Origin of the sequence: Herbaspirillum sp. CAH-3 (genome assembly GCF_009668275.1) — a bacterium.
In the GTDB taxonomy this organism is placed as follows: domain Bacteria; phylum Pseudomonadota; class Gammaproteobacteria; order Burkholderiales; family Burkholderiaceae_D; genus Herbaspirillum; species Herbaspirillum aquaticum.
Genome location: NZ_VSWE01000002.1, coordinates 343,888 through 388,772, shown reverse-complemented (window position 1 = coordinate 388,772; position 44,885 = coordinate 343,888). Strand labels below are relative to the sequence as shown.

At 62.1% G+C, this 44,885-nt stretch carries 36 protein-coding genes (1 of these 36 running past the window's edge); 19 read left to right on the top strand and 17 right to left on the bottom strand.

What is annotated here, in order from left to right:
* The 6 genes from FYB76_RS26765 to FYB76_RS04385 all read left to right on the top strand — a co-directional run.
* A partial coding sequence (locus FYB76_RS26765) for a hypothetical protein (protein ID WP_229296871.1) occupies nt 1-232 on the top strand: 232 nt, incomplete at its 5' end.
* A 1,326-nt stretch (nt 233-1,558) separates the two neighbouring features.
* Nucleotides 1,559-4,423, top strand: coding sequence for a type VI secretion system Vgr family protein (locus FYB76_RS04405; RefSeq protein WP_154132809.1), 2,865 nt, complete (start codon nt 1,559-1,561; stop codon nt 4,421-4,423).
* Nucleotides 4,424-4,456: 33 nt separating this feature from the next.
* Entirely contained in the window at nt 4,457-5,461 is a 1,005-nt protein-coding gene (locus FYB76_RS04400) for a hypothetical protein (RefSeq protein ID WP_154132808.1), read from the top strand.
* 119 nt (nt 5,462-5,580) lie between these two features.
* A complete protein-coding gene (locus FYB76_RS04395) occupies nt 5,581-6,345 on the top strand; it encodes a hypothetical protein (RefSeq protein ID WP_154132807.1) in 765 nt (254 codons plus the stop codon).
* 105 nt (nt 6,346-6,450) lie between these two features.
* Nucleotides 6,451-6,960: an Imm71 family immunity protein gene (locus tag FYB76_RS04390; protein WP_154132806.1), complete on the top strand. Its 510-nt coding sequence runs from the start codon at nt 6,451-6,453 to the stop codon at nt 6,958-6,960.
* Between the two features lie 40 nt (nt 6,961-7,000).
* Nucleotides 7,001-7,321, top strand: a complete 321-nt coding sequence (locus FYB76_RS04385; RefSeq protein ID WP_370516293.1) for an Imm72 family immunity protein — start codon at nt 7,001-7,003, stop codon at nt 7,319-7,321.
* Nucleotides 7,322-7,756: 435 nt separating this feature from the next.
* Here FYB76_RS04385 and FYB76_RS04380 read toward each other — a convergent pair whose 3' ends face one another.
* On the bottom strand, nt 7,757-8,665 hold the full coding sequence (locus FYB76_RS04380) for a LysR family transcriptional regulator (protein ID WP_088755919.1): 909 nt from the start codon (nt 8,663-8,665) through the stop codon (nt 7,757-7,759).
* Nucleotides 8,666-8,773: 108 nt separating this feature from the next.
* On the opposite strand from FYB76_RS04380, the gene FYB76_RS04375 reads away from it, so the two are divergent.
* Both FYB76_RS04375 and FYB76_RS04370 read left to right on the top strand, forming a co-directional pair.
* Complete coding sequence (locus tag FYB76_RS04375) at nt 8,774-9,580, top strand: substrate-binding domain-containing protein (RefSeq protein WP_154132804.1); 807 nt, start codon at nt 8,774-8,776, stop codon at nt 9,578-9,580.
* 57 nt (nt 9,581-9,637) lie between these two features.
* Nucleotides 9,638-10,945 (top strand): MFS transporter, encoded by a 1,308-nt coding sequence (locus FYB76_RS04370; RefSeq protein ID WP_154132803.1) that lies wholly within the window; start codon nt 9,638-9,640, stop codon nt 10,943-10,945.
* A 20-nt stretch (nt 10,946-10,965) separates the two neighbouring features.
* On the opposite strand, the gene FYB76_RS04365 is transcribed toward FYB76_RS04370, so the two are convergent.
* The 9 genes from FYB76_RS04365 to FYB76_RS04325 form a co-directional block, all read right to left on the bottom strand.
* Entirely contained in the window at nt 10,966-11,640 is a 675-nt protein-coding gene (locus tag FYB76_RS04365) for an amino acid ABC transporter permease (RefSeq protein WP_088755922.1), read from the bottom strand.
* Nucleotides 11,641-11,652: 12 nt separating this feature from the next.
* On the bottom strand, nt 11,653-12,324 hold the full coding sequence (locus FYB76_RS04360) for an amino acid ABC transporter permease (RefSeq protein ID WP_088755923.1): 672 nt from the start codon (nt 12,322-12,324) through the stop codon (nt 11,653-11,655).
* A gap of 3 nt (nt 12,325-12,327) precedes the next feature.
* Nucleotides 12,328-13,077 (bottom strand): amino acid ABC transporter ATP-binding protein, encoded by a 750-nt coding sequence (locus FYB76_RS04355; protein ID WP_088755924.1) that lies wholly within the window; start codon nt 13,075-13,077, stop codon nt 12,328-12,330.
* A 61-nt stretch (nt 13,078-13,138) separates the two neighbouring features.
* The gene (locus FYB76_RS04350; protein WP_154132802.1) at nt 13,139-14,011 is read right to left on the bottom strand and encodes a transporter substrate-binding domain-containing protein; all 873 of its coding nucleotides are present in this window, start codon (nt 14,009-14,011) and stop codon (nt 13,139-13,141) included.
* Between the two features lie 38 nt (nt 14,012-14,049).
* Nucleotides 14,050-15,009 (bottom strand): N-carbamoyl-D-amino-acid hydrolase, encoded by a 960-nt coding sequence (locus FYB76_RS04345; RefSeq protein ID WP_154132801.1) that lies wholly within the window; start codon nt 15,007-15,009, stop codon nt 14,050-14,052.
* Nucleotides 15,006-16,478, bottom strand: coding sequence for a dihydropyrimidinase (gene hydA, locus FYB76_RS04340; RefSeq protein WP_154132800.1), 1,473 nt, complete (start codon nt 16,476-16,478; stop codon nt 15,006-15,008). The genes FYB76_RS04345 and hydA overlap by 4 nt, the downstream gene beginning before the upstream one ends.
* 15 nt (nt 16,479-16,493) lie before the next feature.
* Nucleotides 16,494-17,273, bottom strand: coding sequence for an SDR family oxidoreductase (locus tag FYB76_RS04335; RefSeq protein ID WP_088755928.1), 780 nt, complete (start codon nt 17,271-17,273; stop codon nt 16,494-16,496).
* Nucleotides 17,274-17,283: 10 nt separating this feature from the next.
* Nucleotides 17,284-18,225: a dihydrodipicolinate synthase family protein gene (locus tag FYB76_RS04330; RefSeq protein WP_088755929.1), complete on the bottom strand. Its 942-nt coding sequence runs from the start codon at nt 18,223-18,225 to the stop codon at nt 17,284-17,286.
* Between the two features lie 131 nt (nt 18,226-18,356).
* Nucleotides 18,357-19,301: a LysR substrate-binding domain-containing protein gene (locus FYB76_RS04325; RefSeq protein WP_145606347.1), complete on the bottom strand. Its 945-nt coding sequence runs from the start codon at nt 19,299-19,301 to the stop codon at nt 18,357-18,359.
* Nucleotides 19,302-19,419: 118 nt separating this feature from the next.
* On the opposite strand from FYB76_RS04325, the gene FYB76_RS04320 reads away from it, so the two are divergent.
* Both FYB76_RS04320 and FYB76_RS04315 read left to right on the top strand, forming a co-directional pair.
* The gene (locus FYB76_RS04320; protein WP_088755931.1) at nt 19,420-20,106 is read left to right on the top strand and encodes an aspartate/glutamate racemase family protein; all 687 of its coding nucleotides are present in this window, start codon (nt 19,420-19,422) and stop codon (nt 20,104-20,106) included.
* Nucleotides 20,107-20,114: 8 nt separating this feature from the next.
* Nucleotides 20,115-21,530 carry an FAD-binding oxidoreductase gene (locus tag FYB76_RS04315; protein ID WP_154132799.1) on the top strand — a complete coding sequence of 472 codons (1,416 nt, stop codon included), beginning with the start codon at nt 20,115-20,117 and terminating at the stop codon, nt 21,528-21,530.
* Between the two features lie 89 nt (nt 21,531-21,619).
* Here FYB76_RS04315 and lpdA read toward each other — a convergent pair whose 3' ends face one another.
* The 4 genes from lpdA to gshA form a co-directional block, all read right to left on the bottom strand.
* Entirely contained in the window at nt 21,620-23,392 is a 1,773-nt protein-coding gene (lpdA, locus tag FYB76_RS04310) for a dihydrolipoyl dehydrogenase (RefSeq protein ID WP_154132798.1), read from the bottom strand.
* A gap of 30 nt (nt 23,393-23,422) precedes the next feature.
* A complete protein-coding gene (aceF, locus tag FYB76_RS04305; protein ID WP_154132797.1) occupies nt 23,423-25,090 on the bottom strand; it encodes a dihydrolipoyllysine-residue acetyltransferase in 1,668 nt (555 codons plus the stop codon).
* Between the two features lie 203 nt (nt 25,091-25,293).
* Nucleotides 25,294-27,990: a pyruvate dehydrogenase (acetyl-transferring), homodimeric type gene (aceE, locus tag FYB76_RS04300; RefSeq protein ID WP_154132796.1), complete on the bottom strand. Its 2,697-nt coding sequence runs from the start codon at nt 27,988-27,990 to the stop codon at nt 25,294-25,296.
* Nucleotides 27,991-28,535: 545 nt separating this feature from the next.
* A complete protein-coding gene (gshA, locus tag FYB76_RS04295; RefSeq protein WP_154132795.1) occupies nt 28,536-30,131 on the bottom strand; it encodes a glutamate--cysteine ligase in 1,596 nt (531 codons plus the stop codon).
* A 304-nt stretch (nt 30,132-30,435) separates the two neighbouring features.
* Between gshA and folD the strand changes: the two genes are divergently transcribed.
* Together folD and FYB76_RS04285 are read left to right on the top strand one after the other, a co-directional pair.
* Nucleotides 30,436-31,281 carry a bifunctional methylenetetrahydrofolate dehydrogenase/methenyltetrahydrofolate cyclohydrolase FolD gene (gene folD, locus FYB76_RS04290; protein ID WP_088755936.1) on the top strand — a complete coding sequence of 282 codons (846 nt, stop codon included), beginning with the start codon at nt 30,436-30,438 and terminating at the stop codon, nt 31,279-31,281.
* A 69-nt stretch (nt 31,282-31,350) separates the two neighbouring features.
* Nucleotides 31,351-33,426, top strand: a complete 2,076-nt coding sequence (locus FYB76_RS04285; protein ID WP_154132794.1) for a M3 family metallopeptidase — start codon at nt 31,351-31,353, stop codon at nt 33,424-33,426.
* A 129-nt stretch (nt 33,427-33,555) separates the two neighbouring features.
* Here the strand turns inward: FYB76_RS04285 and FYB76_RS04280 are convergent, their stop codons facing one another.
* Both FYB76_RS04280 and FYB76_RS04275 read right to left on the bottom strand, forming a co-directional pair.
* Entirely contained in the window at nt 33,556-34,326 is a 771-nt protein-coding gene (locus FYB76_RS04280; protein ID WP_229296870.1) for a hypothetical protein, read from the bottom strand.
* 188 nt (nt 34,327-34,514) lie between these two features.
* Nucleotides 34,515-34,838 carry a hypothetical protein gene (locus FYB76_RS04275; RefSeq protein ID WP_229296869.1) on the bottom strand — a complete coding sequence of 108 codons (324 nt, stop codon included), beginning with the start codon at nt 34,836-34,838 and terminating at the stop codon, nt 34,515-34,517.
* Nucleotides 34,839-35,105: 267 nt separating this feature from the next.
* Between FYB76_RS04275 and FYB76_RS04270 the strand changes: the two genes are divergently transcribed.
* From FYB76_RS04270 to FYB76_RS04245, 6 genes are all read left to right on the top strand, one after another.
* Nucleotides 35,106-35,525, top strand: coding sequence for a DNA polymerase III subunit chi (locus tag FYB76_RS04270; protein WP_088755938.1), 420 nt, complete (start codon nt 35,106-35,108; stop codon nt 35,523-35,525).
* A gap of 22 nt (nt 35,526-35,547) precedes the next feature.
* A complete protein-coding gene (locus FYB76_RS04265; protein WP_088755939.1) occupies nt 35,548-35,973 on the top strand; it encodes a hypothetical protein in 426 nt (141 codons plus the stop codon).
* Between the two features lie 192 nt (nt 35,974-36,165).
* The gene (locus tag FYB76_RS04260) at nt 36,166-37,476 is read left to right on the top strand and encodes a D-amino acid dehydrogenase (protein WP_145606370.1); all 1,311 of its coding nucleotides are present in this window, start codon (nt 36,166-36,168) and stop codon (nt 37,474-37,476) included.
* Between the two features lie 380 nt (nt 37,477-37,856).
* Nucleotides 37,857-38,756, top strand: a complete 900-nt coding sequence (gene lpxO, locus FYB76_RS04255) for a lipid A hydroxylase LpxO (protein ID WP_154132792.1) — start codon at nt 37,857-37,859, stop codon at nt 38,754-38,756.
* 559 nt (nt 38,757-39,315) lie between these two features.
* A complete protein-coding gene (locus FYB76_RS04250) occupies nt 39,316-40,383 on the top strand; it encodes a GGDEF domain-containing protein (RefSeq protein WP_187697689.1) in 1,068 nt (355 codons plus the stop codon).
* Between the two features lie 285 nt (nt 40,384-40,668).
* Nucleotides 40,669-41,739 (top strand): asparaginase, encoded by a 1,071-nt coding sequence (locus FYB76_RS04245; protein ID WP_154132791.1) that lies wholly within the window; start codon nt 40,669-40,671, stop codon nt 41,737-41,739.
* Nucleotides 41,740-41,925: 186 nt separating this feature from the next.
* Here the strand turns inward: FYB76_RS04245 and FYB76_RS04240 are convergent, their stop codons facing one another.
* The gene (locus tag FYB76_RS04240; RefSeq protein WP_195724566.1) at nt 41,926-44,247 is read right to left on the bottom strand and encodes an FdhF/YdeP family oxidoreductase; all 2,322 of its coding nucleotides are present in this window, start codon (nt 44,245-44,247) and stop codon (nt 41,926-41,928) included.
* A 339-nt stretch (nt 44,248-44,586) separates the two neighbouring features.
* On the opposite strand from FYB76_RS04240, the gene FYB76_RS04235 reads away from it, so the two are divergent.
* Nucleotides 44,587-44,885 carry the start of an acyl-CoA dehydrogenase gene (locus tag FYB76_RS04235; RefSeq protein WP_154132789.1) on the top strand. Its footprint extends 760 nt past the window's final position, so 299 of the gene's 1,059 nt are visible here — the first part of the coding sequence; it begins with the start codon at nt 44,587-44,589; the stop codon falls past the right edge of the window.

Sequence of the window (44,885 nt, the reverse complement as noted above, 5' to 3'; positions counted from 1 at the left end):
TCTGAAACAGATGTTCCTGGATTTAAAAGAGCTGGGATATGAAGGGTCGTACGACCGCGTGGCCGCCTTTGGTAGACGGTGGAAGGTGGGTCAAATGGAGAGGGTCAAATCCGCGAGCAAATCAACAGCCGTTTCGCTTCTCGCAATCCGAATGTCCCTTGCCCCCGAAATATGCTCCAGAAGATCGCGTCGTCTCTGCTCCAACAGTTTTTCATCAGCAGCTTCGCGTTGAAGATAATCAGGCTTCTCCACAAATGAAGTTTTCACGGGAATTGGCGCAGCCGAGATCACCAAAGGCTCTGTGCAACAACAGCCTGCGAACGATACCCAGGTCGACCCAACAAGCCAGATACGCCGAAGCTCGATGCCATCCTGTAGTCGATAAAAAAGATTATTCAAGCATTCCCGCACGCATCACCCCTGATGATTGCTTCTTCAATACACCGCCTGGATTAACGGCCAGCGATCCAAATTCAGTAAAACTTATAAATCATTTTCTTTTTACGGCGAGCTCACGGCCATCACTCAACAATCGTCAGACGAACGGAACTGCAACGACGTCGATTTCAAGCAGCTCATCATCGTCCCTCGAGCCATGGTTCGTAAATATTGGAAGCCGTCAGCTTGCTGACCAAGCCTGCAGATGCCGCACTTTCTTTAACTTGTTCGAGACAAAGATCGACAAAAGTCGATACGCATCCCATATAAATTCGAATACGCACAACAAACTGAAGACGGCTACTTTCCAAGCAGCTTCGCGCATCGCATAGAGAATCCATGACCTGCCGCCCCAGTCTCGCGGCAAGGCCGCCTCCCCCAGCTCAAGAGTCCATATGAAATTTCCGTAAGCACATCCCGGCGCTATCGCGGCCGTTTCCTCGCTCAAGGCAATAGGGATGAAGGATTCTTCCTGACGGCAAATCCGAAGCCGCAAAAACAATCAGCCTTCTGGACTGAACAGTGAAGCGCACGGCATCTACCCCTGATCCCGTTGCGTTCCGACCAGCTCGAATTCCATCGTGTTCTTGACTATTGTTGTGGAAACGACTGCCGCTAACCCTTGACTTCCCCCCATTCACTATCTTGGCGGACCGGAATAGTGATGCAGGGAAATTGTAGGCCATTTATCAGGGCGCTGAAATTTTGCGTGACAATTATTTGCACTAAGAATATACGTTAGTTAATTTTTTGTTCATATCGTGAGTCGCTCAGGAACCGTTTAAGGTTGGCCTTGCAATACCGTCGTTGCTTGCTTTGAAATGCGTCAAGCCTCAAACGCCAAGCTCTTCAATGGCAGTCACCGTGCCGATCTTTCCGTCCGTTTGACCGCCCGTCACTCCTCGCTTGCCAACATTTTCTCCGGTCCCGAGAACTTTCAACCTGATAGCCTGTCCTTAGGGCGCTGGCGCCAACACGGCGCACAGCGATTGCAACATTTGTCCTCGCGCCGAGACTGCGCAAACCACCCTTCGCCAGCCGATGAAGAAAATGACAACGACAACGGGGCCAAGCATATGATTCCCTCATCCCTCACCTTCCCGGACCAAGGGCGGTTGCCATGAGTCTGTCCGTTTCCGATGCACTCTCCAGGGTCATCTCGACCGTGTTCGGCGCCGGTCTGTCACAGCACGCGCGCCTCATCACCCTGCACTCGGCGCAATCTGGCGATTTGCCGGAGTCGCTGGTCGTAGAACGCTTCCACGGCCAGGAAAGCATCAACGACAACTTCCATTTCGACATCGATGCCCTGTCCGTGTCCACTGACCTGGACCTGAAGCAATTCATCGGCAGCGAGATCACCCTGCGCCTGCTGCAAGCCGACGGCAGCACCCGCGCTTGGCACGGCTACTGCACCCAGGCGTGCTGGCTGGGAGCCGACGGCGGGCTGGCACGCTATCGCTTGCGCATGGAATCGTTCCTGTCCTTGCTCGACTTGCGCCGCGACAGCTACCTGTTCCAGGACATGACGGTGACCGAGATCGCCGCCGAACTGTTCAAGCAATACCCGCAAGCCAACTTCTCACTCGACGTGAGCCGCTCGCTGGCCAGACGTGAGATCTGCACCCAATACCGCGAAAGCGACCTGGCCTTCCTGCGCCGCATCCTGGCTTCGGAAGGCCTGAGTTTTCGTTTCGAGCACGAACAGGATCAGCACGAACGCCCCCGCGATGAAGGACAGGCGCGGGCGCGCCACAAGTTGATCATCTTCGACCCCGATGCCGCGGCGCCTGCCATGCCGGGCGGCTATGACAGCATCCGCTTCCACCGCGTCGCCGCCATGGAGGACAGCGACGCCATCACGGACTTCAGCGCCGTGCGCAGCGTGCAGCCCAATGGCGTGGCCTTGGCGAGCTGGCATCCCGAAAAAATCTCCTCCCCGTCCGCCGAAGACAGCTCCGCACTGGAGGCCGGCGAGCTGCCCTCCTTGCCCGTCTATGACGGCACCGGGCAGCAGGACTTCGCCGACCAGGACGCTGCCTCGACCCACGCACGGCTGATGCTGCAGGCCCTGGAGATGCAGAACAAGCGCTTCGAAGGCGCAGGTTCGGTGCGTCAGCTGGCAGCCGGAGCCCAGTTCTCGCTGCTCCGGCACGAACGCTATCCGGATGGCCAAAACAGCTTCAAGGTCATCAGCGTCAGTCACGCCGCCCGCAACAATTTCGACAGCAATATTGCCCGCCTCCTCGACGACATGGCGGCCCCGGCCGCGAGCGGGCTGTCCGGCAGCGCCACCGCAGACGAACTCAAGTCCGGCACCTATCGCAACCGCTTCGTGGCCGTGCGCGCGGCGGTGCCGGTGGTCCCGCTGGCCATCACCCAGCGACTCAAGCCGACCGCACGCGGTACGCAAACTGCGCTGGTGACGGGCTTGCCCGACGCCGCCGTCACTACGGACCGCAATCACCGGGTCAAGGTGCAATTCCACTGGCAGCGCGGCCAGGCCCCCAATCCCGGCGGCCTGCGCGAGACCGGCAACCTGGAAGACCAGAACGGCAATGCCCCCGGCAATGACGCTTCCGGCACCTGGGTGCGCGTGGCCGAGGCGCTGTCCGGCCCCAACTGGGGCAGCCAGTTCATCCCGCGTGTAGGCAGTGAAGTCCTGATCGATTTCATCGAGGGCGATATCGATCGTCCGGTCGTGGTCGCCCAGCTCTACAACGGCCAGGATGCACCACCTTTCCCGGCCGGTACCGATTCCGACGCCAATCATGCCGGCACGATTTCCGGCTGGCACAGCACCGCGCACGACGGTAGCGGATTCAATCAATGGGTGGTCGATGATACGCAGTCACAACTGCGCATGCGGCTGGCCTCCAGTCATGCCAAATCACAGCTCAACCTGGGCCATCTGGTCGAGCAGGCCGATACGGGCGCCCAGCGCGGCAGCTACCGTGGCCAGGGTTTCGAGATGCGCAGCGATGCCTGGGGCGTGGTGCGCGGCGGCGAAGGCCTGCTGCTGTCGTCCACCGCACGGCCGGCCAGCGGGGCCAGCGTGAACGGCACGCAGATGGACGCCAGGGAAGCGGTCGCGCAATTGAAGGGCGCGCGCCAGTTGGTGCAGGCCATGAGTGAGGCCGCCGCCCGGCAGCAGGTACTGCACAGCACCGCTGCCTTGCAGGCCAAATCCGATTTCATCTCGGTCATCGACCCGGCCGACCTGGGCAAGCATCCGGCCAGCGTCAACGGCCAGGACGCCCTTAAGAGCGATGGCAGTTCCCGCCAGACCGATCCATCGCAAGCGGTCGAAAAATTCGCCAAGCCGGCGGTACTGATGGAGTCCCCTTCCAACATCAACTGGGCCAGCAACGCCTCGACCCTGCTGTATGCAGGTGAAAACCTGCAGTGGACCAGCCAGGGCGACACCCACTGGACAGCCTCCGACACCATCAGCGCGGCCGCAGGCAAGGCCGCCAGTCTCTTCGCGCATGATGGCGGGATCCAGGCCTTCGCCGGCAACGGGCCGGTGTCGCTGCAGGCGCACACCGATGCGCTGGAGGTGCTGGCCGACAAGGATGTCGTGGTCACCAGCGTCAACGACAGCATCGAGATCAAGGCCCGCAACAAGATCGTGCTGCAGGCTGGCCAGTCCTCGGTGACCCTGGAGGGCGGCAACATCACCTTCGCCTGCCCGGGGACGTTTTCGGTCAAGGGGGCAAGCCATGCGTTTGCGGGCGGGGCCGCAGCGTCACCCGATCTGCCAGCCTTGCCAGACACCCGATACAAACTTTATGACGAAGCCTTTGTCGTCAGGGACCCCAATGGTGAACCTCTGCCTGACGTTCCCTATCGCATCAAGAGCTCAGCGGGTGAGCAGATTGCCGCTACGGGCGCTGATGGCATGAGCCAACGGCTGTCCACAGAAGCCAGCGAGAACGTGGAATTTGCCATGGAGTGGTTCAAGGTCATTCCGGCCAAGAACTGATTGTCAAATCGATCAATCAACAGGACATACCTGATGGGTTCGCCAGATACAGCACAGTCACAAACCAATACAACGCTGAAATCCTGCAAGGAACTGAAGTGTGACTGCAACCTGATGTGGTCGATGGTTCAGCAGATGAGCACCAAGCGGCTTTGTACCCTGCATGGACGCAATGAAGGCTCCATCATCCCTGTTTTCAGCGATCGCGCCCGTCGCATCTCGGCCACCTACGCGCGCTTTTATCTGGAGACCGAAGACTATGGCGACCCATCCAAAAAGGGTCGCTTCTACTGGATGGCGCTGGGGGCGTTCGCCAGCAAGACGGTAGCCTGCTCGCTGGACGATCTGCGTGTACCGATCATTGATCCCGTATTCAAGGGGCTGGCAAAGGGCAATTTATGGTTGTTCTATGACATCAGCGGATGGCACTGGTATTACACGCGCTTTCGCAACAGCTTCGACCAATGCGTATCGCGCCGGGATGCCTCTGCCTATATCAAGCCGGTCAGGGATCAGGTCGCCAACTATCCCTGGAAGGATGAAGCACTACCCAAGATCGCCAACATGCATCGGCATGACTACATCGTCGAGGCATTCGACCTAGTCGGGCAGATTGAATCGACCAGGCCCGGAGACGACCAGGAAAGACTCAAGTATCAGCATCTCATGGCCATCGCCAATCATGAGCAAGGTGTGATTCTGCAACCACTGATCTACGATGACGCCTGTTTTGCCGGCTGGGTGTGGGTGCAGCGCTTGCGGGGCATACGCATGCTATCGCCCAAGCTGCAGATGGCCTTCACCAGCGCCTGTGACATCGGCGACAAGAAATTGAAATCGGAGGCGCCCGCCGACACCGTACTGGAAGACTTCCAGAGCCGCATGCAATGGATTGCCAGCGTGGCAGATCTCTTCCACGACTTGATGCAAAGGCAGCGGCCGTACATGGAAAGCCAGTTGAAAGCAATGGCCGGCTGGGTCAACATGGACCAGATGCAAAACTATCCTTCAGCCTACATGCTGGGCAGACCGCGCTGAAAGCCACCATTTCGATGATCGTGAACCACCTAACACGCCTTGGCGCGATCTTGTCTGCGGCACTGTTCGTCGCACTCGTGAGCGCCTGCTCCCCCGACCACCCAGACCACGGCCAGAAAATGCCTGAAGCCATCGAGATCACTCCCAACCAGCCCGGCAAGGCACTGCTTGCGCGCTACCCGCACCAGATCAAATCGCTCAACCGCCCGCCCAACGTCAACTTCTATTCGGTGGACTGGCCGCGCAATGCGCTGGGGACGGTTCAGATCAAGACCGGGGAACACGTCATCACAATCCACGACGTGCTCGGCATTTCGGGAAGTGATGATCCCAACTTTGCCAGCGAAGAGATTGTCGAGTGGCATCTGTATGGGGGCCTGGGGAGCGAAGAGGAGATTGCACACGACGTGGCGCGCCAGCGCTTCCTGTCGCTGTTGCAGGCCATCCGCAACGCTGGCTGGCAGCGTTATCAGGGACGTGGCCATCCGCGACTCAAGGGCAGTGCTGCCCTGCGCTACGCATTGAATTCCCGTGTCTATGCGTTGGATCCTGACTATCCGCTCTCGCTGCAAGAGTGGATGAGCATGCCGGACGACAGCCTGTGGCGTTTCCATCTGGAGAACGCCTATCTCACGTTGACCTTGACCCGCGACGCACGGCGCAAGGATGTCAGCAAGAAGGGAGCGTATTTCATCAAACTCTCCCTGGTCGACGCCAACGAGGAGGCCCGCAGGATCGTGGGCCCCGAAAGGCGAGCTGACTGGCAAGCCGCCTTGCCCGAAGAACTGAAGTTGCTCAAACAGGATCGGGAGCACACCGAGCAACTGCTGAAACAGCAAGGGGTGGCGATCGACGAGAGCTACCAGGACCCCAAGCTGCGATAACTGGCTCACTCTACCCGGCCGAACTGCGGTGACGACTCCCTGCTGCATTCGACCGGGCAGGCAGCTCTGCGCGAACCACCCGGAACACCACCAGGACCTGCCTCTATGACGTGCCCGCAGCTACCCGATTCACAGGATCGTCAGCGACTGTTTCACCTGCTCAAGAAACTCAGTTCCCTTACCGCCTGGCAGCGCATCTTCCACCTCTACCAGCAATGGGCCGACATGGCCGAGGCCAGCGTGAGGGATGCCGTGAACCAGGGCTGGGGCAAACGGACGGGCCTGCCCGAGCGTGACCATGCCCTGATCCTCAAGGGTCTGGCACATTGCGAGGAAGGCGTAAACCGGCTGCGCCAGGGCAACAAGCTCGTCTTCCGTTACGATGCCAATGGAGAATTCGTGATGGCACGTCGGCCGCTGACTTACTTCCATGAATTCGTCCATCGGGTGCAGACCGGAGACAGCGACATTGACCTGGCGCATACCCCGCGCTGGGATGCATTCTGCGCCATGACCTCCATGCTCGACAGCGCCTGGTCTGAATCCCCCCCTGATCCTGGCGAGTCAATACCTGGATCAACCCGCTCCGCTGGTTTTCAATCAAACCTGGCGTGACAAGCTCAACAAGCTGCCTTTTCCGGACAGCCTGTCCCCCGTGCCCGAGCCCTTGCGCAATACCGTAGTGGCCAGTGGCAAGGCACTGCCGTGCTCGGGAATATGGGAACCGGTCGAACTCCCCATGCGCAAAAGCGCACCCAGTCTTTTTTCGCGGTCAGCCGAGGCGCCTGACGGCCCCCTGCCGCCAGCCGGGTGCATGAACTACCTGCACGGCGGCTCCGACGCTCCCACCATCGAAGTATTCGACGCCGACGATGAGATCGAGGAGGTTGCTACCCAATGGCGGCTGATCTGGAAGGATGATCGCTATCTCGACGGCTCCATTCCCGACGAAGAGTCTGCTTACACGTTCCCCTAGCCAACCAGAAATGCTGCAGCGCTTGCCGGTGAGCACGGACCGAAAATAATTTTCTGAAAACAAGCAGTATCATTTTTCCGCCGACGGCTATATAATCGCCCCCTCTTCGAAAAAAGACCCCGCAAAAGCGCCCCTCAGCACCTGCCGTAAATGGTTTTTTGGACAAGATGCGAAGGCCGGCCAGAGCAACAGGTTGCCCCCGGACTGCAAAAAAAATTCACAAAAAGGCCCTCGCAAGCGAGGGCCTTTTTTATGGCCAACGGATTTGCAAATAATTTGCGCAACCCCGTCCGAAACCGCGCCAGCACTGGAAACTTATCCCCGTTTTATGTGCATAAACCTGTGGATAATGCATGAGCGCCCCACGCAAAAGCCGTCCCCGCCTGCCCTCCCAATAAACCGCACAAAATTTAGGCAGCAAGCGTTGCAAGAAAATCATTTACGCGGCTTGCTGGCCATGGCCTCCCGCAGGGCTTGCGCCAGCGTCGCGGCAGCCGGTTTCAACACCCGTCCCTTCAAGGTGATCAAGCCCATGGCCCGGCTCAAGACGGGGCTCGTGACCGGCCGCGCCACAATGCCCTTGTAGGGGGCATTGCGAATGGCCAGCTCCGGCAGCAGCGCCACCCCCAGCCCGGCCGCGACCAGGCTGATGGCGCCGGCCACGTGATTGGTTTCATACTGGATAACCGGCCGCTGCGGCACCCGCGAGAAGGCATTGTCGATCAGGCTGCGGTTGCCGCTGCTGGAGGACACCGACACCAGCTTCTCCCCCGCCAATGATTTCCAGTGCAAGGTGCTCTGCGCGGCCAGCGGATGATGGGACGGCATCACGGCCAGGTAGCGCTCGCGCGTCAATTCCTCGAAATCGATCTCGGCTTCCTGCGCGCCGATGAAATTCACGCCGAAATCAGCCTCCCCCTTGCGCACGCTTTCCAGCACGTCCGCCGCACTCTCGTCGATGATGCGCACCCGCACATTGGCATGGGTGCGTGCATAGGGCTTCAACACCAGCGGCAGCAGGTTGTTGGCCACCGAGGGCACGCAGGCCACCGTCACATGTTCGCGCCGGTGCGCCATGCCCTGCTCGACACTCTTGACGGCCAGTTCCAGTTCCTCCATCACCGCCTGGGCATGCACCAGGAACAATTCGCCCGCCGGGGTGAGCGAGACGCGCCGGGTCGTGCGATCAAAGAGCCTTTCCTGCAAGGCCCGCTCCAGGTTCTCGATACGGCGGCTCAGCGCCGGGGCGGTAATGAACAGGCCTTCGGCGGCCGCACGAAAGCTCGACTGGCGTGCCACGGCGATGAAGGCCTGCAATTCGGCGGTCTCGATATTGATGCGCATTTTTTATCAATCCCCAGATTAATTGCAATTAACTTTTCAACCGATTCTACGCAAACTGCCGGGTCTCATCCCCAAAACATCGAAATAACACGCCAACAGGAGATCCGCATGATCCGTTCCGCTCCCACTGCGCGCACCCTGCGCACTACTCTTTTCCAACGCAGCGTCCTGGCCCTGGCCCTGGGCGCAATGAGTTCCCTGGCCGTTGCCGCCGACCTCCACGTGGTCAGCTCGGGTGGCTTTGCTGCCGCCTACAAGGCATTGGCCCCTGTCTTCGAACAGAAGACCGGCCACAAACTGATCTCCGGCTGGGGCCCCTCCATGGGCGAAACGCCGCAAGCCATTCCCAACCGCATCAAGCGCGGTGAGCACATCGACGTGGTCATCATGGTCGGCGACTCACTGGACAAGCTGGTGGCACAAGGCAAGGTCTCCAAGTCCGAGCACAAGCTGCTGGCCCTCTCGCGCATCGGCCTGGCCGTCAAGGCGGGCTCGCCCAAGCCGGACATCTCCACGATCGATGCCTTTAAACGCACCCTGCTGACGGCCCATTCGGTGGTCTACTCCGACAGCGCCAGCGGCGTCTTCCTCTCGACCAAACTGTTCAAGCGCCTGGGCATCGACCAGCAGATGGCCTACAAGGGCCGCATGATCCCGGCCGAACCGGTGGGCGAAGTGATCGCCCGTGGCGAGGCCGAAGTGGGCCTGCAGCAGATCTCCGAATTGAAGCCGGTCAAGGGCATCGACATCATCGGTCCGATCCCCGAAAGTGCCCAGCAGCTCACGCCCTTCTCCGCCGGTGTGGTAGTCGGCACCCACGAGCCGGAAGCGGCCAAGCAATTGCTGGACTTCCTCTCTTCCCCGGAAGCTGAGGCGGCCATCAAGGCATCCGGCCTGGATCCGGCGCGCCGCTGAACCATGTGAAGCAAGGCGCCGAAATACGGCGCCAAAGAGAGAACGAGAGAGACCGACATGAACACAACAACCACAACGAGCAGCACCGCCAAACACTCCAAGCTGTCCACCGTCCTGCGCGTGACCAGCGGCAACTTCCTGGAGATGTTCGACTTCTTCCTGTATGGCTTCTATGCCAGCTACATCTCCAGGACCTTCTTCCCGTCGGACAACGAGTTCGTTTCGCTGATCCTGACCTTCGGCACCTTCGGTGCGGGCTTCCTGATGCGCCCGCTCGGCGCCATCATCCTGGGCAGCTACATCGATCGCGTGGGCCGTCGCCAGGGACTCATCGTGACCCTGGCCATCATGGCCATCGGCACGTTGTTGATCGCCTTCGTGCCCGGCTATGCCACCATTGGCATGGCCGCACCGATCCTGGTGCTGACGGGGCGATTGCTGCAGGGCTTTTCGGCGGGGGTGGAACTGGGTGGCGTGTCGGTCTATCTGGCCGAGATGGCCACGCCCGGCAACAAGGGCTTTTACGTGAGCTGGCAGTCGGCCAGCCAGCAGGCGGCCATCATGGCGTCCGCCTTGATCGGCTACCTGGTCAGCCAGTGGCTCTCGCCGGTGCAGATCAGCGAATGGGGCTGGCGCATTCCCTTCTTCATCGGCTGCATGATCGTGCCGGCCATCTTCATCATCCGTCGCTCGCTGCAGGAAACGGAAGAATTCCTGGCCCGCAAGCGTCATCCTAGTTTCGGTGAAATCATGGGCTCCATCGCCCAGAACTGGAAGATCGTGGTGGCCGGCATGATGATGGTGGTGATGACGACCGTCTCGTTCTATCTCATCACGGTCTATACGCCGACCTTCGGCAAGAACGTGCTCAAGCTGTCGGCTTCCGACAGTCTCATCGTGACCTTCTGCGTGGGCTTGTCCAACTTCTGCTGGCTGCCCATCATGGGCGCGCTGTCGGACCGCGTGGGACGCCGTCCGGTGCTGGTGGCTTTCACGCTCTTGACCTTGCTGACGGCCTATCCGGTGATGTCATGGCTGGTATCGGACATCAGCTTCAAGAACCTGCTGATCACCGAACTGTGGCTGTCCTTCCTCTACGCCAGCTACAACGGCGCGGCCGTGGTGGCGCTGACCGAAGTGATGCCGGCGCACGTGCGCACGGTGGGCTTCTCGCTGGCCTACAGCCTGGCCACTGCCATCTTCGGCGGCTTCACGCCGCTGGTCTCGACCTGGCTGATCGAAACCTCGGGTGACAAGGCCGCACCAGGTTACTGGATGAGCTTTGCAGCGGTGTGCGGGCTGGTGGCCACGCTGGTGCTGTATCGCGGCAAGAGCGTAGCGAGCACCGCCAGTTCGACTGCCTGAACGTCGCGCCGCCAGTCCTGTCAGTGCAGGCTGCGGCCCCGGTGCTCCAGCCGCGACAGCCAGCGCACCAAGGGCAGCAGCAGCACCAGATAGAGCAAGGCTGCCAGTACGATGGGCGAAGGGTTGTAGACCAGCGACTGCGCATCGCGTGCTACCCGCAGCAGTTCAGGCAGGGCCACCACGCTGGCAATGGTAGTCAGCTTGATGACCTCGATGCCATTGCCGACCAGGTCCGGCAAGGCGTTGCGCACGGCCTGCGGCACGATCACCCAGGCCAGCGCCTGGGTGCGCGAGAGGCCGGTTGAACGCGCGGCTTCCATCTGGCCGCTGGGCACGCTTTCTATGCCGGCGCGCAGCACCTCGGCAAAATAGCTGGAGTTGTTGAACATGAAGCCCAGTGCCACGGCCAGCAGCTTGGGCAGTTCCAGCCCGAGGAAGGGCGCGCCGAAATAGATCAGGATCAACAGCACCAGCGGCGGAAAGGACCGGAAGAAATCCACGTACACCGCCACCGCAATGCGCACCGTACGCGAACGGCTCTGGGTGGCCAGCAAGGCCAGCAGCAAGCCCGATACCACGCCGATGGGGATCACCAGCAGCGACAGCCACACCGTGGTCCACAAGCCGCCCAGCAGGAAGGGCAGGACCTGGCGATAGACCTCCAGGTTGAAGAAATTCTGCAGCAAGGCGTCCATGACGGCGCTCTCCTATCGTTTCCAGCGCCAGCGGGTTTCCAGCCAGCGCGCCAACAAGACCACCGGAATGAAGATCACCAGGTAAGCCGCCGCCCCCAGCATCAGTGGCGTGGGATTGCCGGCATTGCTGCTGGCGGCCTGGGCGGTGTTGAGGATCTCCGACAACGCCACCACCGATCCCAGTGCGGTGTTCTTGGTAATGGAGATGACCCGGTTGGTCAGCGGCGGCACCGCCATGCGCAAGGCCTGCGGTAGGATCACGGCGGCCATGGTCTGCCCCCATGACAGGCCGGTCGAGCGCGCTGCCTCGCTCTGGCCGCGCGGCAAGGCGGCGATGCCGGCCCAGATGCTTTCCTCGGCGTAGGCGGCCAGCACCAGGGTCAGCGCCAGCCAGGTCGCGGTGAAGGACGACATGGCCAGGTCGATATACGGAAACGCAAAGAAAAGCACGATGATCAGGATCAGCGGCGGCAAGGCCCGCATGACATCGGCAAAGGCCACCACCAGCCACACCAGGCCGCGCTTGCCGGTGGCGCGCAGCACCGCCAGCAACAGCCCCAGCAGCAGGCCGGAGGCAATCACCGCCAGGCTCAGCAGGACGGTCACGCCCATGCCGCGCAGGATGTCCGGCCAGTAGCGCGCCGCGATCTCGGCATTGAAGAAGGTAAAGAGAAATTGCTCCATAGCTCAGCCGTGCTGTGCGAAGCGCGCCACGAAGGCCTTGGTGCGTGCCTGCTGCGGATCGCCGAAGATCTGTTCGGGCGGTCCCTCCTCGACAATCACGCCACCGTCCATGAAGACCACTCGGTCGGCTGCCGCACGGGCAAAGGCCATTTCGTGCGTGACGACCAGCATGGTCATGCCGGCCTCGCGCAACTGCCGCATCACCTGCAGCACGCTGCCGACCAGTTCGGGGTCGAGGGCGCTGGTAGGTTCATCGAAGAGCATCACCTTGGGCTCCAGCGCGATGCCGCGTGCAATGCCCACGCGCTGCTGCTGGCCGCCGGAGAGCTGGCCGGGAAAGGCGCCTGCCTTCTCCAGCATGCCCACCTGTTCCAGGGCCCGGCGCGCGCGCCGTTCGGCCTCGGCATGCGGATGCTTCTGGACCTTCTTCAGTGCCAGCATCACGTTGCCCAGCACGCTCATGTGCGGATAGAGGTTGAACTGCTGGAACACCATGCCGATTTTCTGGCGCACGGCATTAAGGTCGGTGCGGGCATGCATGATGTCCTGCCCATCCACCACGATCTGGCCGGCGCTGGGTTCTTCGAGCCGGTTGCAGCAGCGCAGCATGGTGCTCTTGCCCGAACCGGACGGGCCGATCACGCAGATCAGCTGGCCCGGCCGCACGCGCAGGTCGATCCCGCGCAGGACGGTATTGCCTTCATAGGACTTGTGCAGGCCGACGATTTCTAGGATGGGAGCGGCAAGGTTCATGGAGGCTTCTGTCTCGGTTCAGGCGGTCGGCATCAAGTTCTTCTCAGTGGGCTCAGTGCGCTCAGTTGCACTTGAGCGTCACCGGGGTCGGATCGTAACCATCCAGGCCCGGCACGCCCTGCCCCACCCCCACCTTGACCACGGTGGCATCCGGTGCCGGGGTATAGCCGAACCACTTCTGCGCGATCTTGCCCAGCGTGCCGTCTTGCTTCATGCACTTGAGCGCCATGCCGGCCGCGTCGCGCCCGGCCTTGTCATCCAGGCGGAAGGCCAGCGCCCAGACTAGGCCAGTCTTGACGGTGTAGGTGGTCTGCACGGCCGGATTCTGCTTGGCGGCCCAGGCGGCGACGGTGCTGCCGGCCAGGTTGGCATCGGCGCGGCCGGATTGCACGGCCTGCACCGCATCGGCATTGTTGCCATAGACGTCGTACTTGAAACCGTACTTGGGGGCGTTGTCACGCGCCCAGAGTTCATAGGCCGAGCCCTTGTTGACCGAGATGGTCTTGCCCTTCAGGTCGTCCAGCGCATTGATGGGCGCAGCGCCCTTCTTGATGACGAAGGTGTAGTCGGTATCCAGGTAGCCTTCAGTGAAAAGCATGGCCTTGGCGCGCTCTGGGGTGGCCGTCACGGGCGCCAGCACGAAGTCATATTTCTTGGCGTTCAGGCCCGGCACCAGGCCGGAAAATTCGGTCCCTTCGATCTCGATCTTGCGCCCCAGGCGGCGGGCCAGTTCTTCGCCCAGGTCGATGTTGAAGCCTTGCAGGCCGCCGCCCAGCTTGACCATCGCATGCGGCGCAAAGGTGGCGTCCACCCCGGTGCGCAGCGGGCCGCCCTGGGCCATGGCACCGGCCGACAGCAATGCACTGGCCGACAGCACGGCCAGCAGGGAGAACTTCAGGGAAGACTTGGAAGGCAGGACCAGGAACGGAAACATCGCAACACTCCTCGATTGGGTGGAAGGTGGACAGTGATTCAGGTAGACAGCTCGGACGGGGCCAGCGGCGCGCCGGCCCCGGTGCGCTCGACAATGAGACGGTAATGCTCCGGACGGCGGTGCTTGGCGAAATTGAAGACGTGCTGCAGGAAGGTTTCACCCAGTTGCAGGTCGCAACTGGCGAAGATCACCTCATCCTCCTCACCCTGCGCCTGCGCCACGATCTCGCCGGAAGGTGCCACGATGGCCGAACCGCCGATCATGTGGAAACCATCCTCGAAGCCGCACTTGGCGGCGGCGGCCACCCACAATCCGTTCTGGTAGGCATTGGCCTGCAGCGACAGCAGGTGGTGGAACATGCGCAAATGGGGCGGTTCGTTCCAGTGGATGTTCCAGGACGGCGTGTTGTAGCCCAGCGTGACGATGCGTGCGCTCTGCAGGCTCATGACGCGATAGGTCTCGGGCCAGCGGCGGTCATTGCACAGGCACTGGCCGATGCGCGTGCCCAGCATGTCAGTGACACCAAAGCCGTCGTTGCCGACCTCGAAGTACTTCTTCTCCAGATGCTGGAAGGGTGCATCAGGTTTGTGGTCACTGTGCCCGGGCAGGTGGATCTTGCGATAGCGCGCCACGATCCGGGCTTGCTCATCCACCAGGATGGCGGTGTTGTAGTGGTGGCCATCGGGCGTCAATTCACCATAGCCCAGGTAGAAACCGATCCCGAGCTGCGCGGCCAGCTCGAACAAGGGCCGGGTCTGCGGGCCGGGCATCTCGGCCTCGAAGAAGCGCGCATCGACCTCGGCCTGGTCTTCCATCCAGTAACGCGGGAAGAAGGTCGTCAGCGCCAGTTCAGGAAACACCACCATCTTCGCGCCACGGGCGGCGGCCTCGCGCATCATCTCCAGCAGGCGGCGCACCACCGTGGTCCGGTCTTCGGCCAGTTGCACCGGCCCCATCTGGGCCACGGCCAGGCCGAAACGATTGTCCTTGTTGCTCATTGCGATTCCCATGCCTTTCCCTTGAGGCCGAGCAAGCCCGGCAGATGGCTGCGTGTCGGCCGCTGCGCAATGCTGGCTGGCGCCGGACACTGGCGTGCGATGAAGCGGCCCGAACCGCGCTCCACTTTCAGTTCACCCTCGCTGACCACCACGCGGCCGCGGCTGGTGACCACTTCCGGCCAGCCCCGGATCTGCCGCCCTTCATAGGGCGTATAGCCGACGTTGTCGTGCAGCAGTGCCGCCGTGATGGTGGTCTCGCGTTCCGGGTTCCAGATCACAAGGTCGGCATCGAGCCCCTCGGCGATGTTGCCCTTGCAGTGCGACAGCCCATACATGTGGGCGTGATTGGTCGCCGTCAGGCGCACGAATTCGTGGATGTCGAGGCGGCCCTTCAGCACGCCTTCGGAAAACAGCAGCGGCAGGCGCAGCTCGATGCCCGGCACGCCATTGGCCATTTCCTTGAAAGTGGTGTCTTCGCCGCGCGGCAGCTTGCCGCTCTCGTCGAAGCGATACGGGGCATGGTCGGAGGAGTACATGCCCAGCGTGCCATCCTTGAGCCCGGCCCAGACCGCCTCCTGGGCGTTGGCATCGCGCGGCGGCGGGCTGCAGCAATACTTGGCCCCTTCCACGCCGGGCAGGTCGATATCCTCCGCCGTGAGGAACAGGTATTGCGGGCAGCTCTCGGCGTAGATCTGCGCACCCAGCAGCCTGGCATTGCGAATGGTCTGCACCGTCTCGGCCCCGGCCACGTGCACGATCAACACCGGCACGCCGATCAGGCGCGACAAGGCAATGGCGCGATGGCTGGCCTCAGCCTCGGCCAGCGGATCGTGCGCCACCGCGTGGAACTTGGGGGCGGTATGTCCCTGGTCCAGCAGGCGCGAGGCGAGCCAGCGGATTATGTCGTGGTTCTCCGCATGGATCATCACCAGCGCCCCTTCGCGGCCGGCCAGCGCCATCACGTCCAGCAGCTGGTAATCATCGAGCTTGAGGGCGTTGTAGGTCATGTAGACCTTCAGCGAGGTGATGCCTTCGCGGATGGCTTGCGGCAGGTCGTGTTGCAGGGCCTGCTCGTCAGGGTCGGCCAGGATCAGGTGGAAGCCATAGTCGATCACCGCCTTCTCGCGGGCACGCTGTGCATAGTCGGCGATCACGTCGGGGATGCGATTGCCGCGATGCTGGGCCGCGAACGGGATGATGGTGGTGGTGCCGCCGAAAGCCGCCGAGACCGAACCCGAATAGAAATCATCGGCACACATCATGCCCATGCCGGAGAGCTGCTCGATGTGGCAATGGCTGTCGATGCCGCCAGGCAGGACCCAGCGTCCGGCGGCGTCGATGTCCTCGCGTCCCGGCGGCAGGCCCGGCGCGATGCGCGCGATCACGCCGTCCTTGACGCCGATATCGGCAAAGAAGGTCTCACGGTCGGTAGAGATGCGGCCGTTGCGGATGGTGAGGTCGAAGTCCATGCAGGAGTCTTGAGGTCAGAAGGTTCCGGGATAGGCACCGCCATCCATGAGCAGGTTTTGTCCGGTGACAAAACCTGCCTGGGCGCTGCACAGCCAGGCACAGGCGTCGCCGAATTCGGCCGGCTGGCCGAAGCGGCGGGCCGGGTTGGCCGCACGGCGGGCAGCCAGCACGTCCTCTGCCGACTTGCCGCTGCCGCGTGCGCTGGCTGCAGCCGTCGCCAGCAGCCGCTCAGTCTCGAAAGGACCCGGCAGCAGGTTGTTGATGGTCACGTTGCGGGCCACGGTCGTCCTGGCCAGGCCGGCGACGAAGCCGGTCAGGCCGGAACGTGCGCCATTGGACAAACCGAGGATGTCGATGGGCGCCTTCACCGCACCGGAGGTGATGTTGACGATACGGCCGAAGCCGCGCTGCATCATGCCATCCACGGTGGCCTTGATCAGTGCGATGGGGGTGAGCATGTTGGCATCGATGGCGGCGATCCAGTCCTCGCGCGACCATTCGCGAAAATCGCCCGGCTTGGGGCCGCCGGCGTTGGTGACCAGGATGTCCGGCGCGGGACAGGCCGCCAGTGCCAGCGCGCGGCCCTCGGGCGTGGTGATGTCGCCCGCCACCGTCGTGACGGTGGCCCCGGTGGCTGCACGCACCTGCTGTGCTGCCGCTTCGAGGACTTCCGCCCCGCGTGCGGTCATGGTCACGGCCACCCCCTCGCGCGCCAGCGAGATGGCACAGGCCAGGCCCAGGCCTTTGCTGGAGGCGCATACCAGGGCGCGTCGCCCGCTGATTCCCAGATCCATCGGCGGCTCCTCAAGCGATGACCAGCGCGCCGCGCTGATCCAGGTCCAGGCCGACGCGGGCGATCACGGCTTCCAGTTCACGCTCGGTCTCGGGATCGATGCGCATGCCCGGCGAACGGATGGCATCGCTGCTGATGACGCCCCGCTTGCGATAGACATACTTGCGCAGCGACAGTCCGATCTTGGGCTGGAACTCATAACGGATCAGCGGGCAATACTTGTCGAAGGTGGCCGCCGCTCCCGCCAGGTCACCGGCGGCGAACTGGTCATAGATGCGCACCAGGATCTCCGGGAAAGCAAAGCCGGTCATGGTGCCGACCGCACCACGCTGCAGCTCTTCGAGGAAATACACGCCGCCCAGGCCGCCGAAGATGCGCATCGATTCACCGGCCAGGTCGCGGATGCGGCTGATCTTCTGGCCCACCGGCGGCTCTTCCATCTTGATGAAGTTGACGCCGCCTTCCTGTCCCAGGCGGGCAATCACCTCGGCCTTGATTTCGGTCCCGAAGGAATCGGGGAAATCATGGATCACCACGGGGATGGAAAGCGCTGCGGCCAGCGACTTGTAATAGTCGAATTGCACTGCATCGGACGCCATGTCCAGCGGTGCTGCAAAGACGGCAGCCGCGCCCGCCTCGGCCGCTTCCGTAGCTTGCTCGATGGCGCCGGCCAGGCCCAGGGCGCGCACGCCGACCCAGACCGGCACCCGTCCTGCCGCACACTTGACGAAAGTTGACGTCACCGCGCGGCGCTCGGCGTTGGAGAGCTTGTGCGCTTCGCCCAGGAAACCGAGGATGGCCAGGCCCGATACGCCGGCTTCGATCTGGAACTCCACCAGGGTGGCGATGCTGCCCAGGTCCAGTGCGCCATCGGCGTGGAAAGGCGTGGGGCAGATGGTATAGACACCGCGCGCAGTGGCCAGCGCGGAAGCAGGGGCGAGAGTTGAAGACATGCGCGACGTTCCATGAAAAAAGAGTGGGCACGGCGGCCAACCTGGCGGCGGACCGGAGAAGTTGCAAACGATTGTCGTGGAGTCATCTGCGCTTGTCGCTTGCCTTTTTGTGTGCTTGCCTTAACGTCGTGTTAATCGCCGGTTCCAGCCGATATGTTGGTTTCTTCATCAGGCAGGCCATATCCCTGCGTGCGCACCAGCTGCTGCAGTTCGGCGATGAAGGCCTGGGTCAATTGCGAGAGCGGCTCGGTACGCACATGCACCAGGTTGGCCCGCAGGATGGGGGCACGGGCCACCGGCCGCACCACCATCTGGCTGGTACCGGCCCAGCTGCGCACCGAGAATTCATCGACCAGCGCCACCCCCGCCCCCATCTGCACCAGCGAACAAGCATTCTGGGGCGAGCCCACTTCCATGATGGGGCGCAAGGGCTCTTCCTCGGTCTGGTAGAAGCGCCCGACGATGCCGCCGAAGGGGGAATCGCGGTTGTAGGAGATCAGCGGGAAGGGCCGCAGGTCAGCCAGGGTCAGGGTGCCGCGGCGGGTCAGCTCATGGTTGTAGGGCAGCACGCACACCAGGCGGTTGCTGCACAAGGGGGTGACCTGCAGGCTGGGATGCTCCATCGGCAGGATGATGATGCCCAGGTCCGCCTGGCGCGACAGCAGGCGGTCCTTGAGATAACCATAGTTGAGGCAGTGGAAGGTCAGCTTGACCTCCGGATGGCGGTTGCGGAACAACGCGATGGCCTGCGGGATCAGCATCTGCCCGATGCTCGGGCTGGAGACGATGTTGAGGATGCCGCTGCGGTTTTCCGACAGGTCGGTGGCCAGCTCGTTGACGCGCTGCACGGCCTGGTACACGTGCTCCACTTCATGGAACAGCTTCTTGGCCTCGGGCGTGGCATACAGCCTGCCCTTGATGCGTTCGAACAGGGCGAAGCCGACCCGTTGCTCGGTGTGGGACAGCAGGCGGCTCACCGCCGGCTGCGAAACGAACAGCAATTGCGAGGCGCCGCTGATGGAGCCGGTCGTCATGACCGCCCGGAACACCTCGATCTGGCGCAGGTTCAGTGCCATGGATCCTCATCGCGCATAACAGCATGTTAAGGGGAACCAACAAATGAGCAAGGAGCATGCCCGTCGGCCTGGGGTAGAGTCGTTGCCTGTGCTGACTCCTGTTTTGCGAGAAACCATCATGTCCCTTGTCCCGGCCGACGGCCCTGCCCTGTTCGTCATCAACCCCAATAGTACGGCCGTCGTCACGCGCGGCATCGATGCCGCGATGGCGCCGCTGCGCATGGCCGGAGGACCGGCCATCGAATGCCTGTCGCTGCCCTCGGGCCCGCCCGGCATCCAGACCCAGCAGGACGTGGACAGCGTGGCCCCGCAGCTGGTGGCGCTGGCGCGCTCCTTGCGTGCCCGCGCAGGGGCCTTCGTGATTGCCTGCTATTCCGATCCCGGATTGCATGCGGTGCGCGAGGCGGTGGATGTGCCGGTGCTGGGCATCATGGAAAGTGGCGTGCTCACGGCCCTGACACTGGGCCAGCGCTTCGGCGTCATCGCCATCCTGCCGGGTTCCATTCCGCGCCATCTGCGCGCCTATGGTGCGATGGGCGTGCAGTCACGGCTGGCGGGCGAACTGGCCATCGGCCTGAACGTGACCGAACTGGCCGACTACGACCGCACGCTGGCGCGCATGCGCGAGGTGGGCTTGCGCCTGCGCGATACGCAGGGAGCCGATGTCATCGTCATGGGCTGCGCCGGCATGGCGGTCTATCGGGACGCCTTGCAGGAAGCGCTGGGCATACCCGTGGTGGAACCCAGCCAGGCGGCAGCGGCGATGGCCATCGGCCGCATCAAGATGAACTGGCATGGCGCCTGAGGACCGATATGAATGAAAATACCCAGCAACTGATAGCGCAACTGCGCAGCATCGTGGGTGACGCGGGACTGGTCACGGCGGCCGAGGAGCAGGCTTCGTATGTGAAGGATTGGCTCAACAAGTGGCATGGCCGGGTCGCCGTCGTGGTGCGCCCCGCCGACACCGCACAAACCGCCGAGGTGGTGCGCCTGTGCCACCGGACCCACACCCCCATCGTCACCCAGGGCGGCAACACCGGCATGAGTGGGGGCGCTACGCCCGACGACAGCGGTGCCCAGGTGATTCTCTCGACCACGCGCATGAACCGCATCCGCGCGGTGGACCCCATCAACAACACCATGACTGTGGATGCCGGCGTGATCCTGGCCCATGCGCAGGACGCGGCGCGCGCCGCAGGGCGCTACTTCCCGCTCAGCCTGGGTGCAGAAGGCAGCTGCACGATCGGCGGCAACCTGGCCACCAATGCCGGCGGCATTGCGGTACTGCGCTTTGGCAACATGCGCGAACTGGCGCTGGGGCTGGAGGTGGTCCTGCCCGATGGCCGCATCTGGAATGGCTTGCGCGGCCTGCGCAAGGACAATACCGGCTATGACCTGCGCGACCTGTTCATTGGCTCCGAAGGCAGCCTGGGCGTGATCACTGGTGCAGTGCTGAAACTGTTTTCGCAACCGCATGCGCGCGCTACCGCCTGGGTCGGCTGCGACAGCCTGGCGCAGCTGGCGGAGTTGCTCGCGCGCACGCGGGCACGCTGCGGCGACCGGCTGGTGGCGTTCGAGATGATGTCGGCCGCCTCCTTGGCGCTGGTGCTGCAGCACGTCACTGATACCCGCGCACCACTGGCCCAGCCGGCGCGCTACAACGCCCTCATCGAACTGGCCGATACCGAAGACCTGGGCTTGCAGGCCATGCTGGAAGAACTGCTCGGGCAAGCGATGGAAGATGTCCTGGTCAATGACGCCATGCTCTGCACCAACGGCACGCAGGCTGCCGCCCTGTGGAAAATCCGCGAGGGCATTTCGCAGGCCCAGGTGCGGGCGGGCAAGGTCATCAAGCACGACATCGCACTACCGATCTCGGCCATCGCCGAGTTCGTGGAGCAGGCCGAGCGCATGATTGCCGCTTGCGAGCTGCAGGCGGAGATCATCAATTTCGGCCACCTGGGCGATGGCAACCTGCATTTCAATGTGATGATTCCGTTGTCCTCCTCGTATGAAGAGGTCCAGCAGGCCACGTTGCAGTTAAATCGGCTGGTGCACGACCTGGTGACGGAGAAACAAGGCAGCATCAGTGCCGAACACGGCGTGGGCCAATTGCGACGCGATGAACTGCGGCACTACAAATCGCCGCTGGAGATGGAACTGATGCTGCGCATCAAGCAGGCGTTTGATCCCAACCTGATCATGAATCCGGGCAAGTTGCTCTAGCCGACCAATCAAGCAGGCGTGAACCGTGAACCCATGAAAAAAATGGCGGACCCGAAGGTCCGCCATTTTTTTCATGCACGACGCTGCGCTTACTTCTTGCGCTGCGGCGGCAAGTCGGTGCAATGGCCTTCTGCGACTTCAGCCGCCATCCCCAGCGATTCACCCAGGGTCGGGTGCGGGTGGATGGTCTTGCCGATATCGACGGCGTCCGCACCCATCTCGATGGCCAGCGCCACTTCGCCGATCATGTCGCCTGCGTGTGTGCCGACGATGCCGCCACCGATGATGCGATGGGTTTCAGCATCAAAGAGCAGCTTGGTGAAGCCTTCCGAACGGCCATTGGCCACGGCGCGGCCGGAAGCGGCCCACGGGAAGTGGCCCTTCTCGATCTTGATACCCTTGGCCTTGGCTTCGTCTTCGGTCACGCCGACCCATGCCACTTCCGGATCGGTATAAGCCACCGAAGGAATGACGCTGGCGTCGAAGAAGCTCTTCTCGCCGGCAATCGCTTCGGCGGCCACGTGGCCTTCGTGCACCGCCTTGTGCGCCAGCATGGGCTGGCCCACCAGGTCGCCGATGGCGAAGATGTGCGGCACGTTGGTACGCATCTGCTTGTCCACGGCGATGAAGCCGCGATCCGAGACGATCACGCCAGCCTTGTCAGCCGACAGCTTCTTGCCGTTCGGGCTGCGGCCCACGGCCACCAGCACCAGGTCGTACAGTTGCGGCTCGGGTGCGGTGGCACCGGCTTCAGCGGCTTCGAACGTGACCTTGATGCCCTCGGGCAGGGCTTCCACGGCCACGGTCTTGGTCTTGACCATGACGTTGTCGAAGCGCTTCTCGTTGAACTTCTGCCAGACCTTGACCATGTCGCGGTCCGCACCTTGCATCAGGCCGTCCATCATCTCGACCACATCGATGCGCGCGCCCAGGGTGGAATAGACGGTCGCCATTTCCAGGCCGATGATGCCGCCGCCGATGACCAGCATGCGCTTGGGCACCTGGCGCAGTTCCAGCGCGCCGGTCGAGTCGACGATGCGCGGATCCTGCGGCACGAACGGCAGGTTCACCACCGAGGAACCGGCGGCGATGATGGCGTGCTTGAACTGCACCACCTTCTTGCTGCCGTCCGCTGCCGTGACTTCGATGTGGTTGGGGCCGGCGAACTGGCCGTCGCCATTGACCACCTGCACCTTGCGGGCCTTGGCCATGCCGGCCAGGCCGCCGGTCATGGTGCCGATGACCTTGTCCTTGTAGGCGCGCAGCTTGTCGATGTCGATTTCGGGCTTGCCGAAGGTGATACCGTGCGAGGCCATGGCGGCAGTCTCGTCGATCACGGCGGCCACGTGCAGCAGCGCCTTGGACGGGATGCAACCGACGTTGAGGCAGACGCCACCGAGCGTGGCTTCGCGTTCGACGATGACGGTGTTCAGGCCCAGGTCGGCGGCGCGGAAGGCGGCCGAGTAACCACCAGGACCACCACCCAGCACCATCACGTCGCACTGCACGTCAGCGCTGCCGCCGAAGCTGGCAGCGGCAGGCGCAGCAGCGGGAGCGGCTGCCGCAGCAGGCGCTGCAGCCGGTGCAGGTGCTGCAGCAGGAGCCGGTGCGGCAGCAGCTTCACCAGCGGCTTCCACCAGCAACAGCAGCGAGCCTTCTGCGACCTTGTCGCCGACCTTGACCTTCACTTCCTTGACCACGCCGGCCTGGCTGGACGGGATTTCCATGCTGGCCTTGTCGGATTCGACCGTGATCAGCGACTGGTCCACCTTGATGGTATCGCCGACCTTGACCATCACCTCGATGACTTCGACTTCCTTGAAATCCCCGATATCGGGGACCTTGACTTCAGAGAGACTCATTGTCCTGACTCCGTAATGTTCGGTGGTGGCTTAGAGAAGCGACTTGCGCAGGTCGCCCAGCACGTCGGCCAGATAAGCCGAGAAGCGCGCGCCCATGGCGCCGTCGATGACGCGGTGGTCATAGGACAGCGAGGTCGGCAGCATCAGGCGCGGCACGAACTGCTTGCCATCCCAGACCGGCTTGGTGATCGACTTGGACAGGCCCAGGATGGCCACTTCCGGCGCATTGATGATGGGCGTGAAGGCGGTACCGCCAATGCCACCCAGCGAGGAGATGGTGAAGGTCGCGCCTTGCATGTCGGCCGGCTTCAACTTGCCGTCGCGGGCTTGTGCGGACAGTTCGCCCATTTCGGTAGCGATCTGGCCGATGCTCTTCTGGTCGGCGTTCTTGATGACCGGAACCACCAGGCCATTCGGGGTATCGGCGGCGAAGCCGATGTTGTAGTACTTCTTCAGGATCAGGTTCTCGCCCTTCTCGTCCAGGGACGCATTGAAGGCCGGGAATTTCTTCAGGGCCGAGACGCTGGCCTTGATGACGAAGGCCAGCATGGTCAGCTTGACCGGCGACTTGGCCTTGGCGAAGGCGTCGTTGGAGGTCTTGCGGAATTCTTCCAGCTCGGTCACGTCGGCTTCGTCGAACTGCGTCACGTGGGGGATCATCACCCAGTTGCGATGCAGGTTGGGGCCGCTGATCTTCTTGATGCGCGACAGCGGTTGCAGTTCGGTTTCACCGAACTTGCTGAAATCCAGCGACGGCCACGGCAGCAGGTTCATGCCCGTGCCGCTGCCATTGGTCGCCGGTGCGGAAGCGGCCACCGAGGTGGAACCGGCCATGACGCCCTTGACGAAGTTCTGCACGTCCAATTGCAGGATGCGGCCCTTGGGACCGGTGGCCGGCACGCGCGAGAGGTCCACGCCCAGTTCGCGGGCGAACTTGCGCACGGAAGGCGAAGCGTGGGCCTTGCCGCCGGTACTGGTGGCCGAAGCGGTAGCGATGGCAGGCACGGCGGCGGCAGCCGGTGCGGGGGCTGCGGCGGGAGCCGGTGCAGCAGCAGGGGCCGGAGCGGCTGCAGGCGCAGCAGCGGCGGCAGGAGCAGCTGCTGCCGGTGCACCACCTGCGGCTTCGATGGTGGCGATGATGCTGCCCTTGGCAACCTTGTCACCCAGCTTGATCTTCAATTCCTTGATGACGCCGGCGTGGCTGGACGGAATCTCCATGCTGGCCTTGTCGGATTCGACGGTCAACAGGGATTGCTCGGCCTTGACGGTGTCACCCACCTTGACCATGACTTCGATGACTTCCACTTCCTTGAAGTCGCCGATGTCGGGCACTTCGATCTCGACGGTACCGCCAGCAGCGGCTGCCGGTGCAGCAGCAGGGGCAGGTGCCGGGGCGGAGGCCTGAGCGGCCGCAGGAGCGGCAGCGGCGGCTTGCGGTGCGGCGGCGGGAGCTGCAGCGCCCTCGCCTTCGACGATCACCAGCAGCGAACCTTCGGCGACCTTGTCACCGACCTTGACCTTGATTTCCTTGACCACGCCCGCCTGGCTGGACGGGATTTCCATGCTGGCCTTGTCGGATTCAACCGTGATCAGCGACTGGTCGACCTTGATCGTGTCACCGACCTTGACCATCACCTCAATGACTTCGACTTCCTTGAAATCGCCGATGTCCGGGACTTTTACTTCGACTTGACTCATCTGATGCGCTCCGTTGTTCTGTTCCCCGGCATTGGGCCGGGAGAAGTATTCGCAGGTGGGAAGGTACTGGATGTGCCGCACGACGCTGGCTTCTTGAGCCATCACATCATCGGGTGGCAGACCTTCCCCTTGGGTGGCAGTTCCAGACACGACACATCCCCGCGATCAGCAGGCTGAGGCGGGGATGGTCGGTCAGGCAGTCCTTACAGGGTCACCGGGTTCGGCTTGTTCGGATCGATGCCGTACTTGGCGATGGCTTGCGCCACCACTTCCGGCTTGATCTTGCCTTCATCGGCCAGCGACTTCAGGGCGGCCACGGTCACGAAGTAGCGGTTCACTTCGAAGAACTCACGCAGCTTGGCGCGGGTATCCGAACGGCCATAGCCGTCGGTGCCCAGCACCTTGTACGAACGGCCCTTCGGCACGAAGGCACGGACCTGCTCGGCGTAGGTGCGCATGTAGTCGGTGGAGACCACGATCGGGCCTTCGCTGCCTTCCAGCGATTGCTCGAAGTAGCTCTTCTTCGGGGCCTCGGCCGGGTGCAGCATGTTCCAGCGTTCCACGTCCTGGCCATCGCGGGCCAGCAGGGTGAAGGATGGAGCGGACCAGACGTCGGCGTCGACCTTCCAGTCATCACGCAGCAGGTCGGCCGCGGCGATGACTTCGCGCAGGATGGTGCCCGAACCCAGCAGCTGCACGCGCAGCTTGTTTTCCTTGCCGCCTTCGTTCAACAAGTACAGGCCCTTGATGATGCCCTCTTCCTGGCCCGGCTTGATGCCAGGGTGGCCGTAGTTCTCGTTCATCACGGTGATGTAGTAGAACACGTCTTCCTGGTTGGCCACCATGCGGCGCAGGCCGTCATGGATGATCACGGCGACTTCGTGGGCGAAGGTCGGGTCGTAGGGGATGCAGTTCGGGATGGCCGAAGCGAACACATGGCTGTGGCCGTCTTCGTGCTGCAGGCCTTCACCGTTCAGGGTGGTACGGCCGGCGGTGCCGCCGATCAGGAAGCCGCGTGCGCGCATGTCACCCGCTGCCCAGGCCAGGTCGCCGATACGCTGCAGACCGAACATGGAGTAGTAGGTGTAGAACGGAATCATCACGCGGTTGTTGGTCGAGTACGAGGTCGCCGCAGCGATCCACGAGCTCATGCCGCCCGCTTCGTTGATGCCTTCCTGCAGGATCTGGCCGGCCTTGTCTTCGCGGTAGTACATCACCTGGTCCTTGTCGACCGGTTCGTACAGCTGGCCGACCTGGCTGAAGATGCCGATCTGGCGGAACAGGCCTTCCATACCGAAGGTACGGGACTCGTCAACCATGATGGGCACCACGCGCGGGCCCAGGTTGGGGTCGCGCAGCAGTGCGGTCAGCACGCGCGAGTAGGCGGCGGTGGTGGAGATCTCACGGCCTTCGGCGGTGGGTTCCAGCATGGCCTGGAAGGCCGACAGTTCCGGCACCGGCAGCTTTTCGTCAGCCTGTACGCGACGTTGGGGCAGGTAACCGCCCAGGGCCTTGCGGCGCTCGTGCAGGTACTGCATTTCCGGCGCGTCGTCAGACGGCTTGAAGAAGGGGATGTTGGGCAGGTCCGCGTCCGAGATCGGCAGCTGGAAGCGGTCGCGCATGGCGCGGATGGCTTCGTCGTCCAGTTTCTTGGTGTTGTGCGCGGTGTTGCGCGCTTCGCCGGCCTTGCCGAAACCATAGCCCTTGATGGACTTGGCCAGGATCACGGTCGGCTGGTCCTTGGATTCCTGGGCGACCTTGAAGGCAGCGTAGATCTTGTGCGGGTCGTGGCCGCCACGGGTCAGGCGCCAGATGTCGTCGTCGGACATCTTGGAGACCATTTCCAGCAGCTTCGGATGCTTGCCGAAGAAGTGCTTGCGCACGAAGGCGCCGTCCTTGGCCTTGTAGTTCTGGTACTCGCCATCGACGGTTTCCATCATGACCTTCTGCAGGATGCCGTCCTTGTCCTTGGCCAGCAGCTCGTCCCAGCCGCTGCCCCAGATGACCTTGACCACGTTCCAGCCGGCGCCGCGGAAGTCCGACTCCAGTTCCTGGATGATCTTGCCGTTGCCGCGCACCGGGCCGTCCAGGCGCTGCAGGTTGCAGTTGACCACGATGACCAGGTTGTTCAGCTTTTCACGGCCGGCCATGCCGATGGCGCCCATCGATTCCGGTTCGTCCATTTCGCCGTCGCCACAGAAGGCCCAGACCTTGCGGTTGTCGGTCTTGGCGATGCCACGGGCGTGCAGGTACTTCAGGAAACGCGCCTGGTAGATCGCCATCAAGGGACCCAGGCCCATCGAGACGGTCGGGAACTGCCAGAATTCCGGCATCAGCTTGGGGTGCGGGTAGGACGACAGGCCATGGCCATCGGCTTCGCGGCGGAAGTGGATCAGCTGGTCTTCGCTCAGGCGGCCTTCCAGGAAGGCGCGGGCGTAGATGCCGGGCGAGGAGTGGCCCTGGATGTACAGCAGGTCGCCACCGTGGTCTTCGGTCGGGGCGTGCCAGAAGTGGTTGAAGCCGATGCCCAGCATGTTGGCAAGCGACGCGAAGGAAGACAGGTGGCCACCCAGGTCGCCATCCACGCGGTTGGCCTTGACCACCATGGCCATGGCGTTCCAGCGCATCCAGGAGCGCAGACGCTCTTCATATTCCAGGTTGCCCGGGCAGTGCTCGCCCTGGTCGGCCGGAATGGTGTTGACGTAGGCAGTGTTGCTGGAGAAGGGGATGTGGGCACCACGGCGGCGCGCCAGATCGACCATGCGTTCCATCAGGTAGTGGGCGCGGTCCGGGCCTTCCTTTTCGATCACGGCTTCGAGGGCGTCAAGCCACTCCTGGGTTTCCATCACATCGGGATCGTTGGCGGCCTGCGCCAGAACTTGATCGATTTGGGCTGACATGTCATGTCTCCTGGTTGTTGAGAGATCCGTCCGGTCGGGTGGACCAGGCGGGTCGGTCGGTTCATTCGGTACGCAATGCCGCCGGCAGGTGTTGCAGGAAAAGCGCCATGTGTTGCCTGTGCTGCAATCCTTCCCGGCCCGTGGGGCAAGGCGTTGGAGGCGAAACAGGCTTAAATGTACGGTCTTCCAGCCGTGTGGACGACGAATTTTATCAGGGAATTTTTGATTTTCAAATTACGATAATCAATTTCATAATGTGAAAATATGCTGCAAAGCGGCATGAACAGGGGCTTCCAAGGCCTCGTATTTTTACTATATGCCCCTGTAAACAGGGGTTCCTTGCCCTGTTTGCAATGCCGCAATGGCTGCCGGGAGAGCCTCAAACGTCATTTTCCGCACCATAAAAGTGAACGGAAAGAATTGCCAAGGCAGCAATGACCAGCCTTTCCGGCCGACAAGCAAAAACGCCTCGTCGAGGGACGAGGCGTAGCGGTTTGGCTGATCTTCAGGAATTGCCCACTATAAATGAAGGACAATGTCCTGAATCAGATGGCGATATTGCCCAGGGTACTGGCCCGATAGGCTGCCACGAAGGTATCGAAGTCGCCGACCTGGGTGCGCTCGATATCGCGCTGGGCATCCAGCGAAGCCTGGGCGATGGCCACGAAGTCGGCCGTCCTGGAGGGAGACAGCGGACGCGCGATCAGTTCGGCGGCCTGGCGCTGGCTGTTGGCCAGGGTATAGGCCGGGAAGGAATTGCCGGCTTGGCGGATCTCACGCAGTACGCGCGCCGAGGGGGTGCTGTCGGGATCGGCCAGCTTGGCGCGTTGCACGGCCAGGCTGTCGCGGTGCTGGCTACCGCCGAGATGGCGATCCAGCAGTTCTGCGACGGGCTCCATGCGATCCAGCAGTTGCTGGCCCCAGTCGGTCAGCAGCAGGCTTTCGCCCTTGAACTGCAGCTGCAGGCCGGGGCGGCGCCCTTCCTTGACGGTGGCCAGGAAGTTGGCGCGGTTTTCCACGCCCTCCTCGTCCGAGGTCAGGCAGCTCGATTCCAGCGCCAGGAAGTGCAGGAAAACATCCAGGAAACGCGCCGCTTCCAGGCCGATGCCCAGCGGATTGAAGGGATCGATGTCCATGCAGCGCACTTCCACATACTGCACGCCGCGCGCCGACAGCGCCTGCACCGGGCGCTCGCCGCTGTTGATGACGCGCTTGGGGCGGATCGACGAATAGAACTCGTTTTCGATCTGCAGGATGTTGGTATTGATCTGCACCCATTCACCATCCCGCTTGGTGCCGATGGCTTCATACGGGGGATACGGCTCGCTGACCGCGTGCGCCAGGCTGCGGATGTAGGCCGGCAGGTTGTTGTAGTGCGGGGTGATGTTGGCCTGGGCGTGGTTCTGGTAGCCCAGGTCGCTCATGCGCAGGCTGGTGCCGTAGGGCAGGAAGAGCGTATCGTCGGACAGCGTCTCCAGCTGGTGCGGCCGGCCGCGCAGGAAATTGGTCGCCACCGCCGGCGAAGCACCGAACAGGTACATCAGCAGCCAGCTGTAGCGGCGGAAGTTGCGGATCAGGGCAATGTAGCGCTCGGACTGGTAATCGCGGCGCGACAGGGAAGGATCGACGGTGTCGTCGTCGTCCCGCAGGACTTCCCACAGGTCTTCACTTAAAGAGAAGTTGTAGTGAATACCGGCGATGCACTGCATGGTACGGCCATAGCGCAGCGCCAGGCCACGGCGGTAGACGTGCTTCAGCATGCCGATGTGCGAGCTGCCGTACCAGGCGATGGGAATCTCGTCTTCCGGCGGCAGCACGCAGGGCATCGAGGCATTCCACAGGAATTCGCCATCCAGCTTGGCATAGGCAAAGCGGTGGATCTCGTCCAGGCGCTGCAGGGCATCGGCGATGTCGGGCATGGCCGGGGTGATGAATTCCAGCAGCGACTCGGAATAATCCGTGGTGATCAGGTCATTGGTCAGGGCCGAACCCAGCGCCGGCGGATGCGGCGTGCGGGCCAGATGGCCTTGGGCATCCACGCGCAGCGTCTCCCGTTCCACGCCGCGCAGGCCCTGCCCCAGCAGCGCAAGATGGTGCGGCTGGGAAAGCTGTTGCAGGCGGCGGGTGAGGAGATCGGTCATGCGGTAGTCCTTGGTTCTTGTCGCTATGTAGTAACTATTAGCAGCTGGGGCTTCAGGATGCGGGAGCATAACCGAAATTGCAAATCCCCGTCGTGCGCCACCCCAAATGCCAATATGAAGGAAATTGACGCAAAAGTATTTGCAATCCAGCAACATGCCGTCGTGCGCCAGCATTTCGTCCCGCTCACCGCCTGGCTTTATAATCACGGGTTCCGGTGCTTTGCGCCTTGAGTTCGAGTGGTCCCGGCCTGACCGGGCGCCTTCTTTCCAGCCCTGCCCTTCACTTTCTAAAGCCTTATCTGCCATGTCTGCCCAACTGATCGACGGAAACCTGCTCTCCCAACAACTGCGCGCCGAAGTGGCCAAGCGCGCCGCCGCCCTCACCGCCCAAGGCAAGCAACCCGGCCTGGCCGTGATCCTGGTGGGCGACAGCCCGGCTTCCCAGGTCTACGTGCGCAACAAGGTCAAGGCCTGCCAGGACAACGGCCTGCACTCCGTGCTGGAAAAATATGAAGCCTCGATGACGGAAGCCGAGCTCCTGGCCCGCATCGACGCCCTCAACGGCGATCCCAAGATCAACGGCATCCTGGTGCAGCTGCCGCTGCCGGCCCATATCGACGCCCACAAGGTGATCGAAGCCATCGCCCCGGAAAAGGATGTGGACGGCTTCCACGTCAGCAATGCCGGCCTGCTGATGACCGGCCAGCCGCTGTTCCGCCCCTGCACCCCCTATGGCGTCATGAAGATGCTGGAATCGATCGACTACCCCGTGCGTGGCGCCAATGCGGTGGTGGTCGGTGCCTCGAACATCGTCGGCAAGCCGCAGGCCATGTTGCTCTTGCAAGCCGGCGCCACCGTCACTATCTGTAACTCCAAGACCCGTGACCTCGGCCACCACACCCGCCAGGCCGACATCCTGGTAGTGGCCACCGGCAAGCGCAACATCGTTACCGCCGACATGGTCAAGCCTGGCGCGGTCGTCATCGACGTCGGCATGAACCGCGACGACAATGGCAAGCTGTGCGGCGACGTCGATTTCGCCAATGCCAAGGAAGTTGCCGGCTGGATCACCCCGGTGCCGGGTGGCGTGGGTCCGATGACCATCACCATGCTGCTGGTCAACACCATCGAAGCGGCCGAACGCAGCTGATCGGCACGCCCTTAGCGCATTACCCTCCGGCAGCCAGGCTGCCGGATGTTTTCAGAGAAACGAGAGCCCATGACCACCACTGACATCGCCGCCAATCCCCTGCTCGATTTCTCGGGCTATGCCCAGTTCGATGCCATCCAGCCCGAGCACGTCACGCCGGCCCTGGACAAGCTGCTGGCCGACGCCAGCCGCCTGGTGACCGAACTGGAAGCGCCGATGGCCGAGGTCACCTGGGACAATTTCGTCGAGCCGCTGGAGTCCGCCACCGAAAAGCTGGGCCGCGCCTGGAGCGTGGTTGGCCACCTGAATTCGGTGATGGACACCCCGGCCCTGCGCGCCACCTACAACGAGAACCAGCCGCGCCTGGTGGAATTCTGGACCTCGCTGGGCCAGAACCTGGCGCTGTTCGAGAAGTACAAGGCCCTGCAGGCCAGCCCGGCCTTCGCCTCCCTGTCGGCCGCGCGCCGCAAGGTGGTGGACAATGCCGTGCGCGATTTCCGCCTGTCCGGCGCCGAACTGGCCGACGACAAGAAGGAACGCTTCGCCGAGATCCAGGAAAAGCAGGCCATGCTGACCACCCGTTTCTCCGAAAACGTGCTGGATGCGACCAATGATTTCGCCCTCTTCGTGGAGGACGAGGCCGAATTGTCGGGGCTGCCGGCCGATGTGAAGCAAGCTGCACGTGCCGCCGCCGAGAAGGATGGCAAGCCCGGCTACAAGTTCACGCTGCATTTCCCCTCCTATTTCCCGGTGCTGCAGTATGCAGACAATCGCGCGCTGCGCGAGAAGATCTACCGCGCCAACGCCACCAAGGCGTCCGAGCTGGGCGTCAAGCCGGAATGGGACAACAGCGGCAACATCGACCAGATCCTGCAATTGCGCAAGGAAGAAGCGCAACTGCTGGGCTACGCCAACTTCGCCGAAGTGTCGCTGGTGGCCAAGATGGCCAAGTCGCCCGGCGAAGTGATCGCCTTCCTGGAAGACCTGGGCCAGCGCGCCCGCCCCTTCGGCCAGAAGGATTATGAAGAACTGAAGACCTTCGCCCGTGAAAAGCTGGGCCTGGACGAATTGAAGGCCTGGGACAGCACCTACGCTTCCGAAAAGCTGCGCGAGCAGCGCTACGCCTTCTCGGAACAGGAAGTGAAGCAATACTTCCCCGAGCCCAAGGTGGTCGGCGGCCTGTTCCAGGTGGCGCAGCAGCTCTTCGGCGTGCAGATCAAGCCCGATAATGCCCCGGTCTGGCACAAGGATGTGAAGTTCTTCCGCATCGAACGTGACGGCCAGCTGGTGGGCCAGTTCTACCTGGACCTGTATGCCCGCGCCGGCAAGCGTGGCGGCGCCTGGATGGATGACGCCCGCGCCCGCCGCCTGACCGCGCAAGGCGTACAGACACCGATCGCTTACCTGGTCTGCAATTTCACCGAACCTGCGGTAGTCGATGGCGTGGCCAAGCCGGCCCTGTTCACGCATGATGAAGTGATCACCCTCTTCCACGAATTCGGCCATGGCCTGCATCACATGCTCACGCAAGTAGATGAGGTGGGCGTGTCCGGCATTTCCGGCGTGGAGTGGGATGCGGTGGAACTGCCCTCGCAGTTCATGGAAAACTTCTGCTGGGAATGGGATGTGCTGCAGCAGCTGACCGCACATGCCGAGACCGGCGAGCCGCTGCCGCGTGCGCTGTATGACAAGATGATCGCCGCCAAGAACTTCCAGTCCGGCCTGCAGATGCTGCGCCAGGTGGAGTTTTCGCTGTTCGACATGCTGATCCACCATGAATATGAAGTCGGTGGCCAGCAGACCGTACAGCAGTTGCTCGACAGCGTGCGCGACCGCATCGCCGTGATCCGCCCGCCGGAATTCAACCGCTTCCAGCATTCCTTCTCGCATATCTTCGCGGGCGGATATGCAGCGGGCTACTACAGCTACAAGTGGGCTGAAGTACTGTCGGCGGATGCGTACAGCGCGTTTGAGGAAGCAGCGGCCAGCAGCGGCAACGTGATTTCGCTGGAAACCGGTCGCCGCTTCCAGCAGGAAATCCTGGCCGTGGGCGGTTCACGTCCGGCCATCGAGTCCTTCAAGGCGTTCCGTGGGCGGGAGCCGAGCATTGATGCCTTGCTGCGGCATAGCGGGATGGCGGCATAAGCGGGACACTTCCTGCACGCCATAGCGCCCTGCGCGTTTGTTCACACCATGCCGTTGAGCCCGAGGCTCAACGGCATTTTTCTTCAACCCCTGCTGCATCCATCGAACAGGGCGAACTATCTGGTCAGGTTAAAACCGCGGAACCGGAGGGTCGTTATAGGTCTCATCAATTCGCGCTCCCTTCGCGCGCCATCCCTGTTCAGCCCGCTGGCGCTGTTCCTGCAACTCCTTGATGACACCGGGCAGCAACTCTTTCCAGCGGTCCCGGTCTTTCGGCGCCACATAAGTCCGGAAATGCTGGTTTTCTCCCATGACCGTATATGTCAACAAATAAGAACCAGGTTTGACCGGGTCCCGCAGACTGGCCTCTCGTTTGAACGCCACCGCCAAATAGGTGTGATCAGCATAGAACGTCCATTTGGAAAGATCTTCCAGGGCCATCCACTCGGTGAACGAGGGTTCGTAATCAGGATCGAGACTGCTGGCTGACGAATTTCTTATGACATAGTCAAGCCGTTGCTCACCCCGGATTCTCGGATCATCACGCTCAATGAAGGGCGTCCAGCCCGCCTTGCGGATCGCTTGCAAGAGAGCGAAGAGCTTCTTGCGCGCTTCGTCATGCCCGATCAAGTCCGGGGCAGTGATACCCGCGAACACTTCATATTGAACGATTCCTTCGGAAGGAGCACGCGACTCTTCCATGCCTTGAAAACCCAGCACGTAAGGTATCGTCAACGTGTATTTGCCATGCGCAATCGTGACGGAGCCAGGATTCTGCTGCGCCCAATGCGCCGTGTAGAAATTCACGCCTGGCCCCTGCTGCGTCACCTTGATCTGTCCGGTATTGTCACGCAGCAGTTTTTCTGGCGACTCATTGATGGAGACGGTAAGAGATGACATAGGGGGACGTTCGGGAGATGACGGGGAACAAGCCGACAGGAGACAAGCAAGGGACGCGAAAGCGAAAACGAATTTCATGGTTCAGAAGGGCGGTGCAAAGACCGGATCCGTTTGCAGTCCGGCCGCTGATGTCATCGAACAGCCAGAGATTGCCTTTAGCCAGACCCTGAAAGACGGTTGGAAGCATCTCAACACGCAGCATGTCCAAGGAGCAGGCGACCGTTTTTTCTGGGAAACGCACCCAGCGCCATCCAGTAGTGCCGTCCTTTGAGGTCGGAATCGCCACCGTCTTCGGTTTCCAGGTAAAAGCGGGCATAGGTCGCTGCAATTCGCTTGGCCCTTGTGCTATAGGCCTGCAATATTTTCCCCTTGCCTCTGCCGAGCATTTCACACAAACGGATCGTGCTGAATTGCTGAACGATCGACCACATTCCGTTGCAATGGCAGTGCACGTCGACGCAGGATTTTTCCTTGCTATTGGTTTGCGCTACTGTCTTGACCAGATCGCCCATGGAGAACTTCTTTCCTGTTATCAATCCATCTCCTGGCGGGGTGAGACGTGACCAGGTGTTTTATCCAAGCGCAGGGCCGCCCCGCCGCTGATAGGTTCTGAAAATAGGCGCGATTCATTCTTGTCTCTCCTGCGAGTTGCCGTAGATTAGTTCCGTGAAGAAAAGTTCTCGCCAGATGAGGTTCTTTCCGCAGCAGTTGCTGCTGCAGGCCATTTGCTTTTTCTTGCCCGAATAGCACACCGCACCGCGACCCTCTATACTGGCGGGATGACCCGAATCGACTTTCACAGCAACGTCCCGCAAAAGATCGCCTACGTGTGCCGTCTGGTGCGCAAAGCGCGCGCTTCCGGCGCCAACCTGGTGCTGCGCACCCCTGACCGCGCCGAGTTGCAGCAGCTCGACCAGGCGCTCTGGAGCTTCTCCGAGCAGGATTTCCTGCCCCACGTGATGGCCGGCGACCCGCTGGCCGCGCAGACGCCCATCATCCTGACTGCCGACGACAGCACCGACCTGCCGCACCACCAGATCCTCATCAACCTGGGCAGCGACACGCCCGCGCATTTCGCGCGCTTCGAACGCCTGCTGGAAATCATTTCCGCCGACGACGCCGACAAGGCGGCCGGCCGTGACCGCTACCGCTTCTACAAGGAACGCGGCTACCCCCTCTCGCACCATGTGGCCGCCTGAGCCCGCCCCGCCCGCTCACGCCATGAATCACGACGACAACAGCATTCCCCTGCTCACCGAGGTCATCCCGCTGGCCCCGGCCCCGGATTACGCCGCCCCCATGCAACCGGGCGCCTTCCACACCCAGCCCGCCAACACCCATTACCAGGCACCGGCAGCGGCCGCCCCGGTGATGACGCCCATGTCCCCGGTCACCCCGGTCACCCCGGCCGCCGAGCAATACCGCCAATGGGAACAGGAAATCCGCGAAAACGTCCTGCAAAGCCTGCTGGAGCGCGTCGATACCGTGCTGCACCAACACCTGCAAGACCAGATGGCGCTGGCGCTGGACCATCTTTCCGATATCGTGATGCAGCGCGTCAGGGAAGGCCTGCGCGACGCCCTCACCGAAACGGTCGAGCGCGCCGTGGCGGAAGAGATGGCCCGCTTCACATCTTCAAAAATGTAAATCTGGCTGGATTTTTCTTTTATTTTTGAATAAAAATATCGCAACAGCCTTTTTATTCATAAAAATTCCAGCCAGTATTGATCACATCGGCAATCACGCTTTTCTTACAATGCTTGCATTGTTCGCATGCGAGCTCATGCATGCGAACGTCCGAACAACCACAGCAAGTTCATGCAAAACCGGGAGAGTGAGATGAAAGTGATCGTATTGGGCGCAGGCATTATCGGAACCGCTTCCGCCTGGTTCCTGAAGAAGCAGGGCTACGACGTCACCGTCATCGACCGCCAGCCCGGCGCGGCGCAGGAAACCAGCTTCGCCAACGGCTGCCAGATCTCGGTCTCGCACGCAGAACCCTGGGCCAATCCGGCCGCCCCGATGAAGGTCCTGAAGTGGCTGGGCAAGGAAGACGCCCCGCTGCTCTATCGCTTCCGTCCCGAATGGCTGCAATGGAAGTGGGCCGTGGCCTTCCTGCGTGAGTGCACCGCCGCCCGCACCGACGAGAACATCCGCAACATCGTCGCCCTGTGCGAATACAGCCGCCAGACCTTGCAGGCCGTGCGCGCCGAAACCGGCATCCAGTACGACCACCTGACCCGCGGCATCCTGCACTTCTACACCGAGGAAAAGGAATTCCAGGACTCGCTGCCCGCCGCCAAGCTCATGCGCGACCTGGGCTGCCCGCGCGAATCCATCGGCGCCGATGAAGTGGTGCGCATCGAACCGGCCCTGGCCTCGATCCGCAACAAGATCGTCGGCGGCGACTTCACTGCCACCGATGAATCGGGCGACGTCTTCAAGCTCACCACGGGCCTGGCCAAGAAGAGCGAAGAAGCCGGCGTCGAATTCCGCTATTCCACCAGCATCACCCGCTTGATCACCGAAGGTGCCGGCGCTGCCGCCCGCGTGACCGGCGTGGAAGTCATCAACCCGGACGGCCGCCATGAAGTCCTGAAGGCCGACACCTTCGTGGTCGCCATGGGCAGCTTCTCCCAGCAACTGGTCAAGCCGCTGGGCATCGACCTGCTGCTCTATCCAGGCAAGGGCTATTCGGCCACCTACCAGATCACCAATCCGGACGCCGCCCCCACCGTCTCGCTTACCGACGACGGCTACAAGCTGGTGGTCTCGCGCCTGGGCGACCGCCTGCGCGTGGCTGGCACCTGTGAACTGAACGGCTACACCCGTGAACTCAACACCACCCGCTGCGAAGCCATCACCCGCCGCACCCGTGAACTGTTCCCGGATGGCTGCGACTACGACAACCCGACCTACTGGACCGGCCTGCGCCCGCTGACCCCGTCCAACGTCCCCTACGTGGGCAAGACCAAGTTCGCCAACCTGTACTTGAACACCGGTCATGGCACCCTGGGCTGGACCATGGGCTGCGGATCCGGCCGCGCGATCGCCGAGATCGTCTCCGGCCACGTGCCGGAAATCGATTTTGCCTTCACGGGCCTGCCCCGCTGGAACCGCGCACGCCAGGTGGTGACCCAGGCCGCTTGAGCGTTCTAGGGCCCGCCAAAGGACCGGATTGCCCGGTCCTTTTTTTTGCCCGCTTGATCTGGGTCAGCGCATGCGTTTGTTGCAGAAATCTTCACATGTGGCAATCAGCGCCCTTACAAACACCGGCCTCCCCTTGGTGTAGAATCCTCGCTTGCCTTGCGTTGCCGGCATCTTGCCGCGCTTGCGCAGCCACCGGGATTTCAGCTCATCATCGCTCTTCTTGCGGCATCATGACTCCTTTGAACTCATATTGCTGCATGCCGGCCCGCCATTGACGGAACGCTGTCGTTGATCTTCCCGGCCCTGACCCCATATGGACGGATATCCGTCACAGCCTTTTCTTTCATTTGAAAAGGCCGGCACCATCAAAGGACCCTGCAATGAAGTGGGCAATTGTCTTCATCTATCTGTTTTCCATCCTGTTCATCCATTTCCGTGGACGCGTGCGCCTGCCCTTCCTGCGGCAGTTCTTCGACCACTCCTCGATCATGTCGCCGATCAACCTGTTCATGTACGCGTTTTCGCGCGTGCCGGCCGTGCCCTACCCGGCCGTGAAGCAGTTCGCCGACCTGGCCCTCATCGACCAGAACTGGGAAGTGATCCGCGACGAAGCCGTGGCCCTGCGCGAGATGGCCAAGATCAAGGCAGCCGAAAAGAATGACGATGCCGGTTTCAACTCCTTCTTCAAGGCCGGCTGGAAGCGTTTCTACCTGAAGTGGTACAACGCCAGCCATCCTTCGGCCGAAAAGTTCTGCCCCAAGACCGTGGAAATCCTCAAGCGCATCCCCTCCGTGAAGGCCGCCATGTTCGCCGAACTGGCCCCGGGCGGCACGCTCAATCCGCACCGCGACCCCTTCGCCGGTTCGTTGCGCTATCACCTGGGCCTGGTCACGCCCAACGACGACCGCTGCTTCATTGAAGTGGACGGCCAGCGCTACAGCTGGCGCGACGGCCAGAGCGTGGTCTTCGATGAGACCTTCATCCACTGGGCACAGAACGGCTCCGAGACGAACCGTATCATCCTCTTCTGCGACGTCGAGCGTCCGCTGCGCTATCGTTGGGCAGAAGCCATCAATGGTTTCCTCGGCCGCACCATGATGACCGCCGCTGCCTCACCCAATGAGACCGGCGACCAGACCGGGCGCGTCAACAAACTGTTCCGCTTCGTCTGGCTGGCAGGCCAGTATCGCCGCCGCTTCAAGAACTGGAACAAGACCGTCTACAAGATCACCAAGTTCGGCCTGATCATCGCAGTAGCCCTGCTGATCATCTACGCTTGAGCCGCACGATGCTGCACTGACAATCGGAAATCACGAACACAGTGCGAAATGATATAAACAAATGATCGCCGGTCCTGCACCGGCGATTTTTGTAAGTTTTTTCCATAAACGGCTCGTCCATTTCCGGTACATGGGAACGCAGGCGAGTCCTTGGCAGAAAATGACCTGCTGGCCTCCAGACCACGGCCAGCCTGCCTTGCGGGCCTGCGCGGGAGTTTGTGTGGAAGCGACTTGCAGAAAAACTCACCAAGCTGCACGTAATTGAAAGTCACGCCAGACTTAAAGTTTCCATGCGGAAATGAAAGTGCAAATTTTCTGCATTGAAATGCAGAAACCGCTTCTTTCCCATGCTTGCCCCCTGTAAAATCGCTGGGCTTCCGTGCTAGCTTGATGGTGTGAAACTTGCATCGGGATTGTCTCCGTTCCGCTGCGACGCGCCTTGCTGCAACTGCGTGCCGGCCACTGGCCCGGTACTTGCTGGTGGCATGCAGGCCTGCCCGGTGCGGAGGATGCCGGGCAAGCACAGCCGAGTACCGACCATACATAGAACAATGGGCTCATGCAGGACATCGACGACGAGATGAAACAACCGCTGCTCAAGCATCTGGTAGAAATCACGGCCCACCGGGAGCATTCCCGCCTGGCCATCTCGGTCATCTCCGCGCTGTACCAGCTCACCGAAGTGCAGGCCATTCGCATGCTGGATATCTTCACCCTGCGCGATGAATACTTCGTGCAGGAAAAGATGGTCATCCGCGATGGCGCCGTGCACACCATCGCTGAACTGACCAGCGATGATCCCAAGGAACCGCTGTCGGCCTATCCGGCCATGCAGGCCTGTATCCGCAATCACCTCAACGAATTCCACGAGACCACGTCCGCCGGCGAGCATGTGCTATGGCTGCCGGTCTGGCTGCACGGCAAGATGAACTCCTGCCTGGAGATCCGCAGCCAGAAGCCCTTTGCGCCGACCATGCTGGATGTGATCCACGGCATCTTCCACGTCTACTGCAACTACCAGAGCCTGCTGGACTACAGCGAGCGCGATGCGCTCACGGGCCTGTTCAACCGCAAGACCTTCGACGAGCAGTTCACCCGCTACGCCTTCGCCATCGCTCCGCATGAAGCGCATTCGCTGGACCATGACGAGCGTCGTCACGAGAGCAATGACGAACCCAAGGGCCACTGGCTGGGCGTGGTCGACATCGATCACTTCAAGCAGGTCAACGACCGCTACGGCCACCTCTATGGCGATGAAGTGCTGATCCTGGTGGCCAACATCCTGCGCGCTTCGTTCCGTGCGCATGACCGCATCTTCCGTTTTGGCGGAGAGGAATTCGTGATCCTGCTGCGCTCGACCACGCTCACCGATGCGCGCAAGATCTTCGATCGCTTCCGCCAGAACGTGCAGGAATACGATTTCCCGCAGGTCGGCAAGGTGACGGTAAGCCTGGGCTTCGTCAACATCGCGCGCGAGACGCCGGTGGTGATCCTGGGGCACGCGGACCAGGCGCTGTATCACGCCAAGAAGAGCGGCCGCAACCGCATCTGCTATTACCAGGAACTGGTCAATTCGGGCGTGCTGCGCTCGGACATCACCACCAACGATACGGTGGAATTCTTTTAGCTGACCCGTCGGCTTTCATCTGCCAAGGACCGCGCGAGCGGTCTTTTTTTTCACCTGCGTTTTTTGGCACTCTCCTGCAAGGCCCACGGGGAGCGGCTCTCCTCATGCATGCCATGCATTCGTTCATGTTTTAAAAGCATGAGACATCGCCGCGCCGCTTTCGTATGATCGCCAACGTTCGACGCCCCATGCGCGAACCCGCCCGCACGATCCGCCCGCGCAGAGACTGAGAAAAATTGCGCGATCGCCCGCGGCCTCACCGTGTCAACCAGGAGACTTATAACAATGCAGCAGGCACACTTCAAGAAAATCGGTTCGGTCATGATCCTCTCCCTGGCCTGCGCCTTCGCGGCGCACGCCCAGGACAAGAAGCCCAATGTCGTCGTCATCGGCACCGGCGGCACCATCGCCGGCGCCGGCGCCTCCAGCGTCAATACCGCCGCCTATCAATCGGCCGTGGTGCCGGTGGACAAGATCATCGCCGCTGTCCCCGAGATTTCCAAGATCGCCAACGTGCGCGGCGAACAGATCTTCCAGATCGGCAGCGAGAGCTTCAATGACGAGCGCCTGATCAAGCTTGGCAAGCGCGTCTCGGAGCTGTTGAAGCAAGGCGACGTGGATGGCATCGTCATCACCCACGGCACCGACACCATCGAAGAGACGGCCTATTTCCTGAACCTGGTGTTGAAGAGCGAGAAGCCGGTGGTGGTGGTGGGCTCCATGCGTCCCGGCACTGCGCTGGGTGCCGACGGTGCACTGAACCTGTATGATGCGGTGCTGGTGGCCGGCAGCAAGGAAGCGGCCGGCAAGGGCACGCTGGTGGTGATGAACGACGAGATCCATTCCGGCCGTGACGTCACCAAGAGCAACACCTTCAAGGTCGAAACCTTCCGTTCGCCCTATGGCCCGCTGGGCTATGTGGTGGAGAACAAGCTGAGCTTCTATCGCCTGCCGGCACGTCCGCACACCACGCAGACCGAATTCGACATCGACAAGATCAGCAGCCTGCCGCGCGTGGACATCGTCTACAACTACGGCAACGTCAGCCGCACCGCGTATGACGCCTTCGTGGCAGCGGGCGCCAAGGCCATCATCCATGACGGCACCGGCAATGGCAGCGTGGCCGAGCAGATCGTGCCGGTACTGCAGGAAGTACGCAGCAAGGGCGTGCAGCTGATCCGCGCCTCGCGCACGGGCAGCGGCTTGGTGATCCGCAATGGCGAGCAGCCTGACGACAAGTACGACTGGGTGGTGACCGATGACCAGAACGCCCAGAAGGCGCGCATCCTGGCCGAGCTGGCCTTGACCCGTACCAATGATCCCAAGGAACTGCAGAAGATCATGTGGAAGTATTGATCGACGCCTTCTCCGTGGATCGATTGCCGATGACTTATAAACGATATAAATCGTTTATCAGGCAATGGACAATGAACAGCAGTACGCAATGTGTTTTTGTGTTGTAACCCTGAGGTTTCCTCAGTTCCCTCTTGGCCCCGCTTTGGCGGGGCCTTTTTTTCGTCTGAAGATCGTGCGGATGTCGAATCATGACAACACCGGCTCCCCAATCTCAGGAATCAACCGGATCGGAATCGACTTCGCCGCCGGCACCTTGCTGCCGCGTGCATGGTGGAACAGCGGGATGAGCCGGTTGAGCTCAGGGAAATAGCCCATCACGCAGCCCACCGGAATATCGAAGGGCTCCACGCGCAGATGGTCCACGCGGCGCTCTACACCATCGTCCGACACGGTCTCGGCAGTGACGAAATCACCCGCGCCCAATCCTTGCTGCTGCAAGTCCCGCAGGTTCATCAGCAGCACGCGGCGCGTCCCCCACACGCCACGGAAGCGGTCATCCAGCGAATAGACGGTCGTGTTGAATTGACTGTCACCGCGCGTGGTCATCAGGCGCAATACCCCCGGTGCATCGCCGGGCATGTCAGGATCGGGATCGAATCCGTCCGGCGTCTTGAAGTTGGCACGGCCGTTGGGGGTCTTCCATTGCCGCTCGCGCGCCGCCAGCGGGCGCGCGAATCCGCCCGGGGTCCACATGCGCGCATTGAAGTCGCGGAAGATGTCGGGATAGGTCGCTTCGATCGCATCGCGGATGAGCGCATAGTCACCGACCCAGGCATCCCAGTCCACGTGCGGGTTCAAAGGCAGCAGGCGCTTGGCCAGTTCGGCCACGATCGCCGGCTCCGACATCAGGTGCGGCGAGGCCGGGTTGACGCGGCCGCGCGAGCCATGCATGCAGCCGGTGCTGTCCTCCACCGACACCGCCTGCTCGCCGCCGCGCTGGCGGTCGATCTCGATGCGGCCCAGGCAAGGCAGCACATAAGAGGTCTTGCCATGGATCACGCAGGAACGATTGAAGTGCGTGACCACCTGTACCGTCAGCGGCAGTTCGCGCCAGGCCGGCTCGATGACGCCATGATCCGGAATGGCCCGCACGAAATTGCCGCCCAGCATGAAGAAGGCCGAGAGCTCACCATCGCGGATCTTCTCGCAGGCCTCCACCGTATTGAGCCCCTTCTCCATCGGCGGTTCGAAATGATAGAGCGCACGCAGCTTGTCGTTGGGCACCATCTCCGGTTTTTCGGTGATGCCCACCGTGCGCTGGCCCTGCACGTTGGAATGGCCACGGATGGGACAGATACCGGCGCCGGGCTTGCCGATATTGCCGCGCAGGAGTAGCAGGTTGGTCAGCATGTGGATGGCACGCACCGCTTCACGGTGCTGGGTGATGCCCATGCCATACATGAGCATGGCGCGGCTGGCGCCGGCATAAGTGTCGGCGGCCAGTTCCAGCTCTCTACGCGGCACGCCGGCGTGCCGCTCGATCTCGGCCCACTCTGCAGCGCGCGCAGCGGCCGCGAACTCCTCGAAACCGCTCGTGTGTTCATCAATGAAGGCCTGGTCCAGCAGGCGCGGCAAGCCTTCGGCACGAGCGCGGTCGTCGCGCTCCAGGATGCGCTTGGCCATGCCGATGGCGGCTGCCGTGTCGCCGCCGATCTTGATCTGCACGTATTGCGAACTGATGTCGGTATGCGCCGGGGTGATCATCTCCTTGGGCGACTGCGGGTTGACGAAGCGTTCCAGGCCGCGCTCGCGCAAGGGATTGAAGGTGATCACCGGCACCCCGCGCTTGCGGGCGTCTTCCAGCGGATGCAGCATGCGCGGTGCATTGGTACCGGTATTGTGGCCGAAGAAGAGGATGCAGTCGGTCTGTTCAAAGTCTTCCAGCCTGACCGTCCCCACCGGTACCCCAATGGTCTCGGGCAGGGCCACCGAAGTGGATTCGTGGCACATGTTGGAACTGTCGGGCAGGTTGTTGGTGCCGTACATGCGGGCCATCAGCTGATACATGTACGAGGTTTCCAACGACGCCCGGCCGGAAGCATAGAAGACGACCTTCTTCGGATCCATGGCACGCAACTGTGCCGCGATGTCATCAAAGGCTTCGCTCCAGGAGACCGGCAGGTAGCGGTCGCTGGCGGCATCGTATTTCAACGGTTCCGTGATGCGTCCGGTGGATTCGAGTTCGAGGTCGTTCCAGCTTTCCATCTCGGTGACGGTGTGCTGCGCGAACAATTCCGGTGTGGCGCGCTTGGCGGTGATTTCCCAGGCGGTGGCCTTGGCGCCGTTCTCGCAGAATTCGAACAGGTGGGGGTCGGCCGGTTTGGCCCAGGAACAGCTGACGCAGGCAAAACCGTCGGGCTTGTTCTGCTTCATGAGGATGCGCGTTCCGGTGGCGATGACGTGCTCCTGCTGCAGGATGGCGCCCAGTGCCTTGACCGAGCCCCAGCCGCCGGCCGCATTGTTGTATTCGTCGAAATGGCCTTCTTCGGGGATGTCCTTGGTTTTCATGTCGCTTCTCCGAGCGTGATGCATTCGTGGGGAGGGGCGCCCTGCATAGTCACGTGGTCGCCCTTTGGCGCGGCGCAAGAAACTCATTGCGTCCAGCCTGCAATCATGGAAGAGGCGCATGCATTTGGCTGTAGGCGCCACACGGATTTACTGCGCGCCGGACTCCTACAGCATCGCAAGGCAGCCGCAGCGCGGCCGTAATGACCGAGCACAAGGCTTAATGAAATCCTACGGCGAACACAGCAGCACGCCGACATCTTGCAGGCGTGAAGGCGCGCATACTTCCCATCATTGCGCAGCCTGCGCGTCCCTCTTCGCCCTGGTTACCGGCTTCCCATCATGATGAGCAGCACCGCCCGCCGCTACGCCCCACCCTGCCCCTCGCTGCCTGCAGCGCTGGAAGAATTCATCGGGCCTGCGCTGCAGGAAGCCCCGCATGCCGAACTGTCCACTGTCGCCGCGCGCCTGTTGCGCCAGCTGGTGGTGGCGGGACTGGACCGCTTGCCGCTGCCGGGCCATGGCGAGACGCTGTCGCGCTGGCAGGCGCTGGCGGCGGTGGCCGCGCAGGACCTGTCGCTGGCCAAACTCTACGAAGCGCATACCGATGCGCTCGCCATCCTGGCCGAAGCCAATGTGGC

Coding starts and splice junctions, on each gene's coding strand:
- FYB76_RS04365 (WP_088755922.1), bottom strand. CDS start 11,640: ATGGACGCCTTGCTGCAGAATTTCTTCAACCTGGAGGTCTATCGCCAG.
- FYB76_RS04400 (WP_154132808.1), top strand. CDS start 4,457: ATGGGTTCGCCAGATACAGCACAGTCACAAACCAATACAACGCTGAAA.
- FYB76_RS04380 (WP_088755919.1), bottom strand. CDS start 8,665: ATGCGCATCAATATCGAGACCGCCGAATTGCAGGCCTTCATCGCCGTG.
- FYB76_RS04395 (WP_154132807.1), top strand. CDS start 5,581: ATGCCTGAAGCCATCGAGATCACTCCCAACCAGCCCGGCAAGGCACTG.
- FYB76_RS04405 (WP_154132809.1), top strand. CDS start 1,559: ATGAGTCTGTCCGTTTCCGATGCACTCTCCAGGGTCATCTCGACCGTG.
- lpdA (WP_154132798.1), bottom strand. CDS start 23,392: ATGAGTCTCTCTGAAGTCAAGGTCCCCGATATCGGGGATTTCAAGGAA.
- FYB76_RS04240 (WP_195724566.1), bottom strand. CDS start 44,247: ATGAAAACCAAGGACATCCCCGAAGAAGGCCATTTCGACGAATACAAC.
- FYB76_RS04285 (WP_154132794.1), top strand. CDS start 31,351: ATGACCACCACTGACATCGCCGCCAATCCCCTGCTCGATTTCTCGGGC.
- FYB76_RS04325 (WP_145606347.1), bottom strand. CDS start 19,301: ATGGCACTGAACCTGCGCCAGATCGAGGTGTTCCGGGCGGTCATGACG.
- folD (WP_088755936.1), top strand. CDS start 30,436: ATGTCTGCCCAACTGATCGACGGAAACCTGCTCTCCCAACAACTGCGC.
- FYB76_RS04250 (WP_187697689.1), top strand. CDS start 39,316: ATGCAGGACATCGACGACGAGATGAAACAACCGCTGCTCAAGCATCTG.
- lpxO (WP_154132792.1), top strand. CDS start 37,857: ATGAAGTGGGCAATTGTCTTCATCTATCTGTTTTCCATCCTGTTCATC.
- FYB76_RS04375 (WP_154132804.1), top strand. CDS start 8,774: ATGATCCGTTCCGCTCCCACTGCGCGCACCCTGCGCACTACTCTTTTC.
- FYB76_RS04335 (WP_088755928.1), bottom strand. CDS start 17,273: ATGGATCTGGGAATCAGCGGGCGACGCGCCCTGGTATGCGCCTCCAGC.
- FYB76_RS04245 (WP_154132791.1), top strand. CDS start 40,669: ATGCAGCAGGCACACTTCAAGAAAATCGGTTCGGTCATGATCCTCTCC.
- FYB76_RS04270 (WP_088755938.1), top strand. CDS start 35,106: ATGACCCGAATCGACTTTCACAGCAACGTCCCGCAAAAGATCGCCTAC.
- aceF (WP_154132797.1), bottom strand. CDS start 25,090: ATGAGTCAAGTCGAAGTAAAAGTCCCGGACATCGGCGATTTCAAGGAA.
- FYB76_RS04280 (WP_229296870.1), bottom strand. CDS start 34,326: ATGTCATCTCTTACCGTCTCCATCAATGAGTCGCCAGAAAAACTGCTG.
- FYB76_RS04260 (WP_145606370.1), top strand. CDS start 36,166: ATGAAAGTGATCGTATTGGGCGCAGGCATTATCGGAACCGCTTCCGCC.
- FYB76_RS04275 (WP_229296869.1), bottom strand. CDS start 34,838: ATGGGCGATCTGGTCAAGACAGTAGCGCAAACCAATAGCAAGGAAAAA.
- FYB76_RS04320 (WP_088755931.1), top strand. CDS start 19,420: ATGTCCCTTGTCCCGGCCGACGGCCCTGCCCTGTTCGTCATCAACCCC.
- FYB76_RS04390 (WP_154132806.1), top strand. CDS start 6,451: ATGACGTGCCCGCAGCTACCCGATTCACAGGATCGTCAGCGACTGTTT.
- FYB76_RS04345 (WP_154132801.1), bottom strand. CDS start 15,009: ATGAGCAACAAGGACAATCGTTTCGGCCTGGCCGTGGCCCAGATGGGG.
- FYB76_RS04360 (WP_088755923.1), bottom strand. CDS start 12,324: ATGGAGCAATTTCTCTTTACCTTCTTCAATGCCGAGATCGCGGCGCGC.
- FYB76_RS04355 (WP_088755924.1), bottom strand. CDS start 13,077: ATGAACCTTGCCGCTCCCATCCTAGAAATCGTCGGCCTGCACAAGTCC.
- aceE (WP_154132796.1), bottom strand. CDS start 27,990: ATGTCAGCCCAAATCGATCAAGTTCTGGCGCAGGCCGCCAACGATCCC.
- gshA (WP_154132795.1), bottom strand. CDS start 30,131: ATGACCGATCTCCTCACCCGCCGCCTGCAACAGCTTTCCCAGCCGCAC.
- hydA (WP_154132800.1), bottom strand. CDS start 16,478: ATGGACTTCGACCTCACCATCCGCAACGGCCGCATCTCTACCGACCGT.
- FYB76_RS04315 (WP_154132799.1), top strand. CDS start 20,115: ATGAATGAAAATACCCAGCAACTGATAGCGCAACTGCGCAGCATCGTG.
- FYB76_RS04330 (WP_088755929.1), bottom strand. CDS start 18,225: ATGTCTTCAACTCTCGCCCCTGCTTCCGCGCTGGCCACTGCGCGCGGT.
- FYB76_RS04370 (WP_154132803.1), top strand. CDS start 9,638: ATGAACACAACAACCACAACGAGCAGCACCGCCAAACACTCCAAGCTG.
- FYB76_RS04265 (WP_088755939.1), top strand. CDS start 35,548: ATGAATCACGACGACAACAGCATTCCCCTGCTCACCGAGGTCATCCCG.
- FYB76_RS04350 (WP_154132802.1), bottom strand. CDS start 14,011: ATGTTTCCGTTCCTGGTCCTGCCTTCCAAGTCTTCCCTGAAGTTCTCC.